Origin of the sequence: Candidatus Vallotia laricis, assembly GCF_020541325.1 — a bacterium.
Lineage (GTDB): Bacteria > Pseudomonadota > Gammaproteobacteria > Burkholderiales > Burkholderiaceae > Mycetohabitans > Mycetohabitans laricis.
Genome location: NZ_CP047399.1, coordinates 749730 through 807400, shown reverse-complemented (window position 1 = coordinate 807400; position 57671 = coordinate 749730). Strand labels below are relative to the sequence as shown.

General features: G+C 42.6%; 42 protein-coding genes, 4 tRNA genes and 1 pseudogene (2 of these 47 cut by a window edge). 34 read left to right on the top strand and 13 right to left on the bottom strand.

The window, feature by feature from the left end:
* From GKR41_RS03070 to rplS, 6 genes are all read left to right on the top strand, one after another.
* On the top strand, positions 1-99 hold the 3' portion of the coding sequence (locus GKR41_RS03070; RefSeq protein WP_226809711.1) for an electron transfer flavoprotein subunit beta/FixA family protein. 651 nt of this gene lie to the left of the window's left edge; the window shows 99 of its 750 coding nt (coding positions 652-750); its start codon lies off the left edge, out of view; it ends in the stop codon at positions 97-99.
* 24 nt (positions 100-123) lie between these two features.
* Positions 124-1074 carry an electron transfer flavoprotein subunit alpha/FixB family protein gene (locus GKR41_RS03065; RefSeq protein ID WP_226809710.1) on the top strand — a complete coding sequence of 317 codons (951 nt, stop codon included), beginning with the start codon at positions 124-126 and terminating at the stop codon, positions 1072-1074.
* A gap of 1586 nt (positions 1075-2660) precedes the next feature.
* Positions 2661-2909: a 30S ribosomal protein S16 gene (gene rpsP / locus GKR41_RS03060; RefSeq protein WP_226809709.1), complete on the top strand. Its 249-nt coding sequence runs from the start codon at positions 2661-2663 to the stop codon at positions 2907-2909.
* A 179-nt stretch (positions 2910-3088) separates the two neighbouring features.
* Positions 3089-3667 (top strand): ribosome maturation factor RimM, encoded by a 579-nt coding sequence (gene rimM / locus GKR41_RS03055; RefSeq protein WP_226809708.1) that lies wholly within the window; start codon positions 3089-3091, stop codon positions 3665-3667.
* Between the two features lie 11 nt (positions 3668-3678).
* The gene (gene trmD / locus GKR41_RS03050; RefSeq protein ID WP_226809707.1) at positions 3679-4449 is read left to right on the top strand and encodes a tRNA (guanosine(37)-N1)-methyltransferase TrmD; all 771 of its coding nucleotides are present in this window, start codon (positions 3679-3681) and stop codon (positions 4447-4449) included.
* Positions 4450-4568: 119 nt separating this feature from the next.
* Positions 4569-4955, top strand: coding sequence for a 50S ribosomal protein L19 (rplS, locus tag GKR41_RS03045; protein ID WP_226809706.1), 387 nt, complete (start codon positions 4569-4571; stop codon positions 4953-4955).
* A 775-nt stretch (positions 4956-5730) separates the two neighbouring features.
* Here rplS and rsgA read toward each other — a convergent pair.
* The gene (gene rsgA / locus GKR41_RS03040) at positions 5731-6690 is read right to left on the bottom strand and encodes a ribosome small subunit-dependent GTPase A (RefSeq protein ID WP_226809705.1); all 960 of its coding nucleotides are present in this window, start codon (positions 6688-6690) and stop codon (positions 5731-5733) included.
* 1001 nt (positions 6691-7691) lie between these two features.
* Here rsgA and orn point away from each other — a divergent pair.
* Positions 7692-8282 (top strand): oligoribonuclease, encoded by a 591-nt coding sequence (gene orn / locus GKR41_RS03035; protein WP_226809704.1) that lies wholly within the window; start codon positions 7692-7694, stop codon positions 8280-8282.
* A gap of 489 nt (positions 8283-8771) precedes the next feature.
* Positions 8772-10130: a metalloprotease PmbA gene (pmbA, locus tag GKR41_RS03030; protein WP_226809703.1), complete on the top strand. Its 1359-nt coding sequence runs from the start codon at positions 8772-8774 to the stop codon at positions 10128-10130.
* Positions 10131-10145: 15 nt separating this feature from the next.
* Here pmbA and GKR41_RS03025 read toward each other — a convergent pair whose 3' ends face one another.
* Both GKR41_RS03025 and GKR41_RS03020 read right to left on the bottom strand, forming a co-directional pair.
* A complete protein-coding gene (locus GKR41_RS03025) occupies positions 10146-10640 on the bottom strand; it encodes a dihydrofolate reductase (protein WP_226809702.1) in 495 nt (164 codons plus the stop codon).
* Between the two features lie 134 nt (positions 10641-10774).
* Entirely contained in the window at positions 10775-11611 is an 837-nt protein-coding gene (locus GKR41_RS03020; RefSeq protein WP_226809701.1) for a thymidylate synthase, read from the bottom strand.
* A gap of 1150 nt (positions 11612-12761) precedes the next feature.
* Between GKR41_RS03020 and GKR41_RS03015 the strand changes: the two genes are divergently transcribed.
* Positions 12762-12926 carry a hypothetical protein gene (locus GKR41_RS03015; RefSeq protein ID WP_226809700.1) on the top strand — a complete coding sequence of 55 codons (165 nt, stop codon included), beginning with the start codon at positions 12762-12764 and terminating at the stop codon, positions 12924-12926.
* A 667-nt stretch (positions 12927-13593) separates the two neighbouring features.
* Here the strand turns inward: GKR41_RS03015 and GKR41_RS03010 are convergent.
* Together GKR41_RS03010 and fdxA are read right to left on the bottom strand one after the other, a co-directional pair.
* Positions 13594-13669 (bottom strand) — tRNA-Asn (locus GKR41_RS03010).
* A 107-nt stretch (positions 13670-13776) separates the two neighbouring features.
* Positions 13777-14100 (bottom strand): ferredoxin FdxA, encoded by a 324-nt coding sequence (gene fdxA, locus GKR41_RS03005; RefSeq protein WP_226809699.1) that lies wholly within the window; start codon positions 14098-14100, stop codon positions 13777-13779.
* 181 nt (positions 14101-14281) lie between these two features.
* On the opposite strand from fdxA, the gene pncB reads away from it, so the two are divergent.
* A complete protein-coding gene (gene pncB / locus GKR41_RS03000; protein ID WP_226810245.1) occupies positions 14282-15481 on the top strand; it encodes a nicotinate phosphoribosyltransferase in 1200 nt (399 codons plus the stop codon).
* Positions 15482-16050: 569 nt separating this feature from the next.
* The gene (locus tag GKR41_RS02995; protein WP_226809698.1) at positions 16051-17553 is read left to right on the top strand and encodes a DNA recombination protein RmuC; all 1503 of its coding nucleotides are present in this window, start codon (positions 16051-16053) and stop codon (positions 17551-17553) included.
* Positions 17554-19015: 1462 nt separating this feature from the next.
* Here the strand turns inward: GKR41_RS02995 and GKR41_RS02990 are convergent.
* On the bottom strand, positions 19016-22159 hold the full coding sequence (locus GKR41_RS02990; protein ID WP_226809697.1) for an Rne/Rng family ribonuclease: 3144 nt from the start codon (positions 22157-22159) through the stop codon (positions 19016-19018).
* A 743-nt stretch (positions 22160-22902) separates the two neighbouring features.
* Between GKR41_RS02990 and GKR41_RS02985 the strand changes: the two genes are divergently transcribed.
* Both GKR41_RS02985 and GKR41_RS02980 read left to right on the top strand, forming a co-directional pair.
* Positions 22903-23910, top strand: a complete 1008-nt coding sequence (locus tag GKR41_RS02985; RefSeq protein WP_226809696.1) for an RluA family pseudouridine synthase — start codon at positions 22903-22905, stop codon at positions 23908-23910.
* Positions 23891-24547, top strand: coding sequence for an HAD-IA family hydrolase (locus GKR41_RS02980; protein ID WP_226809695.1), 657 nt, complete (start codon positions 23891-23893; stop codon positions 24545-24547). Before GKR41_RS02985 ends, GKR41_RS02980 begins: the two co-directional genes overlap by 20 nt.
* A gap of 935 nt (positions 24548-25482) precedes the next feature.
* Here the strand turns inward: GKR41_RS02980 and GKR41_RS02975 are convergent.
* Complete coding sequence (locus GKR41_RS02975; RefSeq protein WP_226809694.1) at positions 25483-26124, bottom strand: Maf family nucleotide pyrophosphatase; 642 nt, start codon at positions 26122-26124, stop codon at positions 25483-25485.
* A 684-nt stretch (positions 26125-26808) separates the two neighbouring features.
* Here GKR41_RS02975 and rpmF point away from each other — a divergent pair.
* The 16 genes and pseudogenes from rpmF (at position 26809) to nagZ (ending at position 44602) form a co-directional block, all read left to right on the top strand.
* A complete protein-coding gene (rpmF, locus tag GKR41_RS02970; protein ID WP_226809693.1) occupies positions 26809-26988 on the top strand; it encodes a 50S ribosomal protein L32 in 180 nt (59 codons plus the stop codon).
* 119 nt (positions 26989-27107) lie between these two features.
* Positions 27108-28100: a phosphate acyltransferase PlsX gene (gene plsX, locus GKR41_RS02965; RefSeq protein ID WP_420885649.1), complete on the top strand. Its 993-nt coding sequence runs from the start codon at positions 27108-27110 to the stop codon at positions 28098-28100.
* Between the two features lie 146 nt (positions 28101-28246).
* Positions 28247-29230, top strand: coding sequence for a beta-ketoacyl-ACP synthase III (locus GKR41_RS02960; RefSeq protein ID WP_226809692.1), 984 nt, complete (start codon positions 28247-28249; stop codon positions 29228-29230).
* Between the two features lie 79 nt (positions 29231-29309).
* Positions 29310-30242, top strand: coding sequence for an ACP S-malonyltransferase (gene fabD, locus GKR41_RS02955; protein ID WP_226809691.1), 933 nt, complete (start codon positions 29310-29312; stop codon positions 30240-30242).
* A 47-nt stretch (positions 30243-30289) separates the two neighbouring features.
* A complete protein-coding gene (fabG, locus tag GKR41_RS02950) occupies positions 30290-31039 on the top strand; it encodes a 3-oxoacyl-ACP reductase FabG (protein ID WP_226809690.1) in 750 nt (249 codons plus the stop codon).
* Between the two features lie 131 nt (positions 31040-31170).
* Positions 31171-31410, top strand: coding sequence for an acyl carrier protein (gene acpP / locus GKR41_RS02945; protein ID WP_226810244.1), 240 nt, complete (start codon positions 31171-31173; stop codon positions 31408-31410).
* A gap of 102 nt (positions 31411-31512) precedes the next feature.
* Entirely contained in the window at positions 31513-32751 is a 1239-nt protein-coding gene (fabF, locus tag GKR41_RS02940) for a beta-ketoacyl-ACP synthase II (RefSeq protein WP_226809689.1), read from the top strand.
* 365 nt (positions 32752-33116) lie between these two features.
* Entirely contained in the window at positions 33117-33716 is a 600-nt protein-coding gene (gene rpoE, locus GKR41_RS02935; protein WP_226809688.1) for an RNA polymerase sigma factor RpoE, read from the top strand.
* A gap of 1318 nt (positions 33717-35034) precedes the next feature.
* Positions 35035-36537, top strand: coding sequence for a DegQ family serine endoprotease (locus GKR41_RS02930; protein WP_226809687.1), 1503 nt, complete (start codon positions 35035-35037; stop codon positions 36535-36537).
* A gap of 291 nt (positions 36538-36828) precedes the next feature.
* Positions 36829-38622 carry a translation elongation factor 4 gene (lepA, locus tag GKR41_RS02925; protein ID WP_226809686.1) on the top strand — a complete coding sequence of 598 codons (1794 nt, stop codon included), beginning with the start codon at positions 36829-36831 and terminating at the stop codon, positions 38620-38622.
* Between the two features lie 17 nt (positions 38623-38639).
* A complete protein-coding gene (gene lepB, locus GKR41_RS02920; protein WP_226809685.1) occupies positions 38640-39551 on the top strand; it encodes a signal peptidase I in 912 nt (303 codons plus the stop codon).
* Between the two features lie 50 nt (positions 39552-39601).
* Positions 39602-40339, top strand: a pseudogene (gene rnc, locus GKR41_RS03990) (ribonuclease III); the annotation flags it as partial.
* A 475-nt stretch (positions 40340-40814) separates the two neighbouring features.
* Complete coding sequence (gene era / locus GKR41_RS02910; RefSeq protein ID WP_226809683.1) at positions 40815-41729, top strand: GTPase Era; 915 nt, start codon at positions 40815-40817, stop codon at positions 41727-41729.
* Positions 41713-42582, top strand: a complete 870-nt coding sequence (gene recO, locus GKR41_RS02905) for a DNA repair protein RecO (RefSeq protein ID WP_226809682.1) — start codon at positions 41713-41715, stop codon at positions 42580-42582. Before era ends, recO begins: the two co-directional genes overlap by 17 nt.
* Positions 42579-43328 (top strand): pyridoxine 5'-phosphate synthase, encoded by a 750-nt coding sequence (pdxJ, locus tag GKR41_RS02900; protein WP_226809681.1) that lies wholly within the window; start codon positions 42579-42581, stop codon positions 43326-43328. The genes recO and pdxJ overlap by 4 nt, the downstream gene beginning before the upstream one ends.
* 269 nt (positions 43329-43597) lie before the next feature.
* Positions 43598-44602 (top strand): beta-N-acetylhexosaminidase, encoded by a 1005-nt coding sequence (gene nagZ / locus GKR41_RS02895; protein WP_226810243.1) that lies wholly within the window; start codon positions 43598-43600, stop codon positions 44600-44602.
* Between the two features lie 898 nt (positions 44603-45500).
* On the opposite strand, the gene efp is transcribed toward nagZ, so the two are convergent.
* Together efp and earP are read right to left on the bottom strand one after the other, a co-directional pair.
* Positions 45501-46058, bottom strand: coding sequence for an elongation factor P (efp, locus tag GKR41_RS02890; protein WP_226809680.1), 558 nt, complete (start codon positions 46056-46058; stop codon positions 45501-45503).
* Positions 46059-46144: 86 nt separating this feature from the next.
* On the bottom strand, positions 46145-47365 hold the full coding sequence (gene earP, locus GKR41_RS02885; protein ID WP_226809679.1) for an elongation factor P maturation arginine rhamnosyltransferase EarP: 1221 nt from the start codon (positions 47363-47365) through the stop codon (positions 46145-46147).
* Between the two features lie 2313 nt (positions 47366-49678).
* Here earP and pgsA point away from each other — a divergent pair.
* From pgsA to GKR41_RS02865, 4 genes are all read left to right on the top strand, one after another.
* Positions 49679-50266 carry a CDP-diacylglycerol--glycerol-3-phosphate 3-phosphatidyltransferase gene (gene pgsA / locus GKR41_RS02880; RefSeq protein ID WP_226809678.1) on the top strand — a complete coding sequence of 196 codons (588 nt, stop codon included), beginning with the start codon at positions 49679-49681 and terminating at the stop codon, positions 50264-50266.
* Positions 50267-50402: 136 nt separating this feature from the next.
* A tRNA-Gly gene (locus GKR41_RS02875) sits at positions 50403-50478 on the top strand.
* Between the two features lie 8 nt (positions 50479-50486).
* Positions 50487-50557 (top strand) — tRNA-Cys (locus GKR41_RS02870).
* 664 nt (positions 50558-51221) lie between these two features.
* Positions 51222-52286 (top strand): glycosyltransferase family 4 protein, encoded by a 1065-nt coding sequence (locus GKR41_RS02865; protein WP_226809677.1) that lies wholly within the window; start codon positions 51222-51224, stop codon positions 52284-52286.
* Between the two features lie 2358 nt (positions 52287-54644).
* Here GKR41_RS02865 and GKR41_RS02860 read toward each other — a convergent pair.
* From GKR41_RS02860 to GKR41_RS02845, 4 genes are all read right to left on the bottom strand, one after another.
* Positions 54645-54719, bottom strand: a tRNA-Val gene (locus tag GKR41_RS02860).
* 187 nt (positions 54720-54906) lie between these two features.
* Positions 54907-55623, bottom strand: a complete 717-nt coding sequence (gene dnaQ, locus GKR41_RS02855) for a DNA polymerase III subunit epsilon (RefSeq protein ID WP_226809676.1) — start codon at positions 55621-55623, stop codon at positions 54907-54909.
* Between the two features lie 11 nt (positions 55624-55634).
* Positions 55635-56126 (bottom strand): ribonuclease HI, encoded by a 492-nt coding sequence (gene rnhA, locus GKR41_RS02850; RefSeq protein ID WP_226810242.1) that lies wholly within the window; start codon positions 56124-56126, stop codon positions 55635-55637.
* Positions 56127-56174: 48 nt separating this feature from the next.
* Entirely contained in the window at positions 56175-56987 is an 813-nt protein-coding gene (locus GKR41_RS02845) for a class I SAM-dependent methyltransferase (RefSeq protein ID WP_226810241.1), read from the bottom strand.
* 21 nt (positions 56988-57008) lie between these two features.
* On the opposite strand from GKR41_RS02845, the gene gloB reads away from it, so the two are divergent.
* Positions 57009-57671, top strand: partial view of a hydroxyacylglutathione hydrolase gene (gene gloB, locus GKR41_RS02840; protein ID WP_226809675.1) — the 5' portion only. It continues 180 nt past the right edge of the window; the window shows 663 of its 843 coding nt (coding positions 1-663); the start codon lies at positions 57009-57011; the stop codon falls past the right edge of the window.

The window sequence follows — 57671 nt, the reverse complement described above, 5'->3', positions numbered from 1 at the left end:
CTAAAAGTGGCCGAGCCACATAAGCGCAGTATGGGTATAAAAATACCAGATATCTCTACACTGGTCGAAAAGCTTAGGAGTGAAGCAAAAGTACTCTAATGCTCAATGCGCAAAGAGGTAGATGTGACAATACTAGTTATTGCAGAACACGACAACATAGCTCTCAAGGCCATAACATTAAACACAGTAGCGGCCGCCCAGAAATTGGGCGGCGAAGTCCACGTACTAGTGGCTGGGTATAGGGCAGGAGCTGTGGCCGCTACCGTAGCTAACATAGCTGGGGTAGCGAAGACACTTCTAGCTGATGCTCCGCAGTTGTGTGAAGGATTGGCGGAGAATATCGAGGCAACAGTGCTCTCGATTGCGCGTCAGTATACACATATCGTGCTGCCTGCAACTACATACGGAAAGAATATAGCACCTCGTCTTGCCGCTAAGTTAGACGTCGCGCAAATAAGTGATATTACGGCAATAATAAGAACAGATATTTTCGAGCGACCGATTTATGCCGGAAATGCTATCGCAACTGTGCAATCAGTAGATTCGATTAAGGTTATTACTATACGAGGCACGGCATTTAATCCGGTTTCTGCCGATGGCGGTAGCACGCCTATACAAGTGATTAAAGCTGCGGCAGCAGTACCTAGTGTAAGCTTCGTAAGCCGTAACCTAAGAAAGTTAAATCGTCCTGAATTAACCAGCGCACGGGTAATTGTATCGGGCGGACGAGGGCTGGGCAGCAAAAAGAATTATGCGCATATGCTAGGGCCACTAGCCGACAAGCTAGGAGCTGCGCTGGGCGCTTCACGAGCAGCAGTCGAAGAAGGATACGCGCCCAATGACTATCAGATTGGACAAAGTGGAAAGATTGTTGCGCCACAATTGTACATCGCTATCGGGATTTCCGGTGCGATCCAGCATGTAGCTGGAATGAAAGATAGCAAGGTTATCGTAGCAATCAACAAAGATCCAGAGGCACCAATTTTTGACGTTGCCGACTATGGTCTTGTGGGCGATTTATTTATGCTTATCCCGGAACTAGTTAACGCACTGCACGTTTACCAAAAAAAATAACACTTGTAATAGTAAAAAAAATATACTATCTCATGGTTTTATATTGTATGGATATAACTATATATCCAAATTACGCCTTAATTGTGTTAAGTGGTAAGTATGTGGTTGCTACTTGCACACTACTTGCCCCCCCCTCGGAAAAAGCAATCTAAGAGAGATTCATGGCCTAGATTATGGAGCGCTATTAATAAAGATAATCTAGCCCAGCTATGCTTATGATCTGTGTGATTTATTTAGCTAAACGTAGCCTGACCGAGCGGTGTTAGGGAAGATAAAAACTAATTATCTGATTAGTAATCGGTGTGCTAGATTTTAGGAGAAAAAGCTGCTCTAAAATCTTGATGAACTATGTTGAGGTGGCTTAATATGGATTATTGACACACATTTGGAATGTGTGGATTGGCATCGTGACTGAATAACTTTAAATAGGGTCAAAACTTGACTTAATAAGGCTAGCTGGCATATATACTAATATCAGTTCTCGGACAAGTTGAATCGATTCGCCGCTGAATATTATTGCAGTTTGGTATTTGTACCCCATGTATCCTAGCCATAATATTTTATGACTATATATGTGAGGCATCGTATACAGCGTAGGTAGTATGACAAACCCAGTGACATTAGCTTTCTTATGGGTACACCACCTAACGTACTCTCCACTAAAATGATCTTGTAGTATGCCTAGCTAGATTAGATGGTGATAGTATTTAAAGTGGATTACGCTACTCCAAAAAAACGGATAAGACATACAATGCTTTGATTTATCTGAGATTTATTTTAATACTATTAATTATTAGACTCAAGTACTCTCAGAGTATAAGGATATAAAGAGAATTACACATCTTCTTTTCAAGAAGATAGAAGATGAATCCTAATATGCTAAGTCTACTACAGATTTATGATCGCATGACAATAAAGAATTTTTCTAAATCCAGCGCGGCTAATAATTCACACTATTAAGACCCCATGAAAGTGCAGTAGGATAATTGCCGATTGCTATGACTAAGTGTATTCATCATGAGCTGAACTATGTGAGTTCAACGAAAATACCCGTTTCTTATCTAGCTCGTACTAGAGCATAAAGGCGGTAGTTTACATAGTATTACAGAATACGAAATCTTTAGGAGATTAGCTTTTTTTAAAGCACTTACTAGCGAGGTGCTCGACTATTAAGAATTATGAGGCCTTACTACTCAGTCCGTAGTTTCCCTAGAGGCTGCTTTAACACGCTTATTATATATAGTACTTAGCCCTGAATTGTTTTAAAAACAATAAAACAACTCGCATTAATCCATGGACTAAAGATATAAGCTTAAGTTCTATTATATATAGAGTACTAAGTTTAAGTAAAAATCTCCCTAAGTTAAGCTGTGCTTTTATAGCAGTAGGTTACTATAATACTGCTAAACATTGACTATGATATTACCCGGCAACACGGTCCTACCAGAATCTAGATTTTACTTAATAGATGCGCGGCGCTGGGCAATCCACGTAAGTCCAAGTATTCCGTTGCTCTTTCAAGTATAATCACTTTTCTCTAAATTCAAAATTTAGGTCTTCCTACGTGTCATTAGGTAAAACATATCATGGTCATTATCCGCTTTGCTCGTGGCGGCTCGAAAAAGCGCCCATTTTATAATATCGTTGCAACTGACTCTCGTAATCGTCGCGATGGTCGCTTTATTGAGCGCATTGGTTTTTATAATCCACTTCCACTACAAGGAAAAACCTTGCATATTGCACAAGATCGCTTGATATATTGGCAAGGTGTTGGCGCACAGCTGTCAATGACCGTAGCCCGATTAGTTAAGAAAGCACAAGTTATAAAACTTTAGGCTTAGCATTTTAAATGCAATCTATCCAGATTTTCCGCGTATAAAATTTCTATATCTACTAGACCGCGGTATGCAATCTGTAAAATAATCAAGGTGCAGATAAATCTCAGTCCACGTACTATTAAGCAGACTTGTATCTGTTTAGCTATTCTGTGCGCAATTTGATGAAAAGAGAGCGTATGGCCTGGTCTAAATCTAGTCCTAATAAAGGGGAGTTATTTCCAGAAGATGTAATCGAAGTTGGCGCGATCATTAATGCTTACGGCGTTAAAGGCTGGTTAAAGATTATGCCATATGCCTGCGTTGGTCTTAGTGGTGGTGCACTACTAAGTACTAAATCATGGTGGCTTTTTAAGGGGGGTAACTATAGTGTCGAGCGAGTTTTATCAAGCAAGAAACATGGCACCATTACAGTGGCACAACTCGCTGGATATTCAAATCGAGATCAGGCACTTGCGGTGTGCGGCTCAACAGTGTATGTGCGTCGTTCAGATTTTCCAGTGCTGGGGAGTGACGAATACTATTGGGTTGATTTGATTGGTTTAGTAGTACTTACTATGTCTAGTAACGTGCTTGGTCATGTCGTGAACCTGCTTGATAATGGTGCACATACAATCCTATGTGTAGAATATGACAAGGTAGAGCGCAATGGGCTCATCACGAAGGCAGAGCGGCTAATTCCATTTGTTGATACTTACGTAAAAAAAATCGATCTGCTGACCCGTTACGTTATGGTTGACTGGGGAGTCGACTATTAATGCAGCGTGGAATGCAATTCGATGTTATTACGCTATTCCCTGAGATGTTCCGTGCTTTGACAAATTGGGGTATCACCGGCAGAGCTGCTAAGCAACGTAATTACACATTACATACATGGAATCTCCGCGACTTTACGACGGATAATCACCAGACAATTGATGGTCGTCCATATGGGGGCGGTCCGGGTATGGTAATGCTGGCCCAGCCACTCGCTCATGCAATAGCCGCTGCTCGGGAGGCTCAAAGCGATGCGGTCAAATCAACCTCAGATTGTTCGCGGGTTGTCTTAATGTCACCGCAAGGTCGCCCATTAGATCATGCAAAAGTGATGGAATATGCAGCGCTGCCTTCTTTAATCGTGCTATGCGGCCGCTATGAGGCAATCGACCAGCGATTAATTGATCAAGAGGTAGATGATGAAGTAAGTCTTGGTGACTTCGTATTATCTGGCGGTGAGTTGCCCGCAATGGCCTTAATAGACGCGATAATTCGGCAATTGCCCGGCGCATTAAACGATCCAAAGTCAGCTGCCCAGGACAGTTTTGTCAATGGGCTACTTGACTGCCCCCATTACACGCGTCCTTGTAAGTATCGTGGCGCGCGGATACCCGACGTTCTACTTACTGGGCATCATGCACAGATTGCATGTTGGCGCCGGCGTGAGGCGCTGCGCAATACATTAGTCAAGCGTCCCGACCTTATTCAGCGTGCTCGGCGCAACAAAATGTTAAGTCATACCGATGAAGTATGGCTTGCAACTCTCATGGTATCGAAATGCTGATGGTCGGTATAAGAGAAAGGTGGCGGCCAAGTTCGGCCGCTAAAAGTTAATCCATCCTCTACCGAGACCTCGATCGCGAGGTAAGGAAAACAGCGGCAAGATGGTTATAGGAGCCAATCATGAATCTGATTGCAAAACTTGAGCAGGAAGAAATTGAGCGTGTGCTTGCAGGAAAAAGCATCCCAGCCTTTACGCCGGGTGATACGATCATAGTTAATGTAAGCGTAGTCGAAGGCAATCGAAAGCGTGTACAAGCATATGAGGGCATAGTAATTGCAAAGCGAAATCGTGGACTGAATTCTTCGTTTATTGTCCGTAAGATTTCATCAGGCGAAGGCGTTGAGAGGACATTTCAAATGTATTCACCATTGATTGCTAGTATTAGCGTAAAGCGCCATGGCGCTGTGCGCCGTGCAAAGTTATATTATTTACGTGAGCGTTCAGGCAAATCCGCTCGCATTAAAGAAAAGCTTTTGTATAAAGAGCATACAATACCTACTAGGTAAATATAAATGTAATAAAAGCACCTCATAGAGGTGCTTTTATTACATTTCGATTAATCTCTTACCCGCCGCTAATTGGTAATTTTATACTATTACTGTTGCTGTTTTAGTTTAGATAAAAATTAACAGCTATAAGTATCAGAGAGTTTTATATACATGCTCTTCTTGTTAAGAAATATTTTTATATAGAAATACTACTTTTTGTATGGATGCATCTAAAACTTATAGTTTTAAGACTATATCATTCTCACTTAGAAGTACTAGAAAGTACTTCTAAGCTATATTAGTATGTATAGTACGAATAGCATTTCTGGTGAAACAGCAATAAACATTGTTTATTTATAGATTCCAGCTTACGGAGCTGAGACTGCATACTATTATAATGCAGTACCTTTTAGTATTTAAATCAAACTTATTTACAGAACCTGCTGTATACCTTTTCTAGTATAGTCGATACTAACCCAAACATTTTAGTACTATGACAGCGAAATTTTATCTTAATAGTACTTGACGAACATTTGAAAAACTCTCGACAGAATTAGAGTAATTTTCCTTCATAGCTTTCCATCATTGTGTGATAAAGTGAAGCAGCGTCGACGATCTACTACCTGTTGTATCAAATTAATTAAACTCGATATACTCAACTATTACCTAGATCAAGGGGTGTGATATAACCTACGAATGTAAATTCTCAATCGCATATCTTGCAATCGAGTGAATAGTATTATTACTATGACGGGCAAAATTTATTAAGAAAATCGCACATCATATATATTAATCAACGGGATCGACGTGCATTGGGTTGATTTGTTTCGAGCAGAAGTTGTGCATACAATGCATGCCGCGCTGGCGCAATTCTTCCTTGCGATACTGCCCGTAGTATCGCACAACGTGGCTCACGTAAATGATGGCAATTGTAGAAACCACAATCTCCAAGTAGAGAGCGGAATTCAGGAAATGCACGCTCGAGTTGACCTTCTGTCAAATGATATAATCCAAACTCTTGGAAACCTGGCGAGTCAATTAGTGCTCCGCCATTTGCTAATTCATACCAACGGGTAAAAGTGGTGGTGTGGCGACCGCTGTTCAGGGCAGATGAAATGTCTATCGTTGTGGCATTCGCATCCGGCACCAGCAGATTTATTAGAGTTGACTTTCCCATACCGGATTGGCCTAGTAGAAGGGTAGAACGCCGCTCGAGAAGCGGCTCGAGCCGCGCTCGCGCGGCATCAGCTTCAGCCGCTGCAGATACTTCCACGACCCAATAGCCAAGTGCTATATAAGATGCTACACGTTCTCGAGCAAGCGATAGCGAGACGAGTAAATCGGTCTTGTTAAGCAGTATCACTGACTTAAGTTGGTGGGCTTCGGCGGCTACTAGTGCTCGGCTAAGCAAGTCCTCGCTGAAATATGGTGTAGTAGCTAGTACGATGAGCAGCTGATCAAAATTAGCTGCAAAGCATTTCATTTTAAACTGGTCAGATCGAAAGAATACATTGCATCGTTTATCGGTTGCAACAATGATCCCCTGATTCGTAGATATTGACTTAAAGCTGACGCGGTCACCAACGATGATTTGGCTCTTTTTCCCGCGCGCAAAGCACTGCAGCAGCGAATTACTCTCATCAGGTTGAACCATATAATGCCGGCCATGCGCAGTAAGAACTCGGCCTTTTTTTAGGTTTCCTGGGGAAGAATTATTACCGAATTCTATTGCTAGATCTGTGCGACTGCTCATATTTGCTTGTGTGCAACGGCTTCTTGATATGTCCTACTACGGAATGGGTAATAATATGCAAAGTAAATGCGATTATATATTAATACCTATGCATGATTTTAATCAAACTTAACTGGAATTAAATTCCATGAGAATCTCTGCATTACAGAGAAAGTTTGTACTTCGAACTCATATCCGCATAACAATAAACTATTGATGGACATTGTAAACAATAAGAAGATTAGTATGAAGAAAAACAAGATCAATACCGGCATATCGTTTGAATTAGTTATTATCGATATAAGATCTAAACCTGGGTAAAGCCTTGGATCCTGGGAGCGCAAGCTGGGTAATACAAATCACAATAAAAACTAATGCTATTGCAGCACTACCGCTTTAAAATCACAGAGTCGCTATCAAATCAACTCAACTAGCTAGCATCAAGCCGACGAAGGAGTATGTCAGAAAATCATAATACGGGCTGTAAAATATCAAGTCTTGTATGGGCGCATGAATAACTGAATACATTACATAGCAGTTCCTCATGTTATAACTGCAGTTGGGTTATATTTCGATATAGATAGGTGACTCGCTAATGCTGTGCGCCGCTCAAACAAGGAACACTTAATCCAGAATATTGGACGAAATTATTTTTAAAGTAGTACAAACTAATATTTCTTAGCTATAGGCTAATAAATATTAGCTCTGCAGGATTACATTATTTTTAATAATTAACAATATATTTATATTATAACACTATGCGCAGTCCATCTGAAAATGAACTCATACTATAATAGCAGAGAGCGTAGATATTAAAAATATTAGACTCATTCATATACCGCTCACTAGAAATACTTTGTATTTAGCCACATGCTATATTAATTATGAGAATTGCGCCAACATACACCGTTCTCAACATTTATTTATAAGAACGGTGTATTTGTTATAGCTATGCTTTCGACATAAATATTTTGACTTAGTGCTTCAAGCAAAATAGCACAGAATTTATTTAAATAGTTTATATGAGCTCCAATTTTAAGAAACTAGATAGCCACCTCACTCTACCTAAGAGTGAATGTAATCTAATCTGGTTGGATATGGAAATGACTGGATTAATTCCGAACACTGATCGGATTCTTGAGATTGCTATGGTAGTCACCAATGCGAACTTATCAGTACTTGTTGAGGGTCCAGTACTATCGATCTATCAATCAGATTTAACGTTAGATGCAATGAATTTATGGAACAAAAGAACACATGGTTACTCGGGCTTAATTGAGCGGGTTCGTATCTCGTCGATTACCGAAGCTGATGCAGCTTCCTTATTTATCGAGTTCTTATCACAATATGTTCCAGCTGGAAAGTCGGCGATGTGTGGAAATTCGATTTGCCAGGACCGTCGTTTTATGGCGTGCTGGATGCCAGAGCTAGAAGCATTTTTTCACTATCGTAATTTAGATGTAAGCACACTAAAAGAATTGTGCCGTCGATGGAGGCCAGAGATCTATCAGGGATTACAGAAGCGCGTATTGCATAGCGCTTTAGATGACATTTATGAATCACTTGATGAGTTAAGGTACTATCGGAAACATTTCCTACGCATGCATGCCTAACACCTCTACAGCGCTAGGTGCGGGGTGCCTTGGGCGTGCAAAAAAACTAGTCAGAACTACATATATGGGAATATGTACCCGATAGTTTTTTTAAAATTAAACATGGTTCGCAAGAGCTGCTAACGTTAGTATTCTATAAGTTGTCAATAAACCGCTCCTTATATAATTTCAACTTTTAGCACTTGCTTTTATAGACACTATAATGTTGTGTGCTTTGTTTACTGCATCATATAATTCCTTTTCGGGTATAGATGATTAAACAGCATATCTTTGCGTAGTGTGCTCATAAGTGTTTAGCGCTGGAATAGTTGTTATGAAGTTTTTTAATTTCGCCCTATGTACTACCTCGGATGCTTTAGAATATAACGGTTTCAGCAGTATTACTGCCTGGTTTTACCTTGCGTGTAATACTTATATTTTGGCAAGTCGTTTTCGCGATTAGGCAGTCAGCTTGTTATGATTGTATCGTTAAACAAGGATTAAACTGATATGGCAGTACAGCGGCACGTATTCCTACACACTCAGGTGGAACTAAAAAATATTGCATCGGATATTTTGCGATATGCCAAGACTCTTGGGGCAACTAATGCAGCAACTGAGATCTCGGAGGGCGATGGCTTATCAGTATTAGTGCGGCGAGGCGAGGTTGAAACGATTGAGCAAAACCGCGATAAAATGATAGGTGTATCTCTATTAATAGGCAAAAAACTCGGTAATGCAAGCACCTCTGATTTCTCGCCAGCAGCACTGCGTGATACAGTAGCTGCCGCATATAACATTGCGCGGTTCACGGCAGAGGATAATTGCTCCGGACTTGCTGAAGCAGAGTTACTTGAAATGCATCCAATGGATTTAGATTTGTTTCATCCTTGGGATCTCTGTACTGAGGATGCCGTAGAGATCGCACGTCGTGCGGAACAGGCGGCTTTTGACACAGACCCACGGATCTGTAACACTGAAGGTGCTAACGTCTCAGTACAGCATTCACAGTTTGTTATGGCTACCTCGCATAGTTTCATCGCGGGTTACCCGTACTCACGTCATGGTATCTCCTGCGCACCGATTGCTGGCAGTGGCCAGCAGATGCAACGTGATGACTGGTATATGATGCGCCGCTGTGCAGCCGAGCTAGACATGCCTGAAGCTATAGGTCGCTATGCTGCTAAGCGTGCACTAGCGCGTCTTGGCTCCCGCCGGCTTAATACCCGTAGGTGTCCAGTATTATTTGAGGCACCTCTTGCTGTTAGTATACTTGACGCTTTCGTACAGGCAACCAGCGGTGGGGCATTGTACCGTAAGATGAGCTTCTTAACTGATTCGTACGGTAAATCTATATTTGCGCCGCATGTGCAGATCCATGAGGATCCGTATATACCTCGAGGGCTTGGCAGCGTCCCATTTGATAGGGAGGGTGTACGCACTGCTAGGCGTGAAGTCGTACGTGATGGCGTCGTACAAGGGTATTTTTTATCGACATATTCCGCTAGAAAGCTAGGCTTAAAAACTACAGGTAATGCTGGTGGCCCACATAATCTACTACTGACTAGTACGATTACGGGGGAAGATGATGACTTCCAAGCAATGTTACAAAAGCTTGGAACGGGTTTGCTGTTAACTGAGCTTATGGGGCAAGGTGTGAACTTTGTAACGGGCGATTACTCGCGCGGCGCATCAGGATTTTGGGTAGAAAATGGCCAAATCCAGTATCCAGTTGAAGAGATTACGGTTTCGAGTACGCTGCAACAAATGTTTTCACAAATCGTTGCGATCGGCAACGATAGGATCGTACGCGGGACGAAAGAAACTGGATCAGTACTAATCGAGCATATGACCATCGCTGGCCAGTGAGTTCTTAGGCAGATTTTAGATCCTTTCATATTCAGCAAATGCGTAAGTAAAGTCATTCGGTGAGCGCGCGCGATAAGTTTCGCGCGATACCTCGCGCCATTGCTCTCGCGATAGCGCAGGAAACATTACATCGCCTTCAAATATGTAATCAATCTCGGTAATAATTAATCGCTCGGCATATCGCATGCCCTCTTGATATAACTGAGCACCACCTATCAAGTATGCAAACGGCGCGCATATTGTTTCGCAAAACGCAATTGCTGCCTCCAGGCTTTCAACTGTTTTACAACTATTAAAACGCCGACTAGAATTGTGAGTCACGACAATATTCGGCCGGCCCGGCAGTGCGCGTCGAATAGATTCATGAGTCTTACGTCCCATAATAAGCGGTATACCCATCGTTTTACGCTTAAAATGGACAAGATCCTCAGGCAGATTCCATGGAAGTTTATTATTGCACCCGATTACGCCGTTACGTGCGTGGGCGACAATTAAGAAAAGAGTCGTCATTATTTTACCATAAAACAATCTAAGAATTAGTCATCTTTACTTTATATAGGCAAGAGCCTAGTATCGGTTATCGATAGTAAATATAAAATAGTAATAGCTGTTAATACGGCTGATACTTTAGGAAGATGCTCTAGCTATACGGAAATCGGTGCAGCAATGGATGGATGTGGGTCATAGCCAGTAATCTCAAAGTCTTCAAAATTGTAATTAAACAGAGTTTCTGGGTGTCGCTTAAGAATAAGCTTTGGTAGCGGCCGTGGCGTACGGGTGAGTTGCAGCCGGGCTTGGTTGGTATGATTAAGATATAGATGAGTATCGCCGATTGAATGGATTATTTCGCCAGGCTTCAAGCCGAGTTGCTGCGCAATCATATGAGTGAGAAATGCCAGTGATGCACAGTTATATGGAATACCCAGGAACCAGTCGCCAGAGCGCTGAGTGAGCATACAGCTCAGCTTATTATGAGCAATATAGAACTGATATAGAATATGGCATGGTGGCAGTGACATGCGACCGTCTAGAGCATTTTGTGCGGGAGATTTCGACTCATCTGGTAGGCATGATACATTCCATGCGCTCATAATATGACGGCGGCTATCCGGATTCGTGCGCAGCGAGTTAAGCAGTGCCTGTACTTGATCGGTCTGAGTGCCATCAGTATTACGCCAGAAACGCCACTGCGATCCATAGATAGGTCCGAGTTCTCCGTCAGGCGCAGCCCATTCGTCCCAGATTGTCACTCCATTCTCATTTAAGTAACGAATATTCGTATCGCCTTTCAGGAACCATAACAATTCGTAAAGGATCGATCGCACATGTAGTTTCTTAGTGGTCAGTAGTGGAAAACCAGTAGATAAGTCATGTCGATATGACACACCAAACAGTGAGCGCGTGCCTGTTCCGGTGCGATCATTCTTAATTGCGCCGTGTTCAAGTAGCTCCCGAAGAATAGACAGATACAGTACATCCATGAACTAGCGCTGAGTTGTTTACCTGGCTAAATATAGCTATAAAATCGAATAGGCTATTTTACATATAATTTTTATTAGTATCGTATGCTTATTTAGCTATTACCAGCACAAAATAAATATTTATATAGATTTCTGTAGAATTCTTAATTGTGTGTTATATCAGTAGTCTGAATGTTAGCTATAGGCTATTTGTCCTCACATAGATCTATATACACTCAATGTTGGTATCATGCTTGTAATAGCTTTAAGCAAGATAAAAATTTTTAACCCACAATAAGCTCCGCTCATGACAAATTAAGTCACAGCATAGTATGCTTAAACATACTATTACTCACAGCATCACCCACTGAAAACTATAATCGATGTAGTATCTGTTGATTGCCTACAAGAATTTTGTACGATAATGATCGTTATATTTTCCTAACGCAAACTACGTACATATTATCTGATATTTTCTGAAATAGGTAAGCTAGCTTACTTTTGCGCACAGTGGTATTGTAAAATCTACTGCGACATTCTTTGCAGAGCAGAACTGTGGCGTGAGCAATAGTTCGTATCTGTTTTCAACTAATAGCGATTATAACCAACGGGCTAAGTAAGCTCTTCTACCCTTAGCGGGCCTCATTATAAGGATCGTTATATCAAAAGAAAGGGTTTTAACATACGGTATCCGAGGAAAAACCTAGTTTCATGTATCTCAGGTATACCGTTACTGAGTAATCGTTTCTTACAAGTGATAGCTAGTCTCTAGAATTCATCGGTGATCTTGTAACCATAAGAATCAGAGACGTGCAAGTCTATTCGGAGACTGTCTCCGGAGCTTTTATAGATGGTCTTTTTAAAACAGTTTATCTATTCTGCCCGACTTTTCTGTAAATAATCTCGAGGGACACTAATGCCCACCATTTAATCAGTCTGTTGTATTAAGTTCAACTCTACGTTGATAACAGTAAGTGTTACGACACTTACTTGAAGTGACTAGAATTAAGAACATACTTGTTTTGCGTAGACGGAGCAAGCAAGTGTTAAATCTAAGGACTAATGATATGTTGATGCTAGGTCTGGTCAATACGCTCACTTGTTTAAAAGTGAAATTCAAATGCTTTAGTGCAAATATTGCTATATAAGCCTTCGATAGGCTAGCGATGATATGTCATCCATTTTTAATAAGATAAATTCATCTTATCCGCGCATAGTGGGTATTTCATCGCATTATCCAAATTATTTTTTTGAAGCGGCACCTAAAAATGCAGGATTAATTTCTCCGCATCACGCGATGCGCGTTGAAGCTAATCTTGCTACATTGAGGCTTTAGTAAACTATACGCATAACATATATAATCTTAATTATCGGTTGTAATTACTTTGTCAAAGTTTCTGAGCAGATGCTAATCCACGGTGCTTTAAAGCTAAAGAGCGACAACCTGCCGTATATAATTAACGTTTTGGTTTAGATTTTTTGAAAATATCTTTTGTATTATATCTTCCAATATGATAATTAGGAATTTATACAAATTGGTATGCAAATGATCTGATTTTTACTATGTATTAGCTAGATTCTCACAAACTCATCGCAGAGTTAGTAACGTTTAAATAAGTCTCATGGTATGCTCATACATAGCCTAGGTAGTTTCAGAACAGTGGTTTACCTGTAAACTACGGGGTTAATTGGCATACATATCTTAATACTTAACTAGTACATAACAAGTAGCGTCAATACTAACCATGTGGGTAGCGGAGCTACTCAAATTGCTATTTTTTGGGCGTTTGAAACTGCAAAAACGTTTAGTAAATAGTCGATTTGTTGCAATCTACGTAGAGTAGAGCAGTAAAAAATTTTAGTATAAGAGTAAACAGCACAGTTAGTTTCTAACATTAAATGCCGTATTTACGTAAAACACTGCGTGTAGGCACACATAATTTTTATATTATTGACATAATACACAGACACTATCTTATATAGGCATCTAATTTTTAGAATTTTGGCTCCCCGACCTGGGCTCGAACCAGGGACACACGGATTAACAGTCCGTTGCTCTACCAACTGAGCTATCGGGGAAAAAGATCAGAACAGTATTCTGTTTGTGTCCTATCTTTTTGTCAATAGATAGATATTAAAGGTCTACATTGATAATCATCAATGTAGACCTTATACATACATCTGGCTTATCGCTCAAGCAGCTTTAGCTTATCTTGCACGTCTTGCCATACTTCTGCGTCTGGTAAAGCAGGTTTAGTTCGCGTGATGCTGGGCCAATTCTTTGCTAGTTCCGCGTTCAATTGAATAAATTGCTGTTGATCTGCGGGTATATCTTCTTCCGAATAGATTGCATTAACTGGACACTCCGCTACACAAACGGCGCAATCAATACATTCATCAGGGTCGATCGCAAGGAAGTTCGGACCTTCGCGAAAACAGTCAACTGGGCATACATCAACGCAATCAGTATAGCGGCACTTAATGCAGTTTTCGGTTACAACGTGAGTCATGAAAGCTCCTGCATCTATATATAGATAGCCATATCGGCAAATAATAAAGCGATAGAACTACATAATTACTTTTCTAGCTTACTGCTTCCTAGTTTCGCTGATGATGAGATGCTGTTATACACTTTAACAATGTTTTATATGTAACACATTCAATTTTACTGTTTGTCTTATCTAGGCGATGATGATTATCACTTCTTTACTCGATACTGATCTCTATAAATTTACGATGATGCAGGTTGTGCTGCATCATTTTCCTGCTGCTAGCGTTGAGTACCGGTTTCATTGTCGCACTCGAGATATTAATTTAGTGCCATACATAGACGAGATTAAGGAGCAAATAGGGTTATTATGCCGGTTGCGCTTTTCCGATGACGAGCTTTATTATTTGCGTCAGTTGCGCTTTATCAAGAGCGATTTTGTCGATTTCCTTTCGCTATTCGAGCTTCAAGAGAAATATATTTGTATTCGGCCTTCAACTCAGACTGACGGCACGATCGAGATCGTTGTTCATGGGCCATGGCTACATACAATCTTATTTGAGATTCCAGTGCTAGCGATTGTCAATGAGGTCTATTTCCGCAATACGCAGCGCGCGCCAGCATACAACGAGGGGCGCGCGCGGCTGATAGACAAAATGTCGATGTTAGGCGCTAAGCCTAACTATGCCGATTGTAAGATTGCTGACTACGGTACACGACGCCGTTTTTCCAAGCAGTGGCACGAGGAGGTTGTCTTAGCACTAATGAGACAGCTTGGTAAACAATTTTCTGGCACGAGCAATGTATACTACGCGATGAAATATGGGTTGACACCGCTTGGTACAATGGCGCACGAGTATCTGCAGGCTTGTCAGGCGCTAGGGACTAGACTACGAGATTCGCAGATCTTTGGTTTTGAGGTATGGTCTAAAGAATATCGGGGTGATCTAGGTATTGCGCTGTCCGATGTCTATGGTATGACAGCATTTCTGCGCGACTTCGATATGTACTTTTGTAAGCTATTTGATGGTGCGCGGCACGATTCAGGCGATCCCTTTAAGTGGGGTGAGAGGTTATTAGAACACTATGAGATAAACCGATGTGATCCCCATACTAAGATTCTAGTCTTTTCCGATGCACTCGATATCCCAAAAGTGCTACAGTTGTACGAGCGTTTTCGAGGGCGATGCCAGCTAGCATTTGGTGTAGGTACTAATCTAACTAACGATCTAGGCTATATACCACTGCAGATCGTGATGAAAATAGTCCGATGCAATGGCCAGCCAGTTGCAAAATTTTCCGATTCTCCCGGCAAAAATATGTGTAACAATCCTGCGTATATCGCGTACTTACAGCAGGTGTTCGAGATTGACTCGCAGCCAGATAGAGCTAAGCAAGCATAATGCGAGTGGTATGGAAAACGCGCTACCCGTTTGGTATCAGAATCCCGCTTGCTCTGTGATGCCCAGAAATCTAGTGCCATGTGCACCCCTCGCGGATGATTCTATTTATAGCACTTATCTGCAATATATACTATAACTTCAATTATATACTGTAATAGGCCAGTTGATTAGTAGCTTTAAGCGGATACGTACAGCTTATATATCTTACGTATATCCATATTGAATAAATTCCTCATTAATATCACTGATGCAAAATATGAGATAGTTTTTGTATTTTGATATTAGACTTTATCTTACTGCTGTATTCTGCATATTAAATGGATATTAATAGTTTGAAGCTGATCTATAATTAATAGAATACAGTTTAATATGTTTTATATTAATTACCCTTTTACTAGGTGGGCAGCTCTCTAAGTCAAGGCAAAACTCGCAGCGAGAAGCATACTATACTAGTATAGTATGCACTATCTAAGCTGATTTGCCAGTTTGTTACCAAACCAGATATTGATATAAATCGCAATAATTATCTTTTCACGCACACAGCCCGCTGATACCAATTACCCCTGTATATGTTAAAGATTATCCTAGCTACAGTAGTTGTATTAGCTGTTACGCTATTTATTTTCGCGTCCATGATACGAAAACGTAATTTTAGTAAGACAACCAAGGCAATGCTCCAGGTGATCGTGGAGCGCCTACGTGAACTAGGCGATATCTTCGTACACGCCCAGGCAAAGTTAGAGCGTGAATTGCGCTCGCAGTTGCTCGAAAGCTCTAGCGTATCCAGAGCCGATGCAGGCGCCGGTGTTACTCAATTACAACAAGTGCTATCGGCACAGCTTATAAGTATCGCTACGGTGCAAAATAATCAGATTGATAGCTTCGCGCAGCAATTAAGTAAACTTACGCAGAGCAATGCACAGCAACTTGATGCCTTTCGTCTATCTGGGCAACAGCAGGCGCAATATGCGCGCGAGGAGCAAGCTATTGCATTAAAGAGATTTAGCGATACATTAAACCAGCAATTAGCCGTGTTGTCGGAGAGCAATGAGCGGCGTCTTTCAGAGGTGCGAGCAACTCTTGAGAAAAAGCTCAAAGATATTGAGGCTAATAATTCAACTAAGCTTGATGAAATGCGGCGCGTTGTTGATGAAAAGCTTCACGCCACGCTTGAGCAGCGCCTAGGTGAGTCTTTTAGGATGGTATCGGACCGACTTGAACAAGTGCATCGTGGTTTAGGCGAAATGCAGACCCTTGCTGCAGGAGTTGGTGACCTGAAGAAGGTGTTAACGAACGTTAAGACACGTGGTAACTGGGGCGAGGTTCAGCTTCAGGCTTTACTTGAGCAGATGCTCACGATTGATCAATATGCAAAAAATGTGGCTACGGTGCCGCATAGCAACGAGCGAGTCGAATTCGCGATTAGGCTACCAGGCCGGAACGAAAGCGAGAAATATAATGCTCAACCAGTATGGTTGCCAATCGATGCAAAATTCCCTCGCGAAGACTACGAGCGATTAATCGAAGCACAGGATAGAGCCGACTCTATTGGTCTAGAAGACGCTTTTCGAGCACTAGAAACCCGCGTTAAGCTAGAGGCTAAAGCAATTACAGATAAATATGTATCGCCGCCGTATACGACTGACTTCGCCCTGCTATTTCTACCAACAGAGGGACTCTATGCGGAAATCTTACGCAGACCTGGGCTAACTGATACGCTGCAGCGCGATTACCGAGTCATGATTGCTGGACCCACTACGCTAGCTGCACTACTCAACAGTTTGCAGATGGGTTTCCGTACACTGGCGATTGAAAAACGCTCTAGCGAGGTATGGCAAGTGCTTGGTGCAGTAAAAACGGAGTTTGGAAAATTCGGAGACGTTTTAACAAAAACAAAGAATCAGCTTGCAACCGTTGCTAAATCAATCGAATTAGCCGAAACTCGGACACGGCAGATGAATAGAAAACTGCGTGATGTAGAAGCTCTACCTGGAGAGAAAGTTGCAGAACTGCTGGAGGATGACGAGAAAACGCCCAAAATGCTACAGAGCGGTATCGATGATTCAGTATGAAGGCCCCACAAGCCCAGTAGAGGTCTAATACACGGATATTAATACTGCATAACCCCCCCCAATACAGTTTTGGGTGGGGGATGGGTTTTCTCTCCTTCTCCGGAAACACATATGAGCGCTACTTAGTAGCGCTTCGTTTCTAGATACGTGCAGCAGTCTACTATGATTCCGTATTTTCACTGCTCACCCGAAATAGATGTGTAGCTTCTCAATAATAACGTCTCCAGCTAGTACCTCAAAGTACTATGAGCTAGTATACGTCTTACTGGTTCATATTCAATGCGGGTACATTAGTATCTAGGATACTAATGTCGGAGTAAAAATATAAGGCCTGTTTTATATTGAAGTAGTGTCCATTCTTCCCGAGAATAGTCGTGCTGACGCGTATCTTAAAATTACGTAAAATAATAATGAATACGCAAAACAGAGATTTAAATAGAATTATCTCGTTAATAACTTAACGATTAGTTCGTTACAACACAAATAGACTACGTTCTTTCGAGGTAATCGACCTAGGGTTAATGATCTCTCAAATACTACAATAATCAGCATTACTTATCGCACATAGAATACCCGTTACTTTCGTAGGAAGTGCGTGCAATTTTCAGGTAATACTAGCCAGCCCTGATGAGCGACATAAGCTAGGGTGATAATCAAGTTTTTGCAGAAAATTATTCAAGTACAATCTCAATTGTCTTGAAGGTAGAGCACAATACAGTATTCAGTATCTTTATATACCTATTTTAGGTAAGACTGAATCTTAAGAGTCAGTCTAGTCGAATCGCCGTAGGATGCAGCTCTACTCAGCTGAGTCTATTACTGCACACGTGTAGAGTCTACGTTATAGATAGTCTATATACTACTGCGTTTACAGTATTGACCTGCTCGCGTGCGCTAGTCAGATGAGAACTACGCTTAAGATCAATACTATCTATGTTCGGGCAGAGCAAAGTACCTCTTATAGCAAACTACTGTTATGCTCCTATCGAATGCAATTCGTCAGAAGTCGAAAATCTAGTGGTGCCCATTTAAAATCATGGCTTTTTAGAGAGAGACAAGAAAATCATTCAGGGGAATGTATAACACATGCAGTTGGCACCTCAAGCTCGCAAGCGCGATAAGCTCTCTACTATTTCTTATTTGGTCTGCACCATCATCGATGGTTGTCTATACTGCGGCATGACTGTATGCGAGCATGTTTAGGAGGGGCAGCCGTGTATTCTGTGACAGAAAAAATCTAGTTATAGTTTAAAATTCTTTACCATATGCTATAAATGCAGTAAAAATTGGGGTTTTATAACTAATAAACGTAGTTTACCATAGCACATATCGAGCTGCTTAAGAACACATTTGCCCCGCAATCAGCTCATTTAGGGATAATCCGAATCAATTCACTAGTAGAGTGAAAAGTGCGCTTGCTAGATAATGGGCTAAGAGCCCTCGCCGGGGCAAGGGTTATCTGCTATAGCCTGCGTCGGGTCTCAACTTGTTGCATTAATTCTATCGGTGGCATGGATAATGGGTTATGTTTACGATCACTGCTCGATATCTTTTGAGCTGATTCCGAGGCTTTCTGTATCGATCGCAGCTTGTCTGGATCTGTATGAACCCACACCAGTCCAGCAGATTCCAGAATCGGAGTCAGAGTGTCAATTGACAACACGCCTACCGCTTCATTGCCGATAATAGTTTTCCCATAGCCCGCCTCACCGCATCTATACACTATGTTATCTGATTGCGTAGATGGGATCTGATCCGATATAACGGGGGCACAAACGCGAGTCGACTCATCTTCGATTTTCGAGATTACTAGCGCTGGTTTATCACTTCGTAGCAACACCGACTTATCGCATTCCACTGATTCCAATTTAGTCGGATCTGATTTAGTAGCAGTGATGACTACCGTTGATGCCGACGATGGTCGAAGAAAGGGTTCTTGTGTCTGTGAAGCTTCACTAGTGATGTGATGATCCGGGTACGGATCATCACATTCCGGTTTAACAACTAGTGGTTGTGTTGTAATCATTTCTAGTTTCTTGGTAGCAGATACGGATATGTGTAACCTTGAGTAGTATTCACTAGATTGATTAGCTTCCATCGATTTGGTGGATCTATCCGGAGCATGTTCGACTACTGACTCTAGCTCTGGAGTGTATCTGTGAGTCGATGCTGGTTGATCTACTGATTTAGTATGGGCTATAGCGTTCAATGCGGCGCAACTCATTTTTTCTTTTTCTACAATTACCTCTTGGGCATCAATCATATTAACCCCTCCCTCGCTATGTTCGCGTCTCCCACCTCGCCGTCCACGCCGACGGCGTCGGCGTTCTTCGCCGTCTCGCACGCAATCAGTTTCTGGTATCAGGCTAGAACTTGTTAATCCAATTGTCTCTTTCTGGGATTGTGCGACTCCCTCCTTATCGCGCAATAACTCAATCGGCAGTTGATCTAACCGCTTATGCGTATCTTGTTCACTACGTCCGTTCTGGTCAGTATATTTATTACTATACTCACTACCACTGGCCCATTCAGTGCCCTCTGTACGATCGGATTTCACTATCCGTTCAATACGAATTGGTTGTTTTGCCTTTATACGGGTTTTAGATTGCTGCTCCTGGTGTGAAACTCGGGTATCGCACATATTTTGCTCGTTGCTAGGTATACGTCCGGCTTGTATACCTTGCTCATCACGACGGGACTCACGACTCGATTGAGCAGCAACATGAGGTATCGACGCACGATTATCAGACTGATGTTTCTGTCGATATAGTGCGTTACATTCTGCGTTTTGATTGGTTATGTTACTAACTCGCTCTCCGATAGGCTGCATTGGAATACCTTGGTCTATAGCCTTGGTAGTCCTAGTGAGGGACTCTACGCTAAAAATGCGTCTAAACCACCCAATAAGCCCCCTACTTGCTATAGCTGACAGTGCGATCGGTGTGTACGATGACGACTTTGATGTCAAGCTCGGTCCGGTGCTGGGTGCGCGCATTTCAGGGGTAATTCCTTTGACGGCGGCCTCCTGCTTCGGCTTTGCGTCATTGTCACGCTTACTGCAATCAATTTCTAACTCCAACTCTCGCGCTGCCTCTTCGGCTATACGCCAGGACGCACGGGGTTCATCAAGTCGAGCGTCGTGATAACGTAGCCGCTCAAGCTTATAATGTGGTGTTTTGAGATGTTTATTTGGAATTAGCGACACGTTAACCTTGAAACGTGATTCAATCCTATTAATTTCCTGGCGTTTTTCATTCAATAAGAAAGACATCACCTCGACTGGCACTTGACAGTAGATTGCCGCGGTATTTTCCTTCATTGCCTCTTCTTGAATAAGTCTTAATACTTGTAGAGCCGACGATTCAGTATCGCGGATATGGCCGGTGCCGTTACAACGCTGGCAGGTTACGTGGCTGCTCTCAGACAGAGCTGGACGTAACCGCTGGCGCGACAGCTCCATAAGCCCAAAACGCGAGATCTTACCCATTTGAACTCGGGCACGATCATGCTTGAGCGAATCCTTAAACCGCTGTTCGACTTCACGCTGGCTTTTAGCCGATTCCATGTCGATAAAGTCGATCACAATCAGCCCTCCTAGGTCACGTAACCGCAACTGACGCGCCACTTCATCGCTCGCCTCCAGGTTTGTGCGCAAAGCTGTTTCTTCGATATCGGCGCCCCTAGTAGATCGGGCGGAGTTTACATCGATAGCTACTAACGCTTCTGTATGGTCGATCACAATGGCACCGCCCGATAGCAACGGTAAAATGCGAGAATATGCTGTCTCGATCTGGTGCTCAATTTGGAATCTTGAGAATAACGGCACATCATCATGGTAGCGTTTTACCTTACCAAGATTGTCTGGCATTACCACTTCCATAAACGCGCGCGCCTGATCGTGGATATCCTGTGTATCAATTAGGATCTCACCAATATCCGGTTGGAAACAATCTCGAATTGCGCGGATTACTAGGCTTGATTCAAGATAGATAAGCAGCGGCGCACATGCGCCGCTTGCGGTTGTTTCAATAGCACGCCAGAGTTGCAATAAGTAATTTAAGTCCCATTGCATCTCTTCGGCGGAACGACCAATTCCCGCAGTGCGAGCGATCATACTCATGCCCTCCGGAAACTTAAGCTGCGACATCGTTTCTCGCAATTCTTTCCGGTCGTCGCCTTCGATACGGCGCGATACGCCACCGCCACGCGGATTGTTGGGCATTAGTACTAAATAGCGCCCGGCCAATGAGATAAACGTGGTTAGTGCGGCGCCTTTATTTCCCCTCTCTTCTTTTTCAACCTGGACAATGAGTTCCTGACCTTCATGCAGCACGTCTTGGATTCTTACGGGATGCATATCGACATCATTCTTGAAATACTGCCGGTTCACCTCTTTAAATGGCAAAAAACCATGGCGATCTTCGCCATAGTTAACGAAACTTGCCTCAAGCGACGGCTCAATTCGCGCAATCACTCCTTTATAGATATTGCCTTTACGCTGTTCGCGCCCAGCGGTTTCGATATCGATATCGATTAGTCTCTGACCATCGACAATCGCCACGCGCAACTCTTCCTGCTGCGTTGCGTTGAACAACATACGTTTCATTAACAGCTCCAGTGCGGCCCAGCGTCCTACTACGGTCTAGATTAAAACCGGATAAGCAGTGGTGCGCCGCCTTTTGTCAAAAAACACGCTCGACCAGGAAACTTTGTCTGGTAAGAATTTCCTTGGCTGGCACACGAGTAAACGAAAGAGTAGCGTACCGCGGGTATCTTCTGCGAATAAATTAAAAGCACAGCATAGAAAAACCCGGTAGGTAATCCCGGTAGGCAATGCAAGGCACATCACGTAATTAAATGCTTAAAGCCCGGCATCAAACCGTAAGCTCAGCATTAAACCGTATGAGTCACCTCTACCTAATCGGTAGCTATAACACAAATGCACGCGAAGGAGAGCTTCGGATTACGGACAACTAATTCCGTAATCCGGGTGTTTTTCTTATTCGCGTATACCTCCGCTCGATCTGACTGCTTTTCGCATGCTAATCACAATCCACACAGCTTACACGTGCTATATTGGTCAATGTAAAGTGCTGTGAGTTAGATGCAAAACTCTTTATAACCAAAATTTCCGTTACCGAATTATCGTTGACGATGCCGAATTCACCTGTGGGCGATATCCCTGCGCCGCGTAACGATATGCGTGCAACTTGCTGCCCTTATATTCCAGGCAAGCAGCTAGCCTGGTATGCGAGATAGCATAACAACGGGTTTCTTACATTGAATAGCCCGTCTCCTATCAGGAGCGCCGCTATAAACGCATAGCTTATCTTATAAAGTATATTCAGAATGAATGAGTTAGGCAAAATTTCAAGAGATGCTGTTCCGGATTATCGTGTTTTGCGGATAAATGTGGATGACACGTCATCTGGCCAAAGAATTGACAATTTCCTTCTACGCATATACAAAAAAATTCCTAAAAGTCACATTTATCGGATTCTGCGAAGCGGCGAAGTGCGAGTTAATACAGGCAGAATAGACGCCTCATACCGGCTGAAGTTTGGTGATATCGTACGTGTTCCTCCAATATGGAAACAGCTATCTAGCGTCGCAGCAAGCGCGCCAGCTGCGACGTTCCCGGTACTATATGAGGATGACTACCTGATTGCATTAAATAAGCCAACAGATATCGCAGTACATGGCGGCAGCGGAGTGAATTTTGGTGTGATCGAGCAAATGCGAGCAGCACGCCCTCATGCAAGCATGCTTGAACTAGTTCACCGGCTTGATCGAGGAACATCTGGTGTACTGTTGCTAGCCAAGAAACGTGCTGCGCTTATTGGCCTACACGATCAGATGCGTACGGGCCGGATAGATAAGCGATACCTGGTGTGCGCATATGGCGCATGGCCAGCAGAGTGGGGTGTACGCCATTCGGTAAAAGCACCTTTGTACAAGTACTTGGGTGCTGATGGTAAACGGCGCGTTCGCGTGCAGCTTGATGGATTAGCCTCGCATACAATCCTCAACCTGCGACAGCGTTTGGGTAATTATTTACTATTAGAGGTGAAGCTTCAGACTGGTAGAACACACCAGATTCGCGTGCATCTTGCGCATTTGCGCTTACCAATTGTTGGTGACGATAAGTATGGAAATTTTTTGTTAAACAAATTGCACGCTCGTCCCGGTGCTAAGCCAGGATTAAGTCGCATGTTCCTTCATGCGTGGCATCTAAACATTAAGCACCCAGCTCATGGCGCGCCTCTAACCTTCGAGGCGCCATTGCCAGAGGAATGCGCTATCTTTCTGCAACAATTAACGGATATGTTAAGTGTAAATGACACGAAAACAGTTTAATTTAATCGTATTCGATTGGGATGGAACGCTTATAGATTCAACCCCACACATTATTCGCAGTATCCAGCGAGCATGTCAAGACCTGGGCTTTCCGGTACCTGACTCAGCATCAGCGAGCTATATTATTGGACTGGAATTACATGATGCGCTACAGATCGCTGTACCCGCACTCGATCCAAGCCAATATTTTCTTCTTGCTGAACGCTACCGGGTTCATTATCTGAGCGGTGATCTTCACATTAAATTATTCCCCGGTGTTCGAGAGATGTTAAATGAATTATGCGCTGCGGATTATTTACTAGCAATAGCGACCGGTAAATCACGGGGTGGGTTGAACCGCGCATTAAACTTAGTACAATTGATGACGATGTTCGATGCAACTCGCTGCGCGGATGAGTCTTTCTCAAAGCCGCATCCAGCAATGCTGCATTCGTTGATGCAAGAATTGGGGCAAGATGCTGCGCGTACTTTGATGATTGGTGATACAACACACGATTTACAGATGGCGTCTAACGCTGGAATTGCTGCTGTGGCAGTATCTTATGGCGCTCATCCAGCCGAGAAATTGGGAAAGCTAAAGCCTAACTTTTGCGCTAGAGATGTCGAATCGCTAGCGCATTGGTTGCACGAGCACTAATGCATTAGGGAGTGTATGCGGATTATAGTGACAAAATCATTTTGTCACTATAATCCGCATAACTGCACGATCTAAGCGATGCATATAGGTCCAGTATAGTCAGTTGAGAGAAAATTCTCTAATAATGTAGGAGTATAAGATCTATACATTGAGCACAATACGATTTTTTTCAAAAAATTCGCTATTAGTACGCAGTGTAGCTATTTCCATTTCCAATAAGATCCGATGGGGTTGTACCCGATAAGGCTCAAGCTAGTATTATCGATTGGCCTTAGTCTAGTAAGCGGGCACTACTAATGTTGATTTCCAAGCCCAATAATGGTATCGAGAATATGTGACGTTTTGCGAAATATGCCTTGATCTATGATGGCGAGAGAGTGATAAAATCATGGTATGCGTAGTTTATTTATAAAATGAAATAAAACTATACTAAGCTAAGATAGTAGAAAAAACTAAGTGTATTTCAGGTAATTTCCAGATGATAGTAAGAGTACTAAAATCATAATATAGATTCACTGGTACTCTAGCTATGCCGATCAATAGCTCTCAAGAATCAAGAAACCAGATATTTTTAATATACAGGTGATGAAAGTCATTACTTTTATATGTAATTGAAAGTGTTCAGCTATTTGGTGATTAATGATACACACAACACCCTCTGCACAAGACGCTATTTTCATCCGGCAGCGCTAGCAGAACAAGGCTATCTTTAACTATTAGTAGATCTTGACACTCGCTTTGCATTGACATTCAATTCGTCGGATATTAATGTCTAGTCCGTATTGAAATAAACTTATTTGTAGAAAACTTTATGTAATTTTCGCACTTTGACGACATATGGTAATGTGTGCGATGTAAGCAATCTATAGTTTTGGAAAGATGCTAGTGCTGTAGCAGCAATAATGTATTTGTAGGTCCTAATCAAAGAAAGTAGCTCATATGTCTAGCCCTTTAGTAGAGGGGTCGGTGGTATTAAATAATGCTACGCCAGCCTCGCGTAGCATATTGGTTAATGCGATTAACGGCAGGCCTACTAAAGCAGTAGGGTCGCTACTGTCAACCTCTTCCAGCAAGGCAATACCAAGTCCTTCGGATTTAGTGCTACCGGCTACGTTATAGGGCCGCTCTATCTTCAAATAAGCATCTAATTCAATATCGGACAAGTTCCGAAATCGTACCCGCGTGATAACATCCACACAACGCTGTATATCGTTGTGTGGATCATAAAGGCACACCGCGGTATGAAAGTGAACATTACGACCTCGCATCATACGAAGCTGCTCTAGGGCGCTTATATGGTCTTCTGGCTTGTTAATTTTCCGTCCAGCAAGCGTTGCAACCTGATCCGAGCCGATCACTAACGCATTGCGCCGGCTTACAGCTACGGTGCGAGCCTTTGATTCGGCTAGTCGTAGGGCGGTATCAGACGGCTTCTCATGAGGAAATGCAGTTTCATCAATAGATGGTGCCTCAACGTCGAAAGTTATGCGCAACCGATTAAGCAATGCACGCCGATATGGTGAGCTAGAGGCGAGAATAAGCTGCCGAGTGGAGCTCGGCGTGATTATAGAATGCATGTTGGCGAAATCAGTCTGAAATACACGATTTAACTGCGGATAGCACCTGGCTCATACACCAGATGCCAGCTAAGCACCTAGTACGTAAAGGCAATAAAACGATAATGATTTTGTATCTATGAGACCATAAACGCCAAACTACAGTAGCTTGTTGTATCTAGCTTTGTTTATTAGAGTGAGAGGTTTAAGTGGCAACGTATGAGATAAGCGGGGGGGGTTTAATAGATTATGAGATAGCGTTCATCATCATAAATAGATCTAGTAATAGTTTCAATAAGTGATAGAGTTTGGAATGCGTAAATTGACTTAGTTAGCAGCCAATTACTGGCAGATGAGTTAACTCCTTACGTTTATGATGCATACTTCATTAATTCGATTTTCTAGAATTAACAAAAAAATAAATAAAAAATCTTTTTATGGCCAGTTAGGGCATATAGTTCGATTTAGATACACAGGATCCACTATTGTCGAACCTACATATTGTTACAGAGAAACAAACTACAACGAGTATATCTATTTGCCACGCTCGAAATACCTATGGGCACAAGTGAAAGTCTGTGCTAACGCCTTAGTATGAGTAAACTTTCTGCAGCAGTCAGTTTGATCTGGGTAATATATTACAATATATATTTAGGCCGGTGAAGTAGTGGGTTATGTTAAAATGATCGAAATTTTGGAGCTACCATGGCAGTTCAGCAAAATAAAAAATCCCCATCAAAGCGCGGTATGCACCGTTCACACGATTTTCTGGATGTATTGCCACTAGCGATTGAGCCGAGCACTGGTGAAATTCATCTGCGTCACCATATTAGTCCGAATGGTTACTATCGCGGAAAAAAGGTCGTTAAGCCTAAAAGCGATTAACTATTTAGCAGCAATAGTCGCCCGATTTACCTTTCTCTTACAAGTAGATTACCTTATTCGTTAAATAAAAAAGCGGCATTAATATGCCGCTTTTTTATGTCTAAGATTTCCAGCATCCCATGACTACAATAAAGATCGCAATCGACTGCATGGGAGGTGACTACGGTCCAACCGTTACAGTTCCTGCCGCAGTTAGTTTCGTTCGGGCACATCCAGATGTGCAACTTGTGTTGGTAGGCTTGCCGGATTTAATCCGAACGCAGCTCAATCGATATAAGACATTTGACATGCTCACACTATCTATCATCGGCGCGAGTGGGGTCATTGCAATGGATGACTCCGTCGAAGTCGCTCTACGCAAGAAAAGGGATTCGTCAATGCGTGTCGCCCTGAATTTAGTGAAGGAGGGTCGTGCGCAAGCATGCATTTCAGCAGGTAACACGGGCGCTTTGATGGCGGTGTCGCGGTACGTTCTTAAAACATTAGCTGGAATCGATCGACCCGCAATTGCTTGCGCCCTGCCGAACCAGAAGGGATATACCACGATGTTAGACTTAGGCGCGAATGTTGACTGCGGTCCTCATAACTTGTTGCAATTCGCTGAAATGGGCCATGCACTTGTGTCTGCGATTGATGGCAAGGACCGCCCATCGATTGGGTTACTAAACATTGGCGAAGAAGTAATTAAGGGAAACGATATTATCAAGCGTGCTGGCGAACTGCTGCGCGCAAGCGCACTCAATTTTCACGGAAATGTCGAAGGAAGCGATATTTACAAAGGTATGATCGACGTGATTGTTTGCGATGGTTTTGTCGGTAATGTTGCATTAAAAACATCCGAAGGACTCGCGAAGATGTTTGCCGATATTATTCGTGAAGAGTTTAGTCGCTCATGGGCTACGAAGCTTATAGCACTGCTTGCACTACCAGTGTTATCCCGTTTTAAAAAGAGGGTTGATGTGCGTCAGTACAATGGCGCTGCGCTGCTTGGATTGCGCGGCTTGGTGATTAAAAGTCACGGTGCAGCAGATGCGCACGCGTTTGAGTGGGCTATCAAACGCGGATATGATGCTATCAAAAACGGTGCTCTGCAGCGTCTAAATAAAATCTAAGGAAAATACCGCTCTCCTTGCTCGTACTGCTAACAGCGCTTTTGGTGAATCTCATATATCTGATACACAAATGCTTTTGAATGCGACTACTAGCAGCCCCGAAAAATCGGCACTCAGACGTTGGTCAAGTTATCCTCGAATGTATAATGGCTTATTCTTACTCGCGTGTTCTTGGTACTGGTAGCTATCTTCCGCGGATTTATGTCACTAATCAGATGCTAGCTAAACGGCTTGCGCAGAATGGAATTGAGACAAGCGATGAATGGATTGTAGCGCGGACTGGGATTCATTCTCGTTATTTTGCTGCGCCTGATCAGACCACCAGTGACCTTGCATTGATAGCTGCACAGCGCGCGATAGTAGCGGCTAGTATTGACTTTCAGGCGATCGAACTAATTATTGTCGCTACATCAACGCCCGATTTCATATTCCCGAGCACAGCTTGCCTGGTTCAGGATAAGCTTGGTATACGTAATGGCAGTGCAGCATTCGACGTGCAAGCGGTTTGCTCAGGGTTTGCGTATGCGCTAGCGGTAGCTGATGGGTTAATCCGCGGCGGCACGTATCGTAATGCTCTAGTGATTGGTGCTGAAACTTTTTCTCGGCTACTTGATTTTAGAGATCGGACTACTTGCGTACTATTCGGCGATGGTGCTGGTGCTGTCGTGCTTACCGAATCAGATCGTCCGGGGATGTTAGCTAGCGCGCTCCACGCTGACGGCAGCTATGCGCACATCTTGTGTGCGCCGGGCCATGTTAATGGTGGCGTTATTCAAGGTAGTGCGCTGCTGCATATGGATGGGCCCGCAGTATTTAAACTTGCAGTAAACGTACTTGAGAAGGTGGCACGAGAAGCGCTGACTAAAGCCAATATGTCTGCGGACCAAATCGATTGGCTAATTCCGCATCAGGCTAATATCCGGATTATGTACGGCACATGCCGAAAGCTTGGGTTACCAGTAGAGCGTATGATTGTAACGCTTGGTGAACATGGAAATACTTCGGCTGCATCAATTCCGCTAGCACTGGATGTGGCGGTCCGTGATGGACGCGTCAAATCTGGCGACCGAGTGTTAATCGAAGGCGTTGGTGGGGGATTTACCTGGGGCGCAGTAATTATTTGCATGTAAACTTGTTATGGCATAAAAGTGCTTATTGCGCCCTTTCACCCTTTCACCACATGCTGTTTCTACTTTTTTCGAGACCGATATGAAGTTCGCGTTCATTTTTCCCGGACAAGGTTCGCAATCAGTCGGTATGCTTGACGTATTCGGCGATCATCCTGTCGTGAAAGAGACGCTTGAGGAAGCATCTGATATATTATGCCAGGATGTTAGGCATTTGATTGCACATGGATCGGCCGATCAACTGAACTTAACTATCTATACGCAGCCGGTAATGCTTTCTGCGGCATATGCGATTTACCGCGTGTGGAGGCAGGCCGGAGGCGAGGTACCAGTAGTTGTTGCTGGCCATAGCCTAGGCGAATATACAGCGCTAGTTGCTGCGGATGCGATTACATTTCGCGATGCAGTGTTGCTAGTACGTTTTCGTGCAGAGGCGATGCAGCAGGCCGTGCAAAAGCAGGCTGGGGGAATGGCGGTAATCCTAGGACTGAATAATAACACCGTGCTCGAGGCTTGCGCTGACGCAGGATCTGTTGGCATCGTCGAGGCGGTTAATTTCAACGCACCAACACAGATCGTTATTGCAGGCCATATGATAGCCGTAGAAAAGGCATGTAAAATTGCTAAAGCTAAAGGCGCGAAGCGCGCGGTATTACTACCGGTATCGGCACCCTTTCATTCGTCTCTACTCAAACCAGCGTCTGAGCATTTGCGAGAATATCTAGCTAATGTCATCGTACGCGTGCCGCAGATTCCACTGATTAATAATGTTGATGTAGCAATAGTCTCAGATCCGATTGGAATAAAAGATGCGCTCGTACGCCAGGCGGCTTCGCCTGTACGATGGGTGGAATGTGTGCGCTTGATCGCTGCACAGAAGATTACGCATGTGATCGAGTGCGGCCCCGGAAAAGTACTATCCGGGATGACGCGATGTATTGATTCTAACCTGGTGAGTAGCGCAATCGCTGATCCAGCGTCCATTAATGAGACGCTGGAACTATTGAGGTATTGAATTCCTATCGCCCGCAGAATTTATCATTAATTCGGAGATAAGACGAAATGGGGAAATTGCTCGATAAACAAATTGCATTGGTTACTGGTGTGTCGCGTGGCATCGGCCGCTCAATTGCTCTAATGCTTGGTCGTGCTGGTGCGACGATAATTGGTACTACTAGGTCTAATAGTAGCTCATCTTTAATGAATAACATGCTGCGCGCTGATGATATTGTTGGTCGTTGTGTAGTACTAAACGTTGATGATAGCAGCGCAGTCGATGCGTTAGTTGACTCAGTAGTTAAAGAGTTCGGGACATTGAACATCCTTGTAAATAATGCTGGTATTACGCAGGATCAGCTTGCCATACGAATGCAAGACAACGAGTGGGATGCGGTAATTAATACTAACCTTAAGGCCACATTTTGCCTGTCGCGCGCCGTGTTACGACCAATGATTAAGGCGCGTGTCGGGCGCATTATTAGCATTACATCGGTTGTTGGTTCAACCGGTAATTCAGGTCAAGTTAATTACGCAGCAGCCAAGGCGGGAGTAGCTGGAATGACGCGAGCGTTAGCACGCGAGATTGGTAGCCGCAACATTACTGTAAACTGTGTGGCACCGGGTTTTATTGATACAGATATGACCCGTATGATGCCAGAAGTCCAGCGAGCAACACTCCACACTCAGATTCCATTAGGCCGACTAGGTACGCCTGAAGACGTCGCTAACGCAGTTGTATTTCTCGCTTCGGCACAGGCTGGATATATTACGGGCACGACCTTACACGTCAATGGTGGCATGTATATGTGCTAACAGGTACTTACAATGCTCACCACAATGCTGTAAGCATTGTGAGGGTGCAATTGCGCCTCATTTTGATGCCGGATAAACCTGATAAAATGCGCGCACTTGCATTTTTGAACTCATTTTCCCTGGAGGGATGCATGGACAGTATGGAACAGCGTGTTAAGAAAATCGTCGCAGAGCAGCTCGGTGTAGCTGAGGCGGAAATCAAGAACGAGGCCTCTTTTATCAACGATTTAGGCGCTGATTCGCTCGATACTGTTGAACTTGTAATGGCTCTAGAAGATGAGTTCAGTATTGAGATTCCGGATGAGGAGGCCGAAAATATTACGACAGTCCAGCAGGCAATCGACTACGCAAGGATTCACGTTAAAGTTTGAGAATTTATATTTTAGAGTTTCGTGGATCACAGCCACAGGGCTTACGGAGTTCCGTGTAGCTTCTGTGGCTTTTAATTTTAGTTCTCTATCAAAGGAAATATCTTGAGCGGTCGTCGTGTAGTAGTTACCGGCCTAGGACTAATTTCGCCCGTTGGTAATAACGTTGCCGACGGTTGGGCGATCTTGGTCGCTGGTAAATCGGGGATTGCTAATATTACGAAGTTTGACGCGTCGAATTTTTCAACGCGTTTTGCTGGTGAAGTTAAGAACTTTAATATTGAGGATTATATGGTGGCCAAAGAAACCCGCCATATGGATGCGTTCATCCACTACGGTTTTGCAGCTGGTGTTCAGGCTATGACAGACGCTGGCATCGACACCGAAAGTGAGGATTTAGAACGTATAGGTGTTGTTATTGGCTCAGGTATTGGCGGTCTGCCAATGATCGAAGTGACGCAAACTGAAATGCTTAGTCGCGGACCACGGAGGATTTCCCCCTTTTTTGTTCCAGCCTCGATCATTAATATGATTTCAGGTCATTTATCAATACGTTACGGCCTGAAGGGTCCAAACTTGGCGATGGTAACCGCATGTACGACGGGACTACATTGTATCGGCGAGGCAGCGAGGCTGATTGAATACGGTGATGCCGACGTGATGCTAGCCGGTGGTGCCGAAGCGGCTGTGTCTCCGCTAGGCATCGGTGGATTTGCTGCAGCTCGCGCGCTATCGCGTCGCAATGATGATCCGTCTACTGCTAGTCGTCCGTGGGATAAAGATCGTGACGGCTTCGCATTAGGTGAGGGTGCTGGCGTTATGGTGCTTGAGGAATACGAGCGTGCAAAGGCGCGAGGCGCGAATATTTATGCCGAAGTCGCTGGATATGGCATGAGTGCTGACGCTTACCATATAACATCGCCGCTCGAGGATGGCGACGGAGCGCGTCGTTGTATGCTAGCGGCGTTAAAGAACGCTCGAGTAAATTTAGATGAAGTCCACTATCTAAATGCACATGGCACATCAACGCTATTGGGTGATCTAGCAGAGACCATCGGCATTAAGCGCGCCTTCGGTGACCACGTAAAGCACATGGTCGTAAATTCGACAAAATCGATGACCGGCCACTTGCTAGGTGGTGCGGGTGGATTGGAATCAGTATTTACTGTGTTAGCTATTCATTACCAGATATCGCCGCCGACAATCAATATTTTTAATCAAGATCCGGAGTGTGACCTGGATTATTGTGCAAATAATGCGAGAGATATGCAGATTAATGTCGCCTTAAAGAACTCGTTTGGCTTCGGTGGAACGAATGGGACATTAGTATTTAAGCGTGTTTAATAACAGATAGCACTGCTGCACTGGAAATTACATTAATACTATCGCTCTAAGAGCATAAGTTATTTATGTTTTAGTAATGCTTAGCAGCGCTAGGCATTACTAAAAATGCATACCAATAACAGTACACTGCATCCTTAGGTATTTATGTCTTCTTAAAGTTGTGCTTCATGCATTCTAATGCATAGGTAGCAGAACGCAATTGAAATAGCCCATCGGATAGCACTATCATATTAGTGTTAGTGCTATCCGATGGGCTATTTATCGCTGGTATCCTCGCAGGATTTTTATTTCTAGGCTTGCTTAACTAAAAATATACCTCAATAGAATCTTTGCAGTCGAAATCTATACAACAACGGATTTTTCAGGTGAGCGAAAAAGAAATCGATCAAGCATTAGTCGAGCGCATACAACAGGGTGACAAAGCTTCGTTTAACCTCTTGGTTGCTAAACACCACCGTAAGATCATTAGGCTGATTTCTCGTCTCGTACGAGATCCAGCTGAAGTTGAAGACGTTGTGCAGGATGCGTTTATTAGAGCATATCGAGCACTTCCACAATTTCGAGGCGAGTCTGCATTCTATGCGTGGCTGCATAGAATCGCCGTCAACACCGCAAAGAACTATCTTTCAACGCAGGGGCGACGTGTGCCAACATCTACTACAGTGGATATAGATGGGGCTGCAACTTTCTCTGACACTGCCTCTCTAAAAGATATCAATACTCCCGAATCAGTGTTAATGAGTAAGCAGATCGCTCAAACAGTCAACACTGCTATAGCGGTGTTATCTAGAGAATTGCGAATAGCGATTATTCTGCGAGAGATCGAGGGATTAAGCTATGAGGAAATTGCTAAGATGATAAAGTGCCCAATCGGTACTGTTCGATCTCGGATTTTCCGGGCTCGCGAATCTATTGCAAAAAGGTTGAGACCGTTACTAGATCCACCAATAGGAAAACGATGGTAGGGTAGAAAGGAACAAACAGAACCTACAAGGTTGACGGTTAAACTAGAGAAAATTATAAAATATATACCATAGTAGCTAAATTAGCCCGAAAGTAACAGGGAAATTTTCGATCGTATTCCTAGATATAGGAAATCGTAGAAAGATGATAGATATACAATAGTAAACACACATCGCCTAGGTTTACAGGTTTCCTGTCAATGCTATATGCTACAAAATAGATTTTTTATCTGATCGGTGTTTTCTGCATAAATCACCATTAGATGATTATGTTAGCGAAGCAATATGCGGTGAAGATTAGCATGACAGCGCTGTATTTCTAGTTTTTAAAATAAAAAGCTTTGGAAATGAAAACTTGCTAACCACATGACTTAGGTCATGTGGGGATATGATTAGGTCCAACTCCAGCGAGTAACAGCGTTCGGGAAGATATGGGCATGTTTATATATAATATGGATTAATCAATATTTAGCGGAGAAAACATACTGTTGCGCTGCTGCCGAATTTAGCTATACGATTTTGCTTTGCGAGACTATGGTTTCTACGTTGAAATTATCTGATTGATAATACATTTTCTAATCAATACGAGACAGCTAATTAGCTGAAATTATATTCATATCAAGCGGTGTGACCATAGATCCACGAGTAATTTTTATCTAAAGGTGATTGTGCGGTAAATTTATCGCATATTTTGTAGAAATAGTGATAATTATGTACTCGACCAAGTCTATATTGCTTGCTTCTAAAGATATGCATATGCAAATATGCAAGCATGAAGAAAATTAAGTATTTTATAGGTAGTAGGTTATATAAATAGTAAGAAAACTAATGTACTATTTCGCAAGCAGTTATTAGATGAGGATAGTAAGTACTTAGAAAATTGCTTGTTATAGGGGGGGCTCAGTTGGTGTAATGGTAAGCAGAATCTTATGAATCCATGAATACCTATAGAACGTACCAATATAGAGATGGTAAGATAATAAATCGTGGAATTATATTCCAAAATTTCTCAGTGTGTAGAGACTTCGTTGGCTGATAATTTATCTGATCTATCAGCGTTGACTACTGTCAATAGTTTGGCAGTGTTTTCTGATAAAATTTATGTGATCTCAATTTTTGTCGAGCCATATGTAAACAAAATTCCTGAGAAAAAGCCTCTAGTGCAAGTTTGGCTACACATATCCCAGTCAGGCGCAATAGTAATTATTAGATTCCATGTACGGCGGAGTGTCGATGATTATGCTTTTATAGTTCATTTCTTCTATAGAATAGAAGACTCCTCGATCGAGGTCTTGCACGGTTTTTTCTTTTTGTTGACAATATGAGTATTTATCCGGTGCGCAGATTCCTGCTCGCGGTTTTTATAACCATCTGTATTCCGTTAGTGTACCTGTGCGCAGCTGGTGCACCACCTGCCTCTAACCTGCCAGATTTTACTGACCTAGTTGATAAAGTAGGTCCAGCAGTTATCAATATTCGTACCGCTACGCATGCGCAACAGCGGAGTTTGACAAGCCCACCTTTGGGTCTAGAGGAAGGCGAGATGTCTGAATTTTTCAGACGATTCTTTGGAATTCCGTTACCACAACAGCCAGGCAAACCAGACTCTTCTCACGGAGGAGATGGGGGTTTAGAAGATCCAGCAGATTCCGAGCAAAGCAGTGGCGTAGGATCGGGTTTTATTTTGTCATCTAATGGCTATGTGATGACTAATGCGCACGTGGTACACGATGCGGATACTATTTATGTAACTTTAACTGATAAACGTGAATTCAAAGCAAAGTTAATCGGCGTAGATGAGCGTACCGACGTCGCGCTTGTGAAGATTGATGCGGAAAATCTGCCGACGGTAATAATTAGCGATTCGAATAAAGTCCGAGTTGGAGAATGGGTTGTAGCAATCGGCTCCCCATTTGGACTAGAGAATACGGTTACCGCTGGCATTGTTAGTGCGAAGGGGCGTGATACCGGAGATTATTTACCATTTATTCAAACTGATGTTGCAGTTAATCCAGGAAATTCGGGTGGGCCATTAATTAATATGAAGGGCGAAGTAATTGGCATCAACTCGCAAATCTATAGCCGTACCGGCGGTTATATGGGAATCTCTTTTGCTATTCCGATCGATGAGGCAATTCGCGTTTCAGATCAGTTGAAGATTAATGGGCGTGTCGTACGAGGTCGTATCGCAGTATCAATTAGTGAGGTCACTAAAGAAGTATCAGAATCTCTAGGTCTAGCTAAGACTAAGGGTGCGCTAGTATCCAGCGTCGAGATAAATGGCTCAGCCGATAAAGCCGGCGTACAACCAGGAGACATTATCCTGAAGTTTAATGGGCGCAATGTAAATACAGCGACAGACCTGCCGAGGATGATTGGTGAAACTAAGCCCGGTATTCGGGCGACGCTAACTATTTGGCGTAAAGGAAAAATAAAAGATTTTTTAGTTGTTATATCTGAGATGCAGCCGGACATAACGATGAAGGCAAAAACTAGTCGGCATGCTCCATCGCACGATCACGAATTTAACCAACTTGGGCTAGCTATCAGCGATCTATCGCCAGAACAACTCAAATCGATGCATTTGACGGGGGGTGTTCAAATTGATGACGTATACGGACCAGGAGTTCACACCGGATTAAAGCGGGGTGATATTATCCTGCGAATCGGCGATACTGACGTTGCGAATACTAAACAATTTGCGCTGCTCATGCAGAAACTCAACCCTCAAAAAAATATTGCTTTACTAGTGCGCCGTGGCGATAACACGCAGTTTATTCCAGTTAAGCCGAGGGCTGCACCAGTACAGAAGTCACGAGAATAGTGTAATGATAAATCAAGACTGGTAAGCGCGCTATCGATCTTGCCTAAACATATTAGGGGATCTATTACTACAGTCGCAATAAGATATGGGATATCTGTATTGCTATTAGGGGGGATATCGAGGCAGTTACATCACGCAGATGATAGCTGATTTATTAGGCAATAGTGTGCTTATCCAGGCTTAATCAGATGCAATTTCGATAAAATGTGCAAATATGTACAATCCTTAATTTTACCGAAATATGTAATCCGCTCTTATTTGCGTCTACCCTTTTTGCTTAATGGGCATTGAATGGGTAATACTCGTAATTTTTCAATCATTGCGCATATCGATCACGGTAAGTCGACGCTCGCTGATAGAATTATCCAATTATGCGGCGGCTTGGCGGCCCGTGAAATAGAAGCGCAAGTACTTGACTCGATGGACCTAGAGCGGGAACGTGGTATTACGATTAAGGCACAGACTGCTGCATTGACCTATCTATCGCGTGATGGTCGCATTTATAACCTAAATCTAATTGATACTCCAGGCCATGTTGACTTTTCCTATGAGGTAAGTCGTTCGCTGTCCGCCTGCGAGGGTGCGCTGCTCGTCGTTGATGCCAGCCAAGGAGTTGAAGCTCAAACCGTTGCAAACTGCTATACCGCTATCGAGTTAGGTCTTGAAGTTGTGCCTGTGCTTAATAAAATAGATCTAGCCGCAGCGAGTGCGCATAACGCGATTTCTGAAATTGAGGATGTAATTGGTATTTCTGCTACAGATGCAGTTCAATGCAGCGCAAAAACTGGCAGAGGTGTACAAGACGTGCTTGAGGTACTCATCGCCAAAGTACCACCTCCCCGAGGCGATGCACAAGCGAGGCTACAAGCGCTAATAATTGACTCGTGGTTCGACAATTACGTAGGTATTGTAATGCTAGTGCGAATTATGAATGGCGCGTTACGCCCGAAGGATAAAATCCGGATGATGGCAACTGGCGCGCAGTATCCGGTCGAGCGTGTAGGCGTATTTACGCCTAAGTCACAAAACCGAAGCATTTTATCTGCGGGTGAGGTAGGATTCGTAATCTCTGGCATTAAGGAATTAACAGCCGCGAAAGTCGGCGACACAATTACTCATTCGACAAAGCCAGCAGCTAAGCCCCTGTCCGGATTCAAAGAGGTCAAACCAAAGGTGTTCGCTGGACTATATCCTGTCAAATCTAACCAGTACAATACGATGCGCGAGTCGCTGGAGAAACTTAAGCTGAACGATGCATCGCTGCAATATGAACCTGAGGTATCTCAAGCGCTAGGCTTCGGCTTTCGCTGTGGCTTCCTAGGTTTGCTACACATGGAGATCGTGCAAGAGCGACTCGAGCGCGAATTTAATATAGATCTGATTACAACTGCGCCAACTGTCATTTATCAAGTACTGATTAAAGATGGCTCAATCATTATGGTTGAAAACCCAGCGAAGATGCCGAAACCATCTGGGATCATCGAGATTCGTGAGCCAATAGTAACTGTAAACTTATATACTCCCCAGGAGTATATCGGTGCTGTGATTAATCTATGTACAAGCAAACGTGGCAATCAGATTAACATGATATATCACAGTCGCCAAGTACAGCTCACATATGAAATACCGATGGCTGAAATTGTTCTGGATTTTTTCGATCGCCTTAAATCTATATCTCGCGGTTATGCATCTATGGACTATGAGTTTAAGGAATATCGGGTATCAGATATGCTTAAGATTGATATGCTAATCAACGGTGACACTGTTGATGCGTTATCAGTGATTGTGCATCGATCACAATCACTGTCTTGGGGTCGTCAGGTAACTTCAAAGATGTGCGAGATCATTCCAAGGCAGATGTATGATGTAGCAATACAGGCAGTTGTCGGTTCGAATATTATTGCGCGAGAAAATATTAAGGCATTACGTAAGAACGTATTAGCAAAGTGCTATGGTGGCGATATTACTCGAAAAAAGAAACTGCTTGAAAAGCAAAAGGAAGGCAAAAAAAGAATGAAGAGAGTTGGTAGTGTCGAGATTCCTCAGGAGGCATTTCTAGCTATTCTTAAAGTCGAAGACAAATAACCCAAAATAGATCCTTCATGAATTTTACGCTTATCTTCTTTATCTTAGTCGTATTAACTGGCATTGTATGGGTGGCAGACAAACTTATTTTTCTACCTCGTCGTCATCGAGCCGCAAGCGCTGTGGTGCACAGATACACTCAAGAACATGGTCGGATAGACAAGCATTTTCTCAGCGAAGATGCTATTCGCGCTCGAGCAAGGCTTCGCGAAGAAAAACTATGCCAACCATGGTGGCTTGAGTATTCGGCAAGTTTCTTTCCAATACTATTAGTAGTATTCTTACTTCGTTCATTTGTTGTCGAACCGTTTAAAATTCCGTCCGGTTCGATGTTACCTACGCTGCTTGTCGGTGACTTTATTTTAGTTAATAAATATAACTACGGGATTCGATTACCGATTATCAACAAGAAGATTACCGCCGGTCAAAATCCACAACGCGGCGATGTTATCGTATTTCGATATCCCAAAAAAGAGTCAATCGCGTATATCAAGCGCGTTGTTGGGTTGCCTGGAGATATAATTTCATATCAAGATAAGCAGCTAAAAATCAATGGTAAAATAGTAGTAGAAACGCCGTTCTCAGATTATCTAGATAATAGTTCGGTGCTATCTGGGCAACCTGCTAAGTACGTTAAGCAGTATATCGAGACGCTCGGTGGTAGGCGTCATGCGTTACTAAATGATCCAACTATACCGCCTTTCTTAATTGAAACAAACGATTATCCTTATCGCAATAATTGTCTTTATAACAGCCACGGCATGATTTGTCAGGTGCCACCAGGCCACTATTTTGTAATGGGCGATAATCGTGATAATAGTGAAGATAGTCGTTACTGGGGTTTTGTACCAGATCGTAATCTTATCGGTCGTGCATTTTTTATTTGGCTTAACTTTTCAAGTTTAAAGCGCATTGGCTTCTTCGAATAAAGCGCGAGAGTTGCTCCACTTAAGCAGTGGACTGCATTATACTTCCACCTATGTCTTTGTCACCGCTGGAAAGCCGACTGCACTATGAATTCCGTAATGCGGAATTGTTGCGGCAGGCTATAACCCACCGAAGCTATAGTGCTACGCATAATGAACGACTTGAATTCCTCGGAGATTCGATTCTCAACTGCGTAGTAGCCGCCCTTTTATTTCAACGTTTTAACAAGCTTGACGAGGGCGATTTGTCTCGAGTTCGGGCACACTTAGTTAAGGAACACTCCCTATACGAGATTGCTCAGACGCTCAATATTTCGGAGGTATTACGGCTTGGTGAGGGAGAGTTTCGTAGCGGCGGATTCCGACGGCCATCAATTTTAGCCGACACGTTTGAGGCACTACTAGGCGCGATTTTTTTAGATGGAGGATTTTACCAAGTTCAAGCCGTAATTAAGCGATTATATGCCCCCATTTTAGACAAAATTAATCCATGTATCTTAGGTAAAGATGCTAAAACACTATTGCAGGAGTATCTTCAGAGCCATAAGATTGCTTTACCGCGCTATGCAATAATCGCGATTGCGGGTGCTGCTCATAAACAACAATTTGAGGTTGAGTGTGCGGTTCCTAAGCTCGACATTAGGGTTTTCGGTACTGGTGTTAGTCGACGCACTGCTGAGCAGACTGCTGCAAGTAAGGCACTCGAAAAAATGATAACGATAGCGCCACACCTGCTCAGCAAGCTAAAACGTCTTCAGGAAACAGAACCCCTTGCTTATCTAGAGCCTAAAAGCGCACAGCTGCGCAGCTCTGGGATGAAGAGAACACTAAATGTTACTAGCGTGTTGGGCCGTAAAGCTAAGCGTCTAGAAAAGCTATCAGGACAAGTAATGCAAGCAATGCGGCCATCAAGTTATGACCATAAGTTCGAGAGTAGCGTAGTGAACCAGGACGCTGTCTCGATTATGACTAATAATAAAGGTCTCACTGTGGTCAGAGCATCTGATGTCTTATTGACGAAGGTAGCTCCAGCCATTACTACGACTACTGCGCTTGATATATCTACCGAGCTGCCTCAGGTGCTTCATGAGATACCTGATATAGAACCTCATTTGCCGCACCTGGCAGATTTTAGTATTTGACTTTGGTAATTTAGTTCTTGTCGTAGCATGATCTACTTCGGCTTTACTTTAACCCTAAACTTGACAGCCATGGGCACGTATTGTGTGCGCATGTTAGCAGGTATTTCCTGCGCGTCCGCTTGCTATGAATTTGAATCTTGAACCAATTGATTTCCGTTGCGGCACAATAGCAATTGTTGGGCGCCCAAATGTTGGCAAGTCAACGCTGATGAATTCCCTGGTTGGTCAAAAAGTTAGTATTACCTCACGCAAAGCACAAACTACGCAGTGCCGTATTACCGGCATTCGGACGATAGAGGGCGCGCAATTTATCTTTTATGACACCCCTGGCTTCCAAACTAAATATAGATTAGCACTGAACCGTACAATTACATCAACACTGATTTTGGTAGACATTATATTGTTTGTGATCGAGGCGGGTTATTATGATTTGAACGATCGACACGTCAAGGAGCTCATTCCAAAGACAGCAAAATCGATATTAGTCGTAAATAAGCTTGATAAGCTTTCGGATAAAGATGCGCTGTTTGCATTCTTAAAAAGAATAGAGCCATTGTACATTTTCTCAGACGTCGTACCGATGAGTGCTAAACGGCCCGCTGATATCACACGTCTATTGAGAATACTAAGGTTATTCCTTCCATTCAGTCAGCCTATCTATGATAAGAATAAGCTAACTAACCACAGTGAGCGATTCTTAGCAGAAGAGATCCTGCGGGAAAAAATATTCCGCTGGACTGGAGATGAATTGCCGTACACAAGTACTGTACAGATCGAGAAGTTCGAACAAAAAGGCCGCCTGCGTCGGGTTTTCGCAACGATTCTTGTTGACCATTATAACCATAAGGCAATGATTATTGGACAAAAAGGTGCAAAACTTAAGCAGATTAATACTGAGGCACGAATTAATATGACAAGGCTCTTCGATGCCCCAGTTTATCTAGAAACATTCGTCAAAATTAAGAATAGCCGAGCAGATACGGATGTAAAATTATACGCCTATGAGTACGAATACAGCCTAGATGAGTCATCCAGATAAAGTCCAACCTCATGCTAGCGAAGCGGATGATATCGTTCCAATGTCGATATCAAATGATCTTACACAACAGTCCCCAGTAAGCTGTACTGTTCTGCCCCCCATTTGCCGCACTGCTTCATCGCATTCAGATTATCGTATGGCTGATCAGTTAGGCTTCGTGTTACACACCCACCCTTATCGAGAAACGAGTCTTATTATCGATGCGTTTACCCGCTCACACGGTCGTCTTGCACTTCTTGCGAAAGGAGCTAAAAGACCATATTCAGCGTTGCGCGGCGTGCTGCAAACATTCCAGCCACTTGGGTTGTCATGGGCCGGAAAGTCGGAAATGCGTACTCTCACTAAAGCCGAATGGATTGGCGGTATGCGACCGCTTGCTGGCGACGCATTACTATATGGCTTTTATGTCAATGAGTTGCTTGTTAGATTTTGTGCACAGGAAGATCCGTATACTGTGTTATTTGATCATTACTTGTTAACGTTGACACGGCTTGCCGATCAAGAACCAGCTGTGCAAGTATTGCGCTCGTTTGAGCTTCTCTTGCTGCGTGAGACCGGCTTTGCCTCGTCACTTGATCGGACCGTGACAAGGCAAAGTGTTGTAACTGGTCGATCATATGTGTTTGATCCGGAGCGCGGTTTATACGATGTAGACATGCTAGAGTCCCAGAAGGATACATTTCGAAGTCCAGTCATTGCCGGACAAACGCTGCTCGACATGGAGCGCGATGATTATTCTCGTGCGCAAACTATTGCGCAAAGTAAAGTCTTAATGCGTTTTTTGTTAAATACGTATCTTGGGAATACGCCGCTTGCTACGCGCCATGTCTTAATCGACCTTCAAAATTTATGAACGTTTCTCCATTGCTACAATCCCCAATTGAACTGGGTGTTAACATCGATCATATCGCTACATTACGTAACGTTCGTGGAACCTTGTATCCTAACTTATTGCATGCAGCGCTCCAAGCTGAGGCTGCTGGCGCAGATGCAATCACACTGCATTTGCGTGAGGACCGCCGACATATTGTTGATGCTGATGTGTACGCTCTGCGACCCTTACTTAAGACTAGAATGAATTTGGAGTGTGTATTAACGAGAGAAATGCTTGATATTGCTTGTGATGTACGACCATATAATGTTTGCTTAGTACCAGAAAAGCGAGACGAGTTGACTACTGAAAGCGGATTAGACGTAGTTACACATTTTGATATTATCAAGTCGGCACGCCGGCAACTAGCAGATGTAGGTACGCAAGTATCACTATTTATCGATGCCGATTTAGAACAGATTCAAGCAGCCTACGAAAGCGGTGCGTTGGTAATTGAGCTCCATACTGGACGCTATGCTAATGCGGCTGATAATGCTCGACAGAAAGAATTCGAGCGGATTGCTATAGGCGTTGATCTAGGGCGGTCTTTGGGCCTAAAAGTTAATGCAGGCCATGGTCTACACTACAATAATGTACAGACTATTGCCGCCATTCATGGTATTACTGAGCTAAATATCGGTCATGCTATTGTTGCACATGCAATTTTTGTGGGATGGGAGATAGCTGTGCGTAAAATGAAGGCGCTGATCATTGAAGCGCGTGTGTAGCTGTAACATACTATAACTCTTTTGCAAGAGCTCATATATAGTATAAAGAAAAGCTAGTGGACCATCACGCTCAGCAACCTAGACGGCAGATAAGAGATTACACACCCAATCTAGGAACATCTGTCGGCAACAAATATAATTTTTATAGCATATTTTGTGATCTATCAATCAATGTATTAATAGATGTACCGTAATATCGTGACAGATCTGCATATAATTAATTCCAAAAACTTAAGTTGAATAATCATAAGTATAAATATGCTCCGGTGATGCTAGATATTGCCGGGACTTCATTAAATTGTGACGATATCCGTCGAATCAGTGATCCCTTAACCGGCGGAGTGGTTTTGTTTGCGCGCAATTATACTAGCCGTGCGCAGCTTCTTGATCTTACTAGTGCCATTCGCGATGTACGCAAAGATGTAATTATTGCGGTGGACCACGAAGGTGGGCGCGTACAGCGTTTTCGGGGCGATGGGTTTACGTCATTGCCGCCGATGCGTTCCCTAGGAACGTCATGGAACAACGATGCGATCGCAGCAATGCGAATAGCTACAGCCATTGGTTATGTAATGGCAGTAGAGTTACGTGCGAGTGGTATCGACTTGAGCTTTGCGCCAGTACTTGATTTAGATTATGGATGCTCCAAGGTAATTGGAAACCGTGCTTTTCATTCTAATCCGAGAGTTGTTTCGTGCTTAGCAAAAAGTGTCGTGCATGGTTTGACGTTAGCCGGAATGGCGGCTTGTGGTAAGCATTTTCCGGGGCACGGATACGTAAAATCAGATTCACATGTTGAGGTACCTATTGATACCCGTACTCTCGATGAGATTCTCTCTTATGATGCGCAGCCATATCAATGGCCTGGCTTATCGCTCGACGCAGTGATGCCGGCGCACATTATTTATCCAGCTGTCGATTCTCGACCGGTCGGTTTTTCGTTTATTTGGCTGAAGCAGATCCTGCGTAGTAGGCTTGGATTTAATGGTGTGATATTCAGCGATGATTTGTCGATGGAGGCAGCTCGTCAAGCTGGAACTATCGCCGAGGCTGCGCATGCAGCGATCGATGCGGGATGCGGGATGGTTCTCGTTTGCAATTGTCCGGAAGAAATCGACGATGTGCTGCATTTCCTGCGTATGCATATCATCGATACCCTATCTCAGGGTATCATTAATCGGATAACCCCAAAGGGTAATTCACTAAAATGGCGCGATTTATCGCGCCATTCCGGCTATTGCCAAGCGCGAAAGCTAATAGATAGCCTAGAGTAAATAGTTAAGTAACCGCTGTAGATTGACTCAGATTTTTCTTTACGGCAATGCATATATACACTGCATGTAATTGACTAGTGTAAGAGACATCAGAGATTATACGCTAGTAAAATAAACTAGGCCAATTCAAAACGACTCAAAGGTTTTCGTTTATATTATATACGCCGCTTATCTGACGCACAATTATAAATAATCTTATACTAGTTAATAGAAAACCAATACTAGTTACTACTGAGTAGTTACTAGTATTTTCTAGCCGTATATACACCATGTATACTCACAGTATTTTGTGTCTATCGACGGTACAGTAGTTTCTGTAGTCTAACTTAGATAGAAAATCTTTGGAAGTATCGCTTGTTTTCCGAAGGGATTTTTATTGGTTGTTAGCTTCCCAAGAAAGAGTAGCATTTCAGATGGATCAAAGATTTACTGATAGTAAGAAAAATTTTTGTCAGTAAATGACGAAACCAACAGATATTAATCGCGTTGATATACTAAAGACTATTATATAGCGCAATAGCTCATTGCACTATGGTAGGAAAGAATGCTGCACGTTTCTCTTGGTACTAGCGTATAAATCTAAACTACATTAGAAACAACATGCATATGTTACTGAATACTATTCAAGTATAATTTAGTAGTAATGTCGATAAAATCTATAGCAATTAGATATCTGCTATTTTAGTATTCTTGGTTGACCGTAAGAGGTTACGACATCTGATATAACATAGTACTCTATTTCATCCCCTGACTGCTAAGTCAGGGGATGAAATAGAGTACTATCCGTTAATTTTCCGCATTATTATCATTCACTTGTTTTTTAAAACAAAGTTAGGTAGATTTTAATACTTAGTTAGCATACCTGTATCCGAGTAGAATTAAGGCGAACTACGTGCTACTATGCGCGACTTCGGTACTCATGTGTACGAGTATCGATCTCGATCTGATCACCGATATTGCAAAATAGTGGCACCTGTAGTTCAAATCCAGTGGATAATTTAGCGCTTTTAAATATCTTTCCGGAGGAGGTATCGCCTTTAACCGCAGGTTCTGTATAGACAATTTCGCGTACAAGCGTAGTTGGAATCTCTACTGAGATTACCCTGTCATTGTAAAATACAATTTCGCAGGCCATGCCGTCTCTGAGATAAAATAACGCACTACCCATTATTTCGCTTCCAACTTCGTACTGATTATAGTCAGTATCTATAAATACATACATCGGATTAGCAAAATACGAATAGGTGACTTCTTTTCGGTCAAGCATGACGATATCAAACTTATCATCAGCTTTATATACAGATTCACTTCCAGCGCCAGTCAGTAGGTTTTTTAGCTTTAGCTTGACGACTGCAGTATTGCGTCCTGATTTATTATACTCAGTTTTTTGCACGATCATGGGATTATTTCTAATCAATATAATGTTTCCAGTACGCAGTTCTTGAGCAGTCTTCATAAGACTATCCTGTTAGATAAATAGGTATAATGAAGGGCTAACAGTATGCTCAACATTGAATGGTTTAGTGTCAATCTTAAAACTTACTATTTTAGTGTATTTTGGACGAATATAGACAGATGTTTAGCTAGATCACCTATGGAAGATAACTCATCTGCCCATGTGTGTGCGCGTGACTCAAAAGCCTCTCGATACTGAATAAAATCTTTCCAATCTAGGGGGCCGTACGTTGTGTTGCCATTCCATGCCTGCCAGAAGCGTATTAATGCGTCACGGGGGTACGATTCTAGTGTCAAACCAATACGCGCAAGGACTGCGTCTAACTTTGGTAGGTGTGCATAATTCTCCTGTGGATATACGTGCCAGACGAATGGCTTGCGTGCCCACTGCGCGCGCACAAATGAATCCTCTCCACGTACAAAGTTAACATCAGTGCTCCATAACAATTTATCGTAACTAAGCTGACTAGTAAACGGCAGAATATAGATGCTTAGTGCACATGTGTTTGCATGCATGCCCGCTACAAATTTCCTGGATCCCATTAGATGGGTAAAGAACCGAGCGATAGACTTGGAGATCTGACCCTCCGGAACAAGTAGCATTAACGGATCTACTCCATCGCGCCATTGCTCGAGCAGCGAGTCAAGACCTAAATTCTTGTAGCAAAACAAAGATACGATTATGGTAGTTGGATCAGGCTGCGGTATCCCGAGAGTCGTCCACCAGCACTCCCTTTCGGCCACCGATGTGATAAAATTGCGACGTTGTACGTCTAAGTCTTGCTCGCAAAGTACTCCTCCAGTATGCTTATCAAAGCCGGGAAAAAAAAACGTTTTGGTCAGTGTATAGTAGGGATGAGGCGCCGTGCGTAAATGAAAGTCTACCACCCAGTCTTCGGACGATAAGTATTCAAGGCTAATCCAAACTACCTGCGATGGGCGCTGCGCCATCGCAGCAAGGTATAATGGTGGTAAGTGGCAAGAAAATGCCTCAATTACAACATCGGAGATATTTAGTGCCGCTGCAATCGACTTAGTAAACTTAAGATCATGCCAGTGTTCAATATCGACACCAGCTAGCACTTGTTGCTCGCGCCTAGTATCCAGCTCTGGCACCAGGTATGCAAGTGTAGATAATTTATCAATAAATAGATGTACTTTCCAGCTATATTCATTCGCTAACTGCCGAGCAAGCCTCCAGCAGACACCGGCATCGCCGAAATTATCGATAACAGAACAAAAAATATGGCATACGAGGGGAACTCGCTCGCTAACATATAGATCTGAGTAGGAGGATATAGAACGCATACAACATGCGGAATTTTTAACAAATGATCAGACTTCGAATGAGACTCTTATCTTCATATTCTCAGGCGCGGGTCTTATGCGTCGTATAAGACTAATATTAATAATTGAGCAGTTGATTATCAGTGTAATCTAAAGCTCAATACAGGTTTTGACCTTAAAAGTGTTATAGCATCTGATCGATATATATCAATGTTATCATGCATACGGTCTGCATTGTACCTGAGTAAGTTACATAACTTAGTGCATATCATGCTTTTATAAAGACCCCAGTTACCTTACACATCTTACGATGGTCCTGCATTATTCTTATTGATCTCGCGATGACCTGCTATAAAGTAGCAACAATTCTACTAAGAATAATCTTAATAAGCATTGAGACCGAGTTACAAATATCTTATTTACAATGATAAATCGTGTACATGTTCAGTATACCGAACATTGCTTTTAATGCTGCATGCTACTTAGCGCAGTCGATAAGAGCAGCCAGACTTTAGCTCATTTCCGAGCGTTCCAGGAGTGTAGAGAAGTATGCGTATCTTGCAACGCGTATTTCAGTATGTACTTTCAAAAAATCGGTGTTTAGCAATTGTATTCGGTTATCTGCTGCACTAGATTATCTTATACATTACACCTTATATCGGCGAGACTATACGAGCAATGTACAGAATGAGGTGAGCTTTCTGCGGGGGGGTCGTCAGTTTGAAGTGATAAAAAGCAGAATAAAAATATATATAGTGATGCGGCTAAACTAAAATTTTCACTAGCGGTTATGGTACGTAATCAAGCTACGGTATGCGGTCAGATTAGTTCACTGTTCAATGTGCTGTACTAGGAATCGATCGAGATTAGAGAAGAGCGCATCAGTAGCTGATATTGATATCCCAGGGTAGTTTCTTAGGTAAGGTACGCGTATGCGTTAACTTGGCTATGATGAGGGGTGGTAGAGTTAATTTAGTAAAGATTCTATCCATCCATACATAGAGATCGCATCGTCTACGCAAGATGAAATTATCGTTGAAGAGGCCTTAAAATCCTAGGAGATTGCTATGGCTGCATTGCTAAAACCAGAAATTTCTTTGGAGCTAGGGATAGATTTAGAGTAACAGCATTTAAACTCTGATCCTTAGTAATGCAGCAGATGATGTTCTGGTAGAGAACCGTGGCACGGGAAAAAGAATAGAAGTCTACTGCATCCAAGATGCTCTAAGCATTCATCGCACATCGTTATCTCGGTTATTTAGTTCTCACAGTGGTCATCGTCAGCAATACACCGGTTTACAAGTACACAAGTAATCTACTAAAAGTTCTAGTGCAGCAGTGCTAGTACAAGGTTTCACTTATTCATCAGCCATAAAGCCAGAAACAGACATAGTTATTGATAATGAAGAAAAATGCATAACTTTCTCTGTTCAGATGCCTTCCAAATAAGAATCCCGGAAGTATACGTACGCGCACTTTCGCCCATGTTTTATGGATATGTTCTCTCGACTAAGCCGCAAGACTATTTGCATTGCATATCGAAATTTTGATATTTCGTATGTGATAAGTAAGATACCAGGGTCTTATGTGTTGTTTATTATGGTATCTGAATTTAGAATACTAAATTCAGATACCATAATATCACGCATATTACACGGTGGTACTGCCTGTGGCGCGTAGGTTTCATTCAGCGCTATAAGATTTTCTTATAGCGCTGAATAGCGCATTGTTGTTTATTGTTTGTGCCTAAAGAGCTAAACAGCCGTCGCTTCTGTGTTCGCCCATGGCGCGTTCGCCCTGTAGCATAAGCATATTCGAATCTCGTCACTCTACTGCATATTGTCTTGATTAATAGCGATAGGGGGCGGCGGGTTAAGACTGCCCATCAGGTTTTCTCGAAACTGACATGAGATATGATGGTTTGAGTTAGGGTCACGAAAAGAAAAGCCTTAAGGTTTATCTTGAGACCACAATCTTCACAGACCATCGGCCGTCGCTCAATTTAGGTAAAGAGAATGCTGATTGATGCGAGTTACGCAGATCTACGATGAGACATTATATCTTACTATATTGCGGCCCGCTCTCAGTACTCTAAATACGCGTTACTGACAATCCGGCCAACGCGTTACTTACGCGCTTTAGGGGAGGCTGTACGTAGGATATGCTATTGCTAGTTCTGAAAAATGAACTAGCAATAGCATATCGTGTACACTTGCTAAGAAAATCTATCATCAACTGCACCAAGAGTATCTAATAGAGCGTACTCTTTATGGAGAGTCTGATCACGCGGCACAATGGCAATTGTGCGTCACTTTTTATCGCCAGCTTGCTTTGATGCCTTTCAATTTACCGATTTTTTTAACATGGTTACGGATCGTGCTCATCCCGTTAATCATTGGTGTATACTATCTGCCTGGCATAATATTGACCCTACAGAATAAAAATAAAGTAGCTGCAGCCATCTTCACTTTAGCGGCGCTGACTGACTGGTTTGATGGGTTTCTAGCACGCAAGTTGAATCAAACCTCCGTATTCGGAGCGTTTCTTGATCCCGTTGCAGATAAATTAATGGTGACTGCTGCACTATTAGTTTTAGTACAGTTGATTCGCCTTGACGCAGCTATTGCTCTAGTGATTGTGGGGCGTGAAATCGCGATTTCTGCACTGCGTGAATGGATGGCGAATATTGGTGCATCTGAGAGAGTAGCCGTTAACTCGTTAGGAAAATTTAAGACTGCATGCCAGATGATTGCGATCCCATTATTACTGTACTACTCGCCGATTAGAATATTAGGGTGGTTTTCAGTTAATACACGCGTTTTAGGAGCGTCGCTTCTTTACTTGGCGGCGCTTTTGACAATCTGGTCGATGCTTTATTATATGAAGCTAGCCTGGTCCCAGATTCGAGATCGAGCATCATAAATTAGAATGCAACCGAAATTTTTCCAATTTTACATATATTTACATCGACTATAGTTTTTGACACCCCATTATACTCTTAGTATAATGGTCGCTTCTACACTGAAAGTGTAGAAGTATAAATAAAGGTACAAATTGTGCGGGAGTAGCTCAGTTGGTAGAGCGCAACCTTGCCAAGGTTGAGGTCGCGAGTTCGAGACTCGTCTCCCGCTCCAAACATTATGGCGCGATAGCAAAGCGGTTATGCTGCGGCCTGCAAAGCCGTTTAGGCCGGTTCGACTCCGGCTCGCGCCTCCCAAAACCGCATAATCACAAAAATTTTACATCAGCAGTATCGGTCGATACCGTAGCATAGTAAAAGACTGTAGCGAGAAAGGCGGAATTTTCTGAATTGAAGCTATACAAATACTATAGTAATTCCATTAATGTACTGACTGAGTATCAGTATAGTTAACCATGAAAGTTATTGTGATCTTATCCATACTTTTAATAAAGTATTTTAAGATACGATGAAAATCGGCTTGCAATAAATGATGGAAGTCACGCAGCTCGACTATTCGGTTCACTTTGTTAGCCCTGAAAATAATTTAAAACAGCTTTATAGAGCAAGGTTTGCTGGGTGCATAAAAATTTCGTAAAAACTTTGGAAGTCTAGCTAGAAGTCTCACTATATAGCTCTCGATTATCACAAATCTGCCATCTTCTTAAGTCATTTATTCCAATAGTAGGTGGCTTAGTATCTTGAAAGATTATAGCTTACGCACTATGCATAAGCTATGCTATGGAGCGCTGAAGACTAATTAATCTAAGGGTAATCTGCGCCGAGCTGTTGCAAAAATATCGGACGCTTTGCTAGTGCCAATAGCACAAGCAAGCGTCTAGAATTGCAAATTGGGGGCTCTGAACCTATATTAAACTGAAGCAGTCACTTCGATTGACTTTTTAGGAGTTTACCGATATGCGAATCGCTCAAATTGCGCCGTTGCACGAGGCAGTCCCACCAAAACTATATGGTGGGACTGAGCGTGTTGTGTCCTATTTAACCGAAGCGCTGGTCGAACTCGGACATAATGTGACTTTATTTGCTAGCGGAGATTCGAAAACATCGGCTAAGCTCGATGCGGTATGGCCCCAGGCTTTGCGACTAGATCCATTGATTCAGGACACGATGGCGCCACACATGCTATTACTCGAGAAAGTATGGCGACGATCTGAAGAGTTTGATGTACTACATTTTCATATTGAATACTATCCGTTCCAATTATTTTCGCGCCAATCGGTACCACATTTGACAACATTACACGGCCGGCTTGACTTGCCAGAGCTACAGCCGATTTTTAATATGTTTAAAGATGTAAGGGTCGTATCAATATCCGAGAACCAGCGTAACCCGCTACCACAGGCTAATTGGCTCTCAACTGTTCATCATGGTCTTCCTATTGATCTACTAATGCCGCACGCTGATATTAAGCCAAGCTATCTAGCTTTTTTAGGGCGTATTTCGCCGGAAAAGCGCTTAGATACTGCGATTCGAATTGCACAACAGTGCGCCATGAAAATTAAAATTGTTGCGAAGCTTGACAAAGCTGATCGTACATATTACGAAGAACAGATTAAGCCACTTATATCACTACCACATGTTGAGTACGTCGGTGAGATCTCTGAGGCTGAAAAGTCTAAGTTTTTATCTGGTGCACATGCGTTGCTGTTTCCAATCGACTGGCCAGAGCCGTTTGGTTTGGTGATGATCGAGGCAATGGCCTGTGGCACACCAGTAATAGCGTTTAAGCGAGGGTCAGTGCCGGAAGTAATTGAAAATGGCGTATCGGGTTTTGTTGTCGAAGACGAATTAAGCGCTGTTATAGCAGTGAACCAGTTACACACGCTATCACGAGCTAGTGTGCGGGCAGCGTTTGAATCCCGTTTTACATCGAAGGTGATGGCACAAAATTATGTTCATGTATATGAGAAACTGCTGCACACTAGCCACCAAGCAGTAACGCAAAAAGTTACTGCCGACTAAGTTGGTATTTATAGAACTTGATATATCGAGGATTAAAGTAATATAAATTATTTATATAATATTGATATACGATATATTTTTATAGTGTGTACTAATATAAACAAAGTACTATATCTACCTTTAACATAAAAGTTATCATACATTAGCATACTAGATGTCGCCTAAAGAAGTGTAGCAGTCTAATTTTTATAACACTCCTCTCTATACACTACTATTAATAAGTAAATATATTATATACTTATTAATAGTAATAAATTTTAGCACTTTTATGTTAATAAAGCTAAATAAAAAACAATTAATAATGTATGTCGCATTACAAAACGATATAAATCGTACTTTAATATTTTGATTACGCAGTATTGGTACTATTAATGATTCATTAATTAGTCATACTCTAAAATAGAAATAAGGAATTTTTAGATAGTTAAATTTTTATGAATGAAATTTCAAAAAATTAATACTAGATTAGTATAATCCTGCTAAATCCATTTAGTTGTTTCTAACATACTTCTTTATTTATAGTTAGTTTCAAGCATATTAAAAGTTTTTAAAAAAACTTGATATTAAGCAAATAATACGGAGATTCCAATAGATGTGTGCTAATTATCTATTCTAGAACATGCGGTTTATTCTCAGGCAAGATCAGAAATTCTCACGGGTTAAAAAATGCCGTTTTTGGTATAGCTAAGTCAGTAGCTCTAGAGATCGTTTTTAGACAAACAATACATTTCAGTAATAAGAATTATATTCGGGTAAACAAATCGCTTTTCTCGATAATTAAACTGAGGGTAGCAATAAAATTGCTGAGTATCTTCTTAGACTCATTCACTGCACTCTAGCATTAGAATCAATAAATTGCCTCGCTTTAAATCTAGGGCGCTAAGTTTGCGTAGACGTAAAATGGTGCCTCTCAACCTAATATTAAAATTACATTCGCTAAAGTGAAACCAGCAGAAATTTCATGGCTCCCGAAACAAATCAATTTCTTACGTACCATTTTGGCGAAGTTAACTAACCACTAACCCCAGAAGTACACAACAATAAAGCAGTAATTCTCAAAGAGAAAAGCGTTCTTCAGAATATCTGAATAGACTGAACAAATCTACATTTAACTACAGATTATACGCACGATGACGATTTTAATTAAAGGGGCATTGATTCTGAGTAAGTAAACAGCTATTTGAGTAATGCTAACTAAAGTTGGCATTAATACTATAATAGTATTATTATAGTAACTTTACTATATGAAGTAAGTGTTATTAACAGCTTATAGAATATCGGATATATTGTGTTTGGCTTGTTATATCTAAATCCGAGAGATATGTAGTGAATTGTATTTTCACCGGAAGATTATATCTTCAGTAGAAGAAAAAATGATAATAGTGTAAGAAAAAATTCTACTAAAAATAGATATCATGCAAATTGCATTCTGCAAGAGAAAAAATCGGCTATCACTTTTCTATCATCATAATACTACTTGTACTGAATAGTACTACTTATGCTGGACTATGCGCAGTTTTACTATATTCATCTCATTATCTTATTAGAGATTTCATGCCTTAGCAGGCTATCAGGCGAGTGCGGCCAAGGGCTTATCTTCTAATCGAAACCTTATTAATATGTAATAGTTGCACCCATTGCTGTGGTATAGCAACCGATCGAGAAAAAAGTCGCTGTATTTGGGGTGGATTATAAGTTTGAATGATATTAGATTACGATAACAACTAACTACTCATTAAGCGCCAGACGTCTCATAAGTAATCTCGCGGTTTTATAAGTTTCTTCTTGCATACCTCTGTAGTAAAAGACCAAAAAACATTGTTTAGCACCCTTCTGCTCTCATATCGCAGCTAGCGATATAAGGTGATCGCTAGCTGCGATACATATATTTTGATGTTTTCTAGAATTTATTAGCACCATGCGATATTTCGAAAATATCTTCTTTCGGCAGTCTGGAGACAAGATATAGAGAAGTGCTAATGCTCGCTATTCTTTTGGAAGCTTATTTGGTCCAGAAGCATGTATGTGTAATAGATAATGCGCCGAGGCTTAGAAATCTACTAAATAGTGCACAAATTCCATTCGGATAGCAGAAATTAAAAACATACTCATACCCAGCAAGAAAACGAAGAGCGTAAGTTTACTTGCTAACATTAAGTTAGTTGTTCATCACTAACTTGTAAAAGTTAGTTTATAAAGCACGTCTATAAACATGAGGAATACTGCACCTCTGTAAATAGTTACTTATGTTGTTACTATAGCTTATGATTGCTTTAGTGTTTTTCCACAAATCACCCATCAGAAAATACCCTCCACACGAAGAGTTAGTATATATCTAACTAGCTTTTGTGAGAAAATTGGTAGGTAGTACTGGTATCGAACCAGTGACCCCTGCCGTGTGAAGGCAGTGCTCTACCTCTGAGCTAACTACCCTTAAGTATGCAAAATGCTAATAGAATTTGAATGCCTAGTAAAGCATTCTTCAGCAGACCGGGCTACGGTTATCAATAATGACGCACGTAAGTCATAGTAATCGATAGATTGCGGGAATATCAATAGGTTGTCATATCCCTATGACAACCTATTGATATTCCATAAGGATAAGCTCAGGGTTTTTCATTTACAAGCTGTGTGCAGACTCCCGCCACACACACGGCTCTTTACCTGTTTTGTTAAGTTCATCAAGTATGCTCGCGTGAGCAATAAGCTCGTCATTTCTAGCACTAATCACAGGTAGATCAAACTGATCGAGCGACACGCCATCTCGGGCTACTGATCCAAAATCTGGCATGTCGGCTAGCACATTAATGACTAGATTTTCTTGCCCTCGTGTCATCGCAAGATAGACGGAAGCTAGCAATTCTGCATCAAGTAGCGCACCATGCTGTGCTCGATGTGTGTTACTGATGCCTAATCGTTCGCATAGCGCATCTAACGAGTTTCGCTTACCAGGAAACATCGCCTTGGCCCGGATAAGTGTATCAATTACATTGCCGCAATAATTGCGAAATGGTCGTAGCTCTAGCATTGCAAATTCTGCGTCGAGAAAGCCAATATCGAAAGGTGCATTATGGATAATAATGCTTGTATTCTTCACGAAATTAAGCAGCACATTAGAAATATCTACGAACTTTGGCTTATCGCTTAGAAATTCAGTAGTTAATCCGTGCACCGCTAAGGCACCAGGATTACTGTCACGTTCTGGATTGATATAAAAGTGCAGATTATTGCCGGTCAGTTGTCGGTTTACTATTTCTACGCAGCCAATTTCAATAATCCGGTCTCCGCTTTTAGCATTCAGACCAGTAGTTTCTGTATCGAGAACAAGAAAACGCATGATATAAAAATTTATAAGAAGTTAGCGCACAGCTCGAGACCGCACACATCTATTTCTTGCTCTAGTAATGTTACGCCTCGATTAGCTAGCGCATCAGCCCGTTCATTTTCTGGATGGCCAGCATGGCCACGGATCCACCGCCATTTAATATCGTGTAGTAAGCCTAGCGCATCAAGCCGATGCCATAAATCTGCATTTTTAACAGGAGTCTTTGCAGTAGTCATCCAGTTCTTTTTCTTCCATCTGTGAATCCATTCACTAATTCCCCTTTGAACATACCGAGAATCGGTATAAATAATCGCCTTGCATGGCCGTTTTATCACCTCAAGCGCGGCGATTACAGCCATCAGCTCCATTCTGTTATTAGTCGTCGAGAGCTCCCCGCCAAATAGTTCCCTTTCTTGCTTACCAAAGCGCAGAAGCGCGCCCCAGCCACCTCGACCTGGATTTCCCTTGCATGCGCCGTCCGTATAAATCTCAATAAGAATATTGTTGCATTCCATACATTTGTTAATCAAATAAAACTCACGCTATAGCCTATGTTGACATTGTTAAAAAGCGTTTGTCGCTGCAATTGGCTTTAGTGTTGTCGCGAGCATCTGTTTTTTCGCTTTGGACGGCCCTATTAGTCGTATGCCATGCATTCGCTTAATTGCAGTAATTATGTATATAGCACCAAAAATTGGCCACCAACGATCGCCGACTGCCTCTATAAACGCATACCTAGAGAGCCATTTTGCAGTGTTTAGCGCTGGACGATAGCATCCAAAACGTCCTTGGTCTAATTCCAAGCAAAGCAACTTGATCCAATCTTTCATTCTTTTAAATGCAATTAGATCGTTTACTGCTGGTACAAACACATAGCCGCTTCGGCGGCTAATCCACTGTCGTATGCCCCACAAGCTCAGAGAATTGAAGCCGATAATCACGAGCCGGCCCTCTGGCATGAGAACCCGTTCAGCTTCTCGTAACAGCCGATGCGGATCATGCGTAAATTCAAGCGTGTGAGGTAGAATTAGTAAGTCCACGCTCCGAGATCCGAATGGTAAATCTAGGAAATTGCACCAAAGTATTTCTCGTGTTAGTGATGCATCGTAACCGCAAACATTAGAAGCATTACTACTGCTTAGACCCTGTAATTGATATGGCTCACTTGCAGCGCTAGCTTTATCTAATGCTAGACCACGACATGGCATTCGATTTTCCCGTAACGCATCAAGTTTTGGCAAGCCCAACTGAAGCGCGTAATAGCCGAACATATTAGAGACTAAGCTATCAAGTTGGTCTTGTTCCCAGGCGAGCATATATTGCCCTGGTGCTGACTCAGCCCAGGTTGGCCAGTCTATAATTGGTCGGTTTAACATTGTTTCCATAGGTCCTGCGCGATGAACATACCGTTAAAAGCTAAGTTGGCATATAATACTGGTCATAAGTTGCAATACATCCCGGTTCCGGCGCTCAAAGATAATTATATCTGGGTTATCACAAATGGATGTGATGCTGTGGTGATTGATCCGGGCGATGCCGTATCGATTATCCACTTCCTTCAACGACATAGCCTACAACTAATCGCTATTTTACTCACTCATCACCATGCTGACCATGTTGATGGAGTTGATCTATTGATTTGGATGTGTGGCACAGACAACCCGGTCCCAGTATATGGTCCACGAAGTGAGGCTATCCAGGCAATTACGAAGCCACTTATGGATAAGGATAAAGTCTGGATTGAGCCACTCGGCTTAGTATTATCCGTAATTAATGTGCCCGGTCATACGCTCGGACATATTGCCTATTTCTCGGATATTAGCTTAGATTCAGTTCCACACCTACTGTGTGGTGACACGCTGTTTTCTAGCGGCTGTGGGCGTCTATTTGAGGGTACCCCGAAACAGATGCTGGCGTCTCTAGACGCACTAATGACTCTACCTGATACTACGGAAGTGCATTGTGCACATGAATATACGCTGTCTAATATTGCATTCGCGCTTAAGGTAGAACCAGATAACGAAGACTTACTAATCTGGCATAATCAGGCTCAGGAGCTG

What these genes read in the sequence shown, in the direction of transcription:
- GKR41_RS02845 (WP_226810241.1), bottom strand. Translation starts at nt 56,987, where the DNA reads ATGTTAAACCGACCAATTATAGACTGGCCAACCTGGGCTGAGTCAGCA.
- GKR41_RS03015 (WP_226809700.1), top strand. Translation starts at nt 12,762, where the DNA reads ATGTCATCCATTTTTAATAAGATAAATTCATCTTATCCGCGCATAGTG.
- recO (WP_226809682.1), top strand. Translation starts at nt 41,713, where the DNA reads ATGAGTCATCCAGATAAAGTCCAACCTCATGCTAGCGAAGCGGATGAT.
- pdxJ (WP_226809681.1), top strand. Translation starts at nt 42,579, where the DNA reads ATGAACGTTTCTCCATTGCTACAATCCCCAATTGAACTGGGTGTTAAC.
- rnhA (WP_226810242.1), bottom strand. Translation starts at nt 56,126, where the DNA reads ATGGAATGCAACAATATTCTTATTGAGATTTATACGGACGGCGCATGC.
- GKR41_RS03025 (WP_226809702.1), bottom strand. Translation starts at nt 10,640, where the DNA reads ATGACGACTCTTTTCTTAATTGTCGCCCACGCACGTAACGGCGTAATC.
- pncB (WP_226810245.1), top strand. Translation starts at nt 14,282, where the DNA reads ATGATTATCACTTCTTTACTCGATACTGATCTCTATAAATTTACGATG.
- fabG (WP_226809690.1), top strand. Translation starts at nt 30,290, where the DNA reads ATGGGGAAATTGCTCGATAAACAAATTGCATTGGTTACTGGTGTGTCG.
- rpmF (WP_226809693.1), top strand. Translation starts at nt 26,809, where the DNA reads ATGGCAGTTCAGCAAAATAAAAAATCCCCATCAAAGCGCGGTATGCAC.
- GKR41_RS02960 (WP_226809692.1), top strand. Translation starts at nt 28,247, where the DNA reads ATGGCTTATTCTTACTCGCGTGTTCTTGGTACTGGTAGCTATCTTCCG.
- fabD (WP_226809691.1), top strand. Translation starts at nt 29,310, where the DNA reads ATGAAGTTCGCGTTCATTTTTCCCGGACAAGGTTCGCAATCAGTCGGT.
- GKR41_RS02930 (WP_226809687.1), top strand. Translation starts at nt 35,035, where the DNA reads ATGAGTATTTATCCGGTGCGCAGATTCCTGCTCGCGGTTTTTATAACC.
- GKR41_RS02865 (WP_226809677.1), top strand. Translation starts at nt 51,222, where the DNA reads ATGCGAATCGCTCAAATTGCGCCGTTGCACGAGGCAGTCCCACCAAAA.
- fdxA (WP_226809699.1), bottom strand. Translation starts at nt 14,100, where the DNA reads ATGACTCACGTTGTAACCGAAAACTGCATTAAGTGCCGCTATACTGAT.
- rplS (WP_226809706.1), top strand. Translation starts at nt 4,569, where the DNA reads ATGAATCTGATTGCAAAACTTGAGCAGGAAGAAATTGAGCGTGTGCTT.
- nagZ (WP_226810243.1), top strand. Translation starts at nt 43,598, where the DNA reads ATGCTAGATATTGCCGGGACTTCATTAAATTGTGACGATATCCGTCGA.
- lepB (WP_226809685.1), top strand. Translation starts at nt 38,640, where the DNA reads ATGAATTTTACGCTTATCTTCTTTATCTTAGTCGTATTAACTGGCATT.
- rsgA (WP_226809705.1), bottom strand. Translation starts at nt 6,690, where the DNA reads ATGAGCAGTCGCACAGATCTAGCAATAGAATTCGGTAATAATTCTTCC.
- GKR41_RS02990 (WP_226809697.1), bottom strand. Translation starts at nt 22,159, where the DNA reads ATGAAACGTATGTTGTTCAACGCAACGCAGCAGGAAGAGTTGCGCGTG.
- pgsA (WP_226809678.1), top strand. Translation starts at nt 49,679, where the DNA reads ATGCCTTTCAATTTACCGATTTTTTTAACATGGTTACGGATCGTGCTC.
- rpsP (WP_226809709.1), top strand. Translation starts at nt 2,661, where the DNA reads ATGGTCATTATCCGCTTTGCTCGTGGCGGCTCGAAAAAGCGCCCATTT.
- era (WP_226809683.1), top strand. Translation starts at nt 40,815, where the DNA reads ATGAATTTGAATCTTGAACCAATTGATTTCCGTTGCGGCACAATAGCA.
- plsX (WP_420885649.1), top strand. Translation starts at nt 27,108, where the DNA reads ATGACTACAATAAAGATCGCAATCGACTGCATGGGAGGTGACTACGGT.
- efp (WP_226809680.1), bottom strand. Translation starts at nt 46,058, where the DNA reads ATGAAGACTGCTCAAGAACTGCGTACTGGAAACATTATATTGATTAGA.
- earP (WP_226809679.1), bottom strand. Translation starts at nt 47,365, where the DNA reads ATGCGTTCTATATCCTCCTACTCAGATCTATATGTTAGCGAGCGAGTT.
- GKR41_RS02995 (WP_226809698.1), top strand. Translation starts at nt 16,051, where the DNA reads ATGTTAAAGATTATCCTAGCTACAGTAGTTGTATTAGCTGTTACGCTA.
- pmbA (WP_226809703.1), top strand. Translation starts at nt 8,772, where the DNA reads ATGGCAGTACAGCGGCACGTATTCCTACACACTCAGGTGGAACTAAAA.
- GKR41_RS02985 (WP_226809696.1), top strand. Translation starts at nt 22,903, where the DNA reads ATGAATGAGTTAGGCAAAATTTCAAGAGATGCTGTTCCGGATTATCGT.
- orn (WP_226809704.1), top strand. Translation starts at nt 7,692, where the DNA reads ATGAGCTCCAATTTTAAGAAACTAGATAGCCACCTCACTCTACCTAAG.
- trmD (WP_226809707.1), top strand. Translation starts at nt 3,679, where the DNA reads ATGCAATTCGATGTTATTACGCTATTCCCTGAGATGTTCCGTGCTTTG.
- dnaQ (WP_226809676.1), bottom strand. Translation starts at nt 55,623, where the DNA reads ATGCGTTTTCTTGTTCTCGATACAGAAACTACTGGTCTGAATGCTAAA.
- GKR41_RS02980 (WP_226809695.1), top strand. Translation starts at nt 23,891, where the DNA reads ATGACACGAAAACAGTTTAATTTAATCGTATTCGATTGGGATGGAACG.
- acpP (WP_226810244.1), top strand. Translation starts at nt 31,171, where the DNA reads ATGGACAGTATGGAACAGCGTGTTAAGAAAATCGTCGCAGAGCAGCTC.
- GKR41_RS02975 (WP_226809694.1), bottom strand. Translation starts at nt 26,124, where the DNA reads ATGCATTCTATAATCACGCCGAGCTCCACTCGGCAGCTTATTCTCGCC.
- rimM (WP_226809708.1), top strand. Translation starts at nt 3,089, where the DNA reads ATGGCCTGGTCTAAATCTAGTCCTAATAAAGGGGAGTTATTTCCAGAA.
- lepA (WP_226809686.1), top strand. Translation starts at nt 36,829, where the DNA reads ATGGGTAATACTCGTAATTTTTCAATCATTGCGCATATCGATCACGGT.
- GKR41_RS03020 (WP_226809701.1), bottom strand. Translation starts at nt 11,611, where the DNA reads ATGGATGTACTGTATCTGTCTATTCTTCGGGAGCTACTTGAACACGGC.